We start from the raw sequence: 57,171 nt of genomic DNA on the forward strand, positions 1-57,171 counted from the left end.
CAGTTCGACATAGCGGCTGAGCAATTCCAGGAGTTCCGGATCGCGTTGGGGCTCCGAACGGACGATTGGCTCGCCTGACAAGGCGGCCAATTTCGAACGGCCACGGCTCAACGCAGCCTTGACGCCGCCCACAGTCGAGCCGACGAGGTCGGCGATCTCTTCCAGCGAATAGTCGAAGACGTCCTTGAGCAGGACGCAGGCGCGTTCTTTGGGCGGCAGGTGGATCACCAGCCGTTCGATCGCGCGATCCGCGCCCTGGCCCGCCGGCTCGACCGGCAGGATGATCTCGTCTTCGGCGAAATTGGCCTCCGCATGCTGACGCACCTGCCGGCTTCGCAGAAAATCGATGCAGCGATTATGTGCAATGCGAAACAGCCAGGGGCCAAGAGCACTCGCATCGTCCAGCTTCTCGATCTTCCGATAGGCCTCGAACAGCGCCTCTTGCATCACGTCTTCGGCGTCGAGCGTTGAACCGGTCATGCGTGCACAGTAGCGGTGCAGCCGTCCACGCAAATGCGCGACTGTCTCCAGAAAACCGGCGTAGCGGACGTCGAAAAGCCCGGTCGGGTCAAGTCTTGGCTGCATCTTCATGGCATACGGATCATAGCGGGACATAGGTCAACGTAATGACGCCGTTCTTGAAACGGTGGGTATCTATAAGCTCCAGTCTGACCAGGGACGGGTCGACATCCTGGAAAGCGCGTTTGCCATGGCCGACGCGGGTCGGCACGATCGAGAGCTGATACTCGTCGACAAGCCTGTTGGCGAGCAGCGTCTGGTCGAGATTGCTCACTCCGTACTTCAAAATGTTGCCGCCGGCCTGCTGCTTGATCCTGGCAATTTCGGCAGCGATGTCGCCTTCGATCAGCGACGCGTTCCAGCTCACTTCCTTGAGGCTGCGCGACGCGACGAGCTTCTTCAGCCCGTTCATGCGATCCATGTACTTGCTGCCTTTGACCTGCGGCCAACGCGCCGAAAACATTTCGTAGGTGACGCGGCCGAGCAGGAAAAAATCCGCCTCGCCGGCCTTTTCATAGGAGTGTTCCTTCATCTCCTCGTCGAAGAACGGTGACGCCCATTCCATTGGTGCTTCGATGACGCCGTCCAGCGAAATGAAGCTGCCCACGATCAATTTTCTCATCGCGTGTCTCCGGTTGCGCAACAGGCATCCCGTCGGATCCAAGAACCGGCGCAAACGAACCGGCCGGACGGATGACCACAGGATGCAGTGCCTAAGACGTTTCCGGTTCGACTTTGGATACGCGTGAGAATCGTTTGAGCTAATAAAGCGGCTTGGCCATATGCCGGGGGGTCGGCCATTCCGTCGTTATCCCCGGCTGCACCGGCCGCTCGAGATAGGTCGACAGGACCACATAGCTTCGCGTCGAGGTGACGCCAGGCGTTTCGTAGAGGCGCGACAGCAGGCCCTCGAGCGCCCGCGTGTCCTCGGTGCGGACCTTGATCAGCATGCATGTGTCGCCGGCCACCGAATGGATCTCCTCGACTTCGGGGTGTTCGGAGATTGCCATCAGCTCCGGCGTCTTTCCCCACCCCTTTGTGTCGATATGGACAAAGGCAAGCAGCGGCTTGTGCACCGCCTTGGGATCGATGATGACCGCGGTGTTGCGGATGGCGCCGCTGCGCCGGAGGCGCTTGACGCGTTCATGGGCTGCCGGCGGTGAAAGGCCGACGCGGTCGCCGAGCTCGGCATAGCTGATCGTGGCGTCGTCGACCAGAACGCCTAATATTTTTCGATCGGTTGCATCGATATCGCGGGCGGCGGGCCTGTTCTGCGGAATGCCATCTGTTTCTTCATTCATATTAAAATTCCCGATTGATGCAGAATTTAATACGGCCATTATTGCCATATGTCGAACACTGATCAAGTCGCCACATTCGCAGCGGCCCCCAAGCCGCCAATCCCGGCACTCGCTTACGTGCTGACGGGGTGCATTGCCGTGATCGGCTCGAACTCGCTGGTGCTCGGTCCGATCGCGCCGGCGGTGGCCGCGTCCTTCGGCACAAGCGTGCCGGCGGTCATGATCGCGTCGGCCGCGTTCGGGCTCGGGACGTCGGCAAGCGCCTTGTTCCTGGCGCGCTATATCGATCGGCTTGGCGCCCGCCGCATGCTGCAAGGGGCGTTGCTGCTGCTGGCGATAGCGCTCGTCGCCAGCGCCGCTGCGCCGACCGTGACGGCGCTGGTCGCGGCCCAGCTTCTCGCCGGCATCGCTGCAGGTGTCGCCATGCCGGCAATCTATGCCAGCTCCGCCGCGATTGCACCGCCCGGCCGCGAAAGCGGCACCATAGGCGTCGTGCTGACCGGCTGGACGCTGAGCATGGTCGCCGGCGTTTCGCTGTCGGCCGTACTTGCCGATCTGGTACATTGGCGCGCCGTTTTCGCGGCGGTCGCGGTGCTCGCAGCACTCGCATTGGCCAGCCTGTCTCTGACGTCGCTCAGCGATGTCAGGAAGAGCGGTCCGGCGCCGACGCCGCTGGGCGCCTTGAGCGTTCCGGGCATCGTGCCGCTTCTGGTTGCCTGCGCCGCCTTCATGACCGCGTTCTACGGCATCTACGGCTATCTTGGCGATCACCTTCACAACGGCTTGGGACGGCCGGTCAGTGCCAATGGGCTTGCCGCGCTCGCCTATGGCGCCGGCTTCGGCGCGGCGGCACTTCTTGACGGCGTTATCGACCGCTTAGGCGCGCGGCGTGTCATGCCATTTGCCTATCTGCTTGTCGCGGTCGTCTATGTAGTGATTGCCGCGGCAAGCAGTAGTTTTCATCTGACCATAGCGGTGATAGCCCTCTGGGGCCTTGCCAATCATTTCGGGCTGAACGTCCTGGTGATGCGCCTGTCGGCGCTCGACCCTGCGCGTCGCGGCACGATCATGGGTTTGAACAGCGCGGTGACCTATCTTGCGGTGTTCGTAGGCACCACGGCGTTCGGACCGCTCTATTCCACGTTCGGTTTTGCAGCATCGGCGGTGATTGCAGCTTTGCTCATGCTAATCGCTGCTGCGGCAGCGGCGTGGCGTTCGCCGAAGCTATAGCTATAGCGCAGCAAGGCTTGCTTCTCGGTCCCGTCCTTCGATAGATGCTTGGTGGATGGACAATACAACGCTTGAGACAACCGCCGATCCCTTGCCGCACGAGCTGGCTTTTCTCGGAGAGCGGCTTGCGGCGTTCAACGACAGTGATGTCGGCGCCTCCGGCAGGAAGGCATTGGCCGTGTTCGTGCGCGATGAGCATGGCGCTATTGTCGCCGGCATCTCGGGATATACAGCCTGGGGCTGGCTCTATGTGCAATGGCTCTGGGTCGATGAAAAACTGCGCGGTCACCGCATGGCCGGCAGGATGCTCGAGGCGGCCGAGAGGGAGGCGATCGCGCGCGACTGTCACGGCGCCTGGATCGACACGTTCAATCCCAAGGCCGCCAAGGCCTATGAGCGCCAGGGCTATCAGCCCTTCGGCGTGCTCGCCGATTTCCCCATTGGCCGCAGCCGTATCTTCCTGCAGAAGAAATTGTTGGCTTAGTTAGCCGGCAAGGCGTCCGCCGCGCATCGGCTGGGGCACGCCGGTCGTACTGGGGAAGCTGATCGGCAAGCCTCTGAGCACGCGCACTGCCAGGAACGCAAAACACTCCGCCTCCACCGCATCGCCCTTCCAGCCAAGCGCCTCGGCCGGAACCGCTTCGACGCCAGCGCGGCTGGCAAGCATGGCCATGATCGTTGGGTTGTGTCGACCGCCACCGCTGACCACCAGCCGCTTCGGCCGGCGCGGCAGAAGATCGAGCGCCTTGCCGACGGCGGCCGCGGTGAAGGCCGTCAGCAGGGCTGCGCCATCCTCGGCGTTTATTCCGTCCGCCATCGAGGCGCCGAAATCGAAACGGTCCAGCGATTTCGGGTAGGGTTTGGTCAAATACGGATGCTGCAGGAGCTTGGCCAGCCGTGCCTCGTCGACCGTGCCGGCGCGGGCAAGGGCGCCGTCGCGGTCCATTTCGCCAAGACCCTTCGATTTGATGAAGTCGTTCAGCGGTGCGTTGGCAGGCCCGGTGTCGAAGGCAACAACATTGTCCTTGCCGTCCCACCAGGTGATGTTGGCGACGCCGCCGAGATTGAGCACCGCCGTGTCGCCGGTGGCGTCGGCTTCGCGCAGCAGCGCGGCGTGATAGGCGGCCGACAGCGGCGCGCCCTGGCCGCCGGCGCGCATGTCGGCCGAGCGGAAGTCATAGGCGACCCTGGTGCCCAGGATGGCATGCATCAGCTCGCCGTCGCCGAGCTGGCGGGTCTGGCCCAGTCGGCCCACCTGCGGGGCACGGTGCAGCACGGTCTGGCCATGGAAGCCGACGACGCCGATATCGGCCATGGTCAGACCGTGACTTTCGACAAGATCCTTGACCGCGGCGGATTGGGCGCGCGTCAGCGCCTCCTCTGCCTCGTGGAAGATTGCCGGTTCCGGCCCTGTGAAATTCCAGCTCCTTGCCTGGCGCAACGTCTCTTCCAGCAAGGCCCGGATCGACTGCGGGTAGGGGGCCAGCGTGTAGATGCCGAAGTCGTCAATCCGTTCGCCGTCGGTCTTGATCAGCGCGACATCGATATTGCCGTCCAGCACGGTGCCGGTCATCAGGCCGACGGCCCACATGGGTTCGCCATTTTTCGCAATCATGGTTGTCGGGCTCCGTTGACGAGATCGCCGACCGCTTGGCGAAGCGCTGCGATCCCGCTGTTGAAATGACGTGTCGGATGGATCCGGTTGGTGAGCAAGCTCCAGGCTCTGCCTTTGTCGAAGTCGACCCAAAGCCCGACACCGGTAAAGCCGGTATGACCGATGGTTTCGGGGCTGCATAACCGGCCGCCGGACCAGCCTTCGTAGGGTCGCTCCCAGCCATGGGTACGGGTCGCCGACAAGGGCGTGCGCATTAGCGCGATCGAACGCTGCGACGCGCCGGTCCCGTCCAGCAGCCCTTGCGCAAAGTCGAGGACCGAAGCCGCCGTTCCGAACAGGCCGGCGTGACCGGCACCTTGCAAGGCCGAGCAATTGTCGTCGTGGACTTCGCCGCAGAGCACGCGATGGCGCCATGTGCAGTCTTCGGTCGCCGCCGCTTGATCCGGTTCGGCGGAGAACGCGAAGCCCGGACCGGGATCTATGTCGCGAATGGTCTTGCCAGACAGGCGCTCCAGGACGAAGCCGAGCAGGATGAAGTTGATATCGGAATAGACCGGCTCGCCAGCCTGCCATTCGCGCTGCAGGATGAAGGCGCGCAGCAGCTCGGGATCTCGGCCATAGGTGTAGACTGGAGCAACGGCGGGAAACGGTGTCTGATGGCCGAGACACTGGCGAAACGTTACGTTCCGTTCCCAGGCTTTTTCGTCATATTGGCGAAGGTCGGGCAGGACGGAAATCAGCGGCGCGTCGAGGTCGATGACGCCTTCTTCCGCCAGTGCCAGGATACGCGACGTGGTGAAGATGACTTTGGTCAGGGATGCCAGGTCGAACCATGTCCCGACATGCATCGGCCGTATCTTGGGCACGACTTGGGCTGAGCCGATTGCCCGGACGATGCGTTCGCCGTCCCCGTCAACTATGCCGAGCACGCCGCCCGGAATGCGCGATGCGGCCACGGCCGCTTCGAGCGGGGCGAATGCGCGGGAGAAGAGATCATGGTCGATCAACTACGCCTCCGTTCGGAAGGCAGCGATGGGGCTGTCCCTCCGGCCTTTCATATTCTTGGGCGACAATCATCACACTTCCACCCGTGCTCTATGATCCGGCCCGAATTGCTGCCAATTGGCCGGGCCCGGCTCAAACCCCAGCGGACGCACGAGCGAGGGGACCTGGCGCGTGTCCAGCTCGAAACGTTCATGCCGCCGGTCTATAGTAGGAACTGCCGCGATAAGCTGTTTGGTATAGGAGTGCTTCGGCTCCGAGAGCACCGATCTGGCATCGCCGATCTCGACAATCTGGCCGGCATAGATGACCGCGATGCGATGGGCGATCCGCTCGACGACAGCCATGTCATGCGAGATGAACAGATAGGCCAGCCCGAATTCACGCTGCAGCTCGACCAAAAGCTCCAGCACCCTGGCCTGCACCGACACATCGAGCGCCGAAACCGCTTCGTCGAGGACGATAACCGAAGGATTGAGCATCAGCGCGCGAGCGATGCACAGGCGTTGCCGCTGGCCGCCGGAGAATTCGTGCGGATAGCGCTGCAGGCTGTTTTCCGGAAGGCCGACGCGTTTCAGCAGCGCGGCCATTTTCGCTCGCGTTTCAGCAGTTATCCGTCCGCCGGTAGCGATCACCGGCTCTGCGAGGAGGTTTTCGACGGTGAGTCTGGGATTGAGCGAGCCATAGGGATTCTGGAACACCATCTGCACGGGAAGGGCGCTCTGCCCGGCGGCGGCCTTGCGCGCGCTGGCCGAGATTGTGCCGCGCGTCGAGCGCACCAGCCCCAGAATCGCGCGGGCGGTGGTGGACTTTCCGGAACCGCTCTCGCCGACGACCGCCAATGTCTCGCCCGGCATTAGCTCGAAATCCACACCGTCCACCGCGTGCACGGCACCGCTGGCGCGGCTGAAAAACCCACCCTTGACCGGAAATCGCACTACGAGGCCATCGACCTTCAGCGCCGGCTCGGCAGCTTTTTGCTTTTCGCGTTGCGCGTCCCTGCGTGTCGCGCTGCCGCCGGCGAAATGCGGAACCGCATGTAGCAGATGCCGCGTATAGGGATGCTGCGGATCGTCCAATATCTGGTTCAATGCGCCCTGCTCGACAGCTTCTCCGCCTTGCATCACCATCACCTTGTCGGCGATGCCTGCAACCAGACCGATGTCGTGGGTGATGAAGATCATCGACATCCCGGTTTCCTGTTTCAATTCGGCGAGCAGCGCCATGATCTGCGCCTGCACCGTAACATCCAGCGCCGTCGTTGGCTCGTCGGCAATGAGCAGGCGCGGGTTGCACGCAATCGCCATGGCGATCATCACCCGCTGCAGCATGCCGCCCGACAGCTGGTTGGGCGTGTATTTCAACCGCCTCGCTGCGTCCGGAATACGGACGCGGTCGAGCGCGTCCTTGGCCGCCGCCGTTGCTTGTCGTCCGGTCAGGCCGCGATGCAGGCGAAATGATTCCTCGATCTGCCAGCCAATGGTCAGCACCGGATTGAGCGAGCTCATCGGCTCCTGGAAGATCATGCCGATTTCGCCGCCGCGGATCTTCGTCAATTGCGGCTCGGCTGCGGCGGTCAGGTCGAAGGTGCTGCCGTCGGCCCGCCTCAGCTTGATCGACCCGCCGGTGATGCGGCCGCCGCCATAATCGACAAGGCGATTGATCGACAGCGCCGTAACCGATTTGCCCGAGCCGCTTTCGCCGACGATGGCCAGCGTTTCGCCGTCGGCGAGATCGAAGCTGACGCCGCGCACGACCTCATTGGCTTGCGGGTTGCGACCGAAGCCGACGCGCAATCCGCTGACGGACAGCAGCGGGATCATGCGATCGATCTCCGCATCTTCGGGTCGAGGACATCGCGCAACGCATCGCCGAGCAGGTTGAAACCGAGGATGCCGATCATGATCGCCACGCCCGGGAAGATCATCAGCCAGGGAGCTGTCTCCATCAGATTGCGGCTGTCGCTCAGCATCAGGCCGAGCGACGCGGCGGGCGGCTGCGTGCCGAGTCCGAGGAAGCTTAAGCCGGCTTCGGTCAGCAGTGCCCAGGCCAGCGCCAGCGTCACCTGAACCGTCAGTGGCGCCACCAGATTGAGCAGCAGATGCCGTGTTACGATATAGCCCGCACTGCTGCCGAACGTGCGGGCCGCGTCGACGAACTCGCGCGCCTTGAGCGACAGAGCCGGACCTCGCACGACGCGCGTGAAGATCGGTGTGTAGACGATGGCGATGGCAATGACGCTGGTCAAGGTTCCCGGTCCCGCAACCGCGACGATCAGCAGCGCCAGCAGGATCGCCGGGAACGCCAGCACAACGTCCATGATGCGCATCACTAGGCCGTCCCAGCGGCGCCCGAACCAGGCTGCCGCCAGCCCGAGCACGGTGCCGGCCAGTGTCGCGACGGCGACCGAAAAGAAGGCCACGATGAAGGACTGGCCGATCCCGGTCATCAGCCGGCTTGCGACATCGCGGCCGAATAGGTCCGTGCCCATCCAGTAGGTGCTATCAGGCACATGCAGCCGTTCGACCCGGTGCTGCGTCAGCGGATTGTGCGGCGTCAGCCCCAGCATGCCAAGCACGGCAAGCAGCAGATAAAGCGCAACGATCGCACCGCCGATGCGGCCGCTGGGATGCGCAAATATAGCCCGCAATGTCGCCATCAGTGCTCGCTTAGCCGGATACGCGGGTCGAGCGCGACATAGGCGAGGTCGACGAGGAGATTGACGATCATGAAGTTGAAGGCGATGAACAGCACGCTTCCCTGCACCAGCGCGTAGTCGCGCTGCAGGATGGCATCCAGCACCATGCGGCCGAGACCGGGCAGCGCATAGATCTGCTCGACGATGACAGCTCCGCCCAGGAGGTAGCCGAACTCTATGCCGCTCAGCGTCACGACCGGGATGAGCGCGTTGGGCAAGGCATGCCGCCAGATGACGCCGCGCGCCGAAACGCCCTTGCTGCGCGCCGTCCTGACATAGTCGTCGCTGAGCACATCGAGCATCGCCGAACGCGATATGCGGGTCACCGAAGCCGCGAAGGCAAATCCAAGCGTGACCGCAGGCAGCAACAGCTGGCCGAGATTGCGCAGCGGATCCTGCCACAGCGGCGAAAACTCGCCCATCGCCGGCAAAACGCCAAACCCCGCCGACAGCGTGTAGATGATCAGCAGGGCAAGGACGAAGTTCGGCGTCGACTGCCCGATCATTGCGACAACGCGCACGCCGAGGTCGGACAGCTTTTCGTTATGGGTGGCGGCAAAGATCCCCGCCGGCATGCCGACAAGCAGGGCGATGACCATCGACAGCAGGGCGAGTTCCAACGTTAGCGGGAAACGCTCGAGGATGACGTCGAGCACCGGCCTGCCATAGGTGGACGAAATGCCGAGATTACCTTGGAAAAGACCAAGCAGCCAGCGCCAGTATTGGACGAACCAGGGCTGGTCGATGCCGAAATAAGCTGCAAGCGCATCGCGCTGCTGCGGCGTCAGCAGGCCGGCTTCGGTCCCCAGCATTGCCGTGATCGAATCGCCCGGAACCATCCGGATCGCCAGGAACACCACGATGGACACGCCAAGCAGGACGAGAGGGAAGGTCGCCAGTCGCCGCATCAGATAGTTCACGCGAAGAATATCCTCTCGTCCGGCATCAAAGCAGCTACTGGATCGTCACCTTGGCGAGGCTGAACAGCGAGCCTGTCGGCACCGGTTCGAATCCTGCGATATTCTTCTGCTGTGCCGTGTAGCTGTAGGACGTGTAGAGCCAGATCCAGGGCGACATCTCAGTGATGTGCTTCTCGAAGTCGGCGAAGATCGCTTTGCGCGCTGCCGGGTCGGTCTCGGTGCGGCCCTTCTGCATAAGACTGTCCAGCGTGTCGTCGATATAGTTCGCCACCTTCTGCAGATTGCCCGTCTTGGTCCAGTAGCGGTTGTACATAGTGTAGGGATCGGCCCTGCCGCCGTTCAGCGCGACGGCCATGTCGAAATCGCCCTTCAGCCAGGCGTCGACATAGACGTTGAGCTCCATCATCTTGATGTCGAGCTTGACGCCGATTTCTGCGAGCTGCGACTGGATGACCTGGGCTTCCGCCGCTGCCGTCGGCGGCTCGCCGGTGGCGCCGATCACGGTCGCCGAAAAGCCGTCGGCATAGCCGGCTTCGGCCATCAACTGCTTGGCCTTCTCAATGTCGCGCTTATAGCAGAACAACTGCTTCGGATCGGTCGCCAGTGCCGGGATGGTCAGCGGGCCGGTGACCTTGCCTTCGCCGAGCGAGGCGGTGTCCAGCACTTCCTGCCGGTCGATGGCGCAGGAAATCGCCTGACGCACCTTGAGTTCGGTCATCGGCTTGCGGGAGGGATTGAGCTGCAGCACGTGATAGGCAAGCACCGGCACGCGGTTCAACTGCAGGCTGGCTTCCTTGGGCACCAGCGTGGCGACAAGCGGATCGTTGAGCAGGGCAAAATCGATCTGCTTGGTGCGCATCGCCGCCAGGATCGCCGTCTCGTCCGGCAGCACGCTGATATCGATGCCGTCGACGCCGGTCGCGCCGCCTGCCCAGTCCTTGTTGGCGACAAGCACTTCCTTGGAATTCGGATCCCATTTTTCGAGCTTGAACGGACCCGAGCCGATCGTTGTCGTGCCGATCGAGCCGGCCGCGATTTCGCTTGCCGGGACGATCGCCGCATTGACGTCGCTCATCGCCGTCAGGATCGGCACGTCCGGCTGCGAGAGGTGGAACACGACGGTGGCGGGATCGGGCGTGTCGATGCTGGCGATCGAGAGAAAGTTGGCGCGCGCCGCAGCACCCGTCTTCTCGTCAAGTATGCGCTCGAACGATGCCTTGACGTCGGCCGAGGTTACGGCGGCGCCGTTCTGGAATTTTGCTTTCAGATTGAGCTTGAAGCTCAACTCCTTGCCGTCCGTCGAGAACTGCCATGAATCGGCAATCGCGGGCGTGATTTGCAGGTTTGCGTCGAGCCGCACCAGCGGTTCGTAGATCAGCTCCAGCAGCCGCAGTGAGGAGAATGCCGTCTGCTTGTGCGGATCAAGACCGGTGGCGTCCTGCGACCACGCCATATGCAGCGTCGCCGCACTCGCCTGCACCGGTAGCGCGGCGATGGCAACCATTGCCGCGAGCGTCATGCCGGTAAGCAGTTTCTTGCCAATGTGCCGTACCATTGTCGTCTCCCATTATTGTTAAACCAGATGCCTTGCAGTTCCCCGGACCGCTTCAAAGGGACACACGCCCCGGAACATCGGCCCAGTATCCATGCGGTCTTACACCGTCTTTTCGCCTATCGCCTTGCGCAGGAAACCTCCCGCGTTGGCAAGCGCCTTACGTGCTTCTTCGACACCCATGCCGGTGATCGTCACCAGGATTGCCAGTTTTACATCATTGCCGGTCTGGTCGAGTGCCTGTCGTGCCTGCTGTGCCGCGCAGCCGGTCGTCTGCATCACGATCCTGACCGCCCTTGCGACAAGCTTCTTGTTGCTTGGATTGAGGTCAACCATCAGGTTCTGATAGCTCTTGCCGATGCGGATCATGCTGGCGGTAGACAGCATATTGAGCACCAGCTTTTGCGCGGTTCCCGATTTCAGCCGGGTCGAGCCGGTGAGGACCTCCGGGCCAACCACCGGAGAGATGCCAATATCGGCAATGCCGGCAATGGTCGATCGAGGATTGCAGGACAACGCCACGGTGGTGGCTCCCACTTCCTTGGCATAGGTCAGGCCACCGATCACATAAGGTGTGCGTCCGCTGACAGCGATGCCGACCACCACGTCGCCAGCGGTCAGCTTGATGGCCTGCAGCGCCTTTATTCCCTGTTTCGGATCGTCCTCGGCGCCTTCCGCAGAGTGCACCAGCGCGTCGACGCCGCCGGCGATCAGGCCCACCACCATGTCCTCGGGTACGCCGAAGGTCGGCGGACATTCCGAGGCGTCGAGGACGCCGAGCCGGCCGCTGGTGCCAGCCCCCATATAGACAAGGCGTGCACCGTTCTGGAACGCGCTCACGATCCGGTCCACGGCCGCAGCAATATCGGGGATGACCTTCTCGACGGCTGCCGCAACGCCTTTGTCCTCGTCATTGATCTTGCGCAGCACCTCGAGGGTCGGCAACAGATCGATGTCCATGGTTTTCGGGTTCCGGTCCTCGGAAACCAGCCGCTCCAGCTCCGACATCAACCCTTGTTCGACCACTTCGCATACTTTCAAGTGCGACTGCGAGCAGGACTTTGATGCCCGCGGCAAGCGGCGTCCAGTGCCTGCACCTGGCCGTCGGCTCCGTACCGGCTGCGCCGGTTCTGTTTCGTTAACTTTTTAGAATTCGATATTCTCTCTGTCAACGGAAAGTAGGAATATTATATTCCTTGCCGAGCAAGGCATCACTGGCGGCAGAGGGATTTTCTGGCCAGGATTATGGCTCCCGAAACCGCATCGCCGTCGGCCGGCTTCAGCCGTCGGCGGACGTCGGGAGCGAGCCATGGCTCAAGCGGGCTGGACAACCCTCCGAGCAACGTAACCCGCGGCGCGCCTTTTTCGAACAGCACCCGCACGAAGGTGTCGATCTGCTCGGCAGCGCCTTGCACGATCCGCCGACCGGCCGGATCGCCCTGGTCGGCATGGCGGATCACCATCGGCGCCATGGCGGCATAGTCCGTCGCGCTGGCGCGGTCCATCCAGGCCACCGCCTCGAACGGATCGTCCTTGAAGCGCTGCATCACCTCGGCCAGCAGCGCCGTCCGCTCATGCCGACCGTCATGGGCTCGCAAGGCGAACTGCACTGCCTTCAGTCCGAGATCGGCGCCGCTGCCCTCGTCGGAAATCGGAAAACCGTAGCCGCCGACGCGCAGGTCGCGCCCTTCGACAAAGCCGAGCCCGATCGAACCGGTCCCGGCTATGACGATGGCGCCGTCTTGACCCGAATGCGCGCCAAGGCAAGCCGCGACGCCGTCGCTGACGAAGTCGATGCTCGCAAAGGGTTGATCGATGCCATGAAACGCCTCGAGCGCACCCTTACGGCCGATGCCGGCAACACCGATACCCACCCGGATCCTGGCGATTTCCGCCGCCGCGAACCCTGCCTCTTCGATCGCCGCGCCAAAGGCTTTGGCAATCGAGGCCCAGGCCACCTCTATACCGAGTCGCGTTGTCGCCGGGCCCGACAGGCCTTGCCCGAGCACGATTCCTGCCTCGTCTTCGATACGCGCCCGGCAGCCGGTTCCGCCGCCATCGACGCCCAGGAAATAATGCGGAGACGCCCCACCGGCACTCATTGCCTTATTCGTTCGATCTGGGCGCCGCACAGCCGGAGCTTGCGGTCCAACTGCTCGTACCCGCGGTCGAGATGATAGACGCGATTGATCGTCGTCTCGCCCTCCGACACCAGCGCTGCTAGCACCAGCGAGACGGAGGCGCGCAGGTCGGTCGCCATCACTTGCGCGCCCTTCAGCTTCTCGCCTCCGCGCACCAGCGCCATGGTGCCTTGCAGCTTGATATTGGCGCCGAGCCGCATCAGTTCAGGCACATGCATGAAGCGGTTCTCGAAGATCGTCTCGCGCAACAGCGAAGCGCCCTCGGCACAGCACATCAACGCCATGAACTGCGCCTGGAGATCGGTCGGAAAGCCCGGATAGGGCTCCGTCGTCACGTCGACCGCCTTGAGCGGCCCGTCTCTCGATATGATCAGCCCGCGGTCGCCCGGCCATATTTTCACACCGGCTGCTTCGAGCAGCTGGACGATGGATGCCATGTGCTCGAGCCGTGCGTGGGTCAGCTCGAGCTGACCGCCGGTGATGGCCGCTGCGACGGCATAGGTGCCGGCCTCTATCCGGTCCGGGATGATGTCGTGCGTGGCGGCGCGCCAGTCTGTGCTGCCCCCGATCAGGATGCGGTGCGTGCCGGCGCCCTCGATCCGCGCGCCCATGTCGTCCAGGCAGGCGGCAAGATCGGCCACCTCCGGCTCGCGGGCCGCGTTGAGGATCTCGGTCTCGCCGTTTGCCGTCGTCGCCGCCATCATCGCCGTTTCGGTCGCGCCGACCGACGGCGAGCTCAAAACGATGCGCGCGCCTTTCAGTCCGCCTGGCGCAGACGCGACGATCAGTCCGTTTTCGATCGCGATATCGGCGCCAAGTGCGGCAAGTGCGGCGACATGCATGTCGACCGGCCGTGCGCCGATCGCGCAGCCGCCAGGCAGCGAGACCCGGGCATGGCCGAAGCGGGCAAGCAGTGGACCGAGAACCAGCACCGTCGCGCGCATGCGCCTGACGGTATCGTAGCTTGTCTCCCTGGAAGCGGCAGCACTGGTATCGATTGTGGCGGCATGCTCCGATCTGGTGACTTCGGCCCCATGAAGGCCGACGACGCTAAGCATGTTGTCGACATCCGTCACCTCAGGCAGGTTGGTCAGCTGCAGCGGATAGGGGCTGAGCAACGCCGCCGCTATTTGCGGCAAGGCCGCGTTCTTGGCGCCGGAGATCGTCACCGCGCCCTCAAGCCTGTGCCCGCCGACGATCCGCAATTTGTCCATGGCTCTGACCTAATCCCGAGCTGTCGGCGAGTCTACGATCTTTCATGTCCGAATCGTCGACATGCCCGAAGGCTGGGCCGCAACCGCACCAGTCGAGATTTGATGGTTCATTCTTGGCTGTCAATCAGAGACGGAATAATTTATTCCTTGGCTTGGCATTGTCGATGACAGGCAATGGAGGAACGCATGTCCGTCCTGAAGAAGATCGAGGCCAAGCTCGAAGTCATGGCGCCCGGCGACCGCGAGATCGGTCGGTATATCGTCGATAATCCCGACCAGATGCTCCGCCTGTCGACGGCGGCGCTTGCCGCCGAGATCGGCCGCAGCCAGTCGAGCGTCGTCAAGTTCAGCCAGAAGCTCGGCTATTCCAGCTATCAGGAGCTTAAGCTCGCCGTCAGTGAGGCCAAGTCGCAGGAATGGCACGTGTCGGCCGGCATGATCCACGGTTCGATCGAGGTCGACGACAGCTATCTGGTCATCTTGCGCAAGCTGATCGGCAGCAAGCTCTTGTCGATGCAACAGACCGTCGCCGCCAACACCGAGCAGGAAATCGGCAAGGCCCTCGAAGCGTTGAACGGTGCGCGCCGCATTCATTTGGCCGGCGTCGGCGCATCCTCGCTGGTGGCGCGCGATTTTTCCTACAAGCTGATGAAGCTCGGCCGCAACGTGCTGCACGACAGCGACAGCCATGTGCAAATGGCCAATGTCTCGACGCTTGGACGAGGTGACGTGCTGTTCGCGCTCTCCTATTCCGGGGCGAGCATCGAAACCCTGCGGATAGCTGAACTTGCCCGCAAACGTGGCACCACCGTTATCGCCGTCACCGGACTTCGCGACAATCCGCTGAGCCGGGTTGCCGACATTCGCCTCCACACGATCGCCGATGAAGAGCGCGCGCGCTCGTCATCGATAACTGCGCGTGATGCACAACTGACGCTGACCGACCTGCTGTTCATCCTGCTCGTGCAGAAGCAGCCTGACGCCAACGAATACGTCCACAACAGCGAATTGGCCGTCTCGGTGCTGAAGGCTTAGCGCTCTTCGCCGTCTCGCGTTAAGGCCTCAGTTCCTCCCTGGCGCTGCACGCCGACAAGAGCAACTTTCGTCCTCCTTGGTGAAATGGCTTTCTTCAATGTGCTCACCCGCTTTCTTCGTCCGGCTGGCAGAGAGTCGCGGGAGCGCCGATTGGTCAAATGCCGCCGGTCAAAACAAATGTTGACAATGTCATCTGTTGTTGCGAAAGCGTTCAGCCTCGAATTTGACGGCCGGGTGAGACAATGGACGACCTTGGAGCACAGGAACAAGCGGTTCTCGATCTCATTGCGGCGAACCCATTCGCCGGCCAGCAGGACATAGCAACGGTGCTCGGCATCGCCCGCTCGACGGTCGCGGCCCACATCGTGCAACTCGTCAACAAGGGGTACATTCTCGGCCGTGGTTACGTCTTGCCGACGTCCAAGCGCATGGTCTGCGTCGGCGGCGCGGTGCTCGACCGCAAATACCACGCCAAGAAGGATCTGATTTTCGAGACGTCGAACCCGGTCGACGGCTATCGCAGCTTCGGCGGGGTTGCCCGCAACGTCGCCGAAAACCTTGCCCGCCTCGGCGTCGACATAAGCTTCGTCTCGATCGTCGGCGACGATGAAACCGGCCGCTCACTGGTGCGGCATCTGCGCGACCTCGGCGTCGATGTCAGCCAGGTCATCACCACCACGGAACGGCCGACGGCGGAATACGCGGCCATCCTCGACCGCAACAACGACCTCGTGCTCGGCATTGCCGACATGGAGATCTTCGATCTGTTTTCGTCGTCCTATCTCGACCGCTTCTGGCCGCATCTGGCTTCGGCGACATGGGTGTTCATCGACTGCAATCTGCCGGCCGCGACCCTCGCGGCACTGATGTCGCGCAAGCAGGGTGCGCGCTTCAAGCTCGCAGTCGACACGGTATCGGCGCCGAAATCAGCGCGCCTGCCGAAGGACCTGACCGGCATCGATCTTCTGTTCACCAATCATGACGAGGCCAATACGATGCTCGGCATGACGGATGCCGACAGGCGGCTGACGCCGGAGCAAGCAGCGGCAGCGCTGCGCGCGGCCGGCGCCGGCGAGGTGATCGTGACCGTGGGCGCGCATGGATTTGCCGTTGCGACCGAGAGCGGTGTGACGACCATGCACTCCGTCCCGGCGCAGCCCGTCGATATCACCGGCGCCGGTGACGCGATGATCGCCGGCACACTGTACAAGGTGCTTTCGGGTGAGCCGGTCGCTCATGCCGTGCGCACCGGCGCGCTGCTTGCCACACTGACCACCGAGAGCGAATCCAGCGTCCATCCCGATCTGTCGCCGCGCTTCCTTGCCGCCGGCATGTACCGCATTCCTGCCTGAAAGCGAGATGATATGAAACCTTTCCTTGTCCACCTGAACGATGAAGTCGCTGCTGCGCTTGATGAAGGCCGCGCGGTGGTGGCATTGGAATCGACGATTATCACCCACGGCATGCCATATCCGGCCAATCTGGAAACTGCCCGTGGTGTCGAGACCGTAGTGCGTGAAAACGGCGCCGTGCCCGCCACGATCGCAGTGGTCGCCGGCAAGATCAAGGTTGGCCTCGACGACCGTGAACTGGAAGAGCTGGCAGCGGCAAAGGGCGTGGTCAAGGCTTCCGGGCGCGATCTCGCCGCCATCATGGTGCGCGGCGGCTCGGCCGGAACCACCGTCTCGGCGACGATGCGGATCGCCGCTTTAGCCGGGATCGGCATTTTTGCGACCGGCGGCGTGGGCGGCGTGCATCGCGGCGCCGAAGCCACTTTCGATATCTCCGCCGACCTGACCGAACTCGGCCAAACCGGCACGACCGTCGTCTGCGCCGGAGTTAAGTCGATCCTCGATATTGCGAAGACGCTGGAATACCTGGAGACCCAGCGTGTGCCGGTGATCGCATACCGGAGCGACGATTTTCCGGCCTTCTACACCCGCTCCAGCGGGCTCAAGGCCGATCATCGCCTCGACACGCCCGACGAGATCGCGCGAGCCATGCTGCTGCATGACGAGATGGAATCCGGCACCGGCATTCTCGTCGCCAACCCTATCCCCGAAGCGGACGCGCTCGATCCGGCGTTCATCGACGGCACGATCGCAGCGGCCGTGGCTGAGGCCGAGAAGCGCGGCATCGGGCGCAAGGAACTAACGCCGTTTCTGCTCGCACGCATCAATGAGCTTTCGCAAGGCCGCAGCCTGAAGGCCAACATCGCGCTGGTCCGCAACAACGCCGCGCTTGCTGCCCGCATTGCGGTGGCGCATGCGGAATTGAAGAGCGCGACCAGATAGCGACAGCATCCGGCCAGCGCTACCGGCCTTCGATTTCAGCCCGGCGCCAGGTCGAAGATGCGCCCGGCATTGAGGATGTTGTTCGGGTCGAAGGCTACTTTCATGCGGCGCATGGCCGCGATCTCGGCGTCGCTGCGCACAAGGTGCAGCCATTCCTTCTTGTCGAGGCCGATGCCATGTTCGGCCGAAACGCCGCCGCCGGCGGTGGCAACACCGCGGTACACGATGCCGTATGCGGCCGCCGGATCCGCGGTGCGGACCTGATAATGCAGATTGCCGTCGCCGAGATGGCCGAAGACGTAGATGTCGGCGCCAGGGTCGACGGCCCTGATGGCGGCTTCTGTTTCGCCCAGGAAAGTCGCCATTCTCGCCAGTGGGATGCTGATATCGACGCCGATCAGGCCTGCCATCGAAAACAGGAAACGGTTGGCCTCTTCTCGCACCGCCCAGAGCGCCCGGAATTCGCGCGGCGATTGCGAGACGACCACGTCGTCGATCACGCCATCTTCAACCGCCTGCATCAGCACCGCGGCAAAACGTTCGCCGTCGCGGTCGGGCTCGCTGCCCTGTATCTCGGCAAGCACATAGACGGGCGAGCCGGCGGGTAGCGGCGCCGGCGCCTCCATGCCGGCGATCATGGCGCCGTAAAGCGGTGCGAAATTCACCTCATAGGCCGACAGCAAGGGCCCGAGCTTCCGCCTGAGCAGCGCAAGCAACGTGATCGCCGCGTCGAGCGAAGCAAGCGCGCAGAAGGCGTTGATCTCGGTGGCCGGCTTCGGATGCAGCCGCAGGCATGCGCGTGTGACCACGCCGAGCGTGCCTTCGCTGCCGATGAACAATTGGCTGAGGTCGTAGCCGGAGTTGTCCTTCGCCAAACCCTTGAGCGAGGTCAGAATACTGCCGTCGGCAAGCACCGCTTCCAGCCCAAGCACCTGCGCCCGGAACATGCCGTAGCGCAGCACACGGATGCCGCCGGCATTGGTGGCGACATTGCCACCGACGGTGGCCGTGCCGCGCGCTCCGATGTCGACGCCGAACAGCAAGCCGGCCGCATCGGCGGCTTCCTGCACCGCTTGCAGCGGCGCGCCGGCCTCGGCGATGATGGTTGCCGCCTCGCGGTCGAGAGCTTCAACGGAAGTCATGCGCTCCAGCGACAGCACAGCTTCGCCGGGTTGGATGCGAGCGCCGCCGGCAAGCCCGGTCCGGCCCCCCTGGACCACAAGCCTCTGCCCCGCCTCATTGCACAGGCGCAGTATGTCCGACACCTCGCCGGCAGTCCGCGGTCGCAGCACGACCTCCGGCCGCGCACCGGTCTTGCCGTCGGGGTCTTCCCTGTAACGCGGCCCGGCCTCATCTGCCGAGACGATCGCCGACCGATCCAGCCGACCCTCAAGTCGCGACAGAAGCTCGGCGGTTCGCGAGGAGAGGGCGCTCACGGATGCTATTGGCGCGCAGATATCGATGCAACGCACGCGAAGACCGGCGAGGATTGCAGGAGCGGCTTGACGCGAATTTCGCTGGAAAGAAAACATGCGGAAAACCCGCCAAAAATGCAGTCGGTTGCTGTCGCCATGCACCGCTCCTGTGGAACAGGTCGACCATAGGCGCGGACCGCGTTTTGTCAAACTGTGGCAGTTGGTGATGGGTGGCTCGACGCCTGCGTTTCGGCGCGGACCACCTTGATGTCGGCGCCTGCCGCCCATGCTCCGATATCGTCGCGACGTAAGGCCGCAGCCATCATGTCCGGAAACAGATCCGGCGTGCAGGCAAAGACGGGAATACCAAGGGCTGCTACCGAGCCTGCCATTGTGGGATCGTAGCCGGGCCGGCCTTGATCGGTCAGCGCCAGAAGCACGACGACATTTACGCCGGATCGAACCAGCGCTGCCAGTCGCCGCAGCAGGTCCTGGCCATTGCCGCCTTCATAGAGATCGGTGATCAGCACCAGATGCGACTTGGTGGGCCGTTCGACACGGTCGGCGCAATAGGCGACCGCCTGATTGATGTCCGTGCCGCCGCCAAGCTGCACGCCGAACAGCACCTCGACGGGATCGCTGAGCTCTTCGGTCAGGTCGACGATCGCCGTATCGAAGCAGACAAGCTTCGTGCGCACAACCGGCAGCGAGGCCATCACCGCCGCGAAGATCGAGGCGTAGACCACCGAGCTTGCCATCGAGCCGGACTGGTCGACGCAGAGAACGACCTCATCCAGATCGACAAGCCGGCGCTGCTTGCGCATGAAGCCGACCAGTTTCTCCGGCACGATGGTCCTATGCTCGGGTTGATAGTGGCGAAGGTTCGCCGAAATAGTGCGCTGCCAGTCGATATCGCGTGCACGCGGGCGGTTGGTGCGTCTCGATCGATCGAGAGCGCCGCGTATCGCCTCGGCGGTCTTCTGCTCCAGCTTCTGCATCAGCTTGCCGACGATATCGGCAATGATCGTCCGGGCAATGTCCTTGGTCTTGGCCGGCATGACCGAGCGCAGCGAAATCAGGTCGGCGACGAGATTGACGTCAGCCTCGATCGCTTTGAGGAATTCCGGTTCCATCAGCATCTGCTTCAGGTCCAGCCGTTCGAACGCGTCCTTCTGGACGATCTGGACGACCTGCGCCGGAAAGAAGGAGCGAATGTCGCTCATCCATTGCGCGACGCGCGGCGCCGACCGGCCAAGGCCGCCACGCCGCTTGCGCGGGTCGGCAGAAGCGGCGCTAACGCCGTCGCCGTAGAGAGCGTCGAGTGCCGCCGAAAGCCGTTTGTCGTCGCTGGAAAGTGCCCCAGACGTTTCGTCATCGGCGCCGATCGCCAGTCGCCAGCGGCGCTCCCTTCCGCCATCGGAAGTGAGCGGGCCGGGTTCGTTCATTTCGGCCTCGTCATCCATTGCCGGTTTCTCCGTTGAGCAACGGTCCAAGCAGCCCCAGGTGCCGGCGCCATGCCTCGCCGCCATCCGGCGTCGGCGTCACGCCAGCCGGCAAGCGCGCCGCGCGGCCGAGGACCGCTTCGATCAGCCGGCGGCGTTCCATGCTGTCCAGATTGGAAAAGACACGGCGCAGCAGCGGTAGATGCGCAATGAAAGCATCTTCGTCCAGGGATCTGAGCCACCCATCGACCGCACCGCGCAGACCCTCGTCATAAATCAGCCGTTGACCGGCTGTGCTGAAGAAGCCCTCGAAGAACCCGGCCGCGTCAGTGACAGGCGTCCCCGGTGACAGGCGTCGCCCGAGCAGCCCGGCAGCGGCTTCGGCGGACAGGCGACCGGCTTCATACAGCAGGTGCGCGGCGCACCCGGCCAGCAGCGCCGTCGACCGTGACGCCTCCAGCACGGCCGCCAGCCCGTTGCGCCATCCGTCCAGCACGTCTTGGCCGGGTTCGACCAGCCTGATCGCCTCATGGGCCTTGCGCATCGCACCAACCAGTGTCGCGGCGGCCTGCTCATCCAGATCGCGCACAGCGTAGGGAAGCGCGATCGCACCTTCGACGATCAGCCGCTCCATGAGGCCGGACAGCCGGTCCGTTTGCGTTTTGCGGGCCTCGCCGTAGCGGACAATGTCGGCGAGCGGCGGCACCGACGCCAGGATCTCCAGGCATTCACTGCTGCGCGCCGCGCGTGCCTCCAACGCCGTGAGGCCGGCAGTAGATGCTTCCGACAAGTTTGCAGTGATGGCGCTCTGGACCAGTGCCGCAAGCGTATCGAGCGTCGCCGCCGTTTCGATCATCTGGATCAGGCGGCCATTGGCAGCCTTTTCGATGGTCGGCCCGTAGATCAGGTTCTCGACCAGACGAACGGCATATTCCGGTTCCCACGCTAGGGTCCACCGCTCGCGGAAGGTGCCACGGCTGCGACCGGCATCGGTCAGTCTGCCCCAATGCACACCAAGCACGTGCAGCCGATGCAGCAATGTCGAGCGAAACAGCCCGCTCTCGCTTCGCAGGTCGACCGACAGTTCCCGCTCCAGCGCCTCGGGTTTTAGGCGCGCCGCCTTTTGGCTACGCTGCAGATCCTCGATCAGCGGCGCCAGCGGTGTGTCGGGCGGAATTTCCCCTACGTCCGAACCCAGAAGCAGCTCGGCCTCAACCAACCTCCACAGCAACGCTTCGCCGTTGAAGAGGGCGGCGATCGCGGCGTCGCGCAATTCCTCAAATCCGGGTTTCGGTCGTTCGCGAATCGCGGCAAGCGTCCGGGCGAGCCGCTCCGCTTCGATCAACGAAGCGGTCGAGATCAGGTGACCCTTCGCCCGCAGCACGGCGGCGATCGTCGCAAGCCACAGGGTCGCCGCATCGCGCCGGCCGCGCGTGCGCCAGAGATGCTTGCACCAGCCCGGTGCGACGACGCCCGCGCCATAGCCGTATCCCAGCGCAAGGCGCGGTCCCGTCCACGGTGCCCATGTCATTGTGCTCTTGCGCCGGGCAATTCCCTTGATCAGGACCTGATCGTTTTTCTGAGTGTGGGTGGCCTGCAGCGCCGGCACATGCCATGCCCCGCAGACGACGGCGATCGGCCCGCCGAACTGATTACGCGCCTTGGCGATTTCGAGCCGCATATGCGCCTCGCGCTTGGCTTCGAACTGCGCGATCGGACCCTCACCATTCCGCAGTGTCGTCATCGCATCTGCGATGGCCGCAAATATGGGGCCGGGTTCCGGGTTCTGTTCAATGATGTCCGACCACCAGCTTTCGCCGTCCTCATAACCGGCGGCGTGTGCCAGCATGGCTATCGGATCACGCGGAAGCGGAGCCGCGTCACCATCCTCGGGGGCTTGGGTAGCTTCGGTCGCATCGGTGTCCTCCGCGCCACCGATCGCAGCAGTGGTGAACCGTGCCGATGACGGCAGGTCGATAAACTGCAACGTCGCCTTATTGCCCACAGCCCAAAGCGCCGCCTGGTATTCGGGCGAGAACTCGGCAAAAGGCCAGAAGCTTGTCGAAGCCGGATCGTCCTCCGGATAGCAAAGGAGCGCCACAGGCGGCTGCATTTCGGGGCGGGCCAGCATGGGCAGAAGCTCAGAGGCGTCGATCGGCCCCTCGATCAGCACGGCGACCGGGTTCAAATCCTGCAGTGCCTGCACCAGGCTGTCGGCGGAACCCGGCCCGTGATGGCGTATCCCGAAATAGGCAATGTCGCCGTGGCCCATGGCGTCAGATCGCTGCGTTCAGCGCCGCGTAATAGCCGGCATAGTCGGCCCGCTTCTTGAGCACTGTTTCCAGATATTCCTCCAGCACCACCTTGTCCTGCACCGGATCCTTCACGATCGCGCCGACAAGGCTGGCGGCGAGACCTTCGGCGCCGAGCTTGCCACTGTCGAACCACGCCGCCTGGCTGAGCCCGCCAACCATCGTGGCGATCGCTTCTGCGGTCGACAGCGAGCCGGAAGGCGTCTTCAGCGTCACCTTGCCGTCGGCAGTCGCACCGGAGCGCAATTCGCGGAAGATGGTCAGCACACGGGCGATCTCCTCGCCGACATTTTTCGGCACCGGCAGGTCGAGTCCGCCAGCCATCTCGTCGACCCGTTTGGAGACGATCGCCACCTCTTCGGCCATGTCTTCCGGCAATGGCAGCACCACGACATTGAAGCGACGCTTGAGCGCCGAGGAGAGGTCGTTGACACCTTTGTCGCGGTTGTTTGCCGTGGCGATAATGTTGAAGCCGCGCTGGGCGTAGATCGAGGTGTTCAATTCCGGGATAGGCATCATCTTTTCGGAAAGCACGGTGATCAGCGTGTCCTGCACGTCTGAGCCCATGCGGGTCAGTTCCTCCAGCCGGCAGAGCTTGCCGTTCTGCATGGCTCGGTAGAGCGGCGTCGGCACCAACGCTTCCTGGCTCGGGCCCTTTGCCAGTAGCTGCGCATAGTTCCAGCCATAGCGGATCTGGTTCTCGTCGGTGCCGGCCGTGCACTGCACGATCAGCGTCGAGTCGCCCATGATGGCGGCGGCAAGATGTTCAGACACCCAGGACTTGGCGGTTCCGGGAACGCCGAGCAGCAAGAGTGCACGGTCGGTGGCGAGCGTCGCTACCGCGGTTTCCATCAACCGGCGGCGACCGACATATTTTGGCGTTACCAAGGTGCCGTCACCGGCCTTCCCGCCTAGCAAATAGGTCAGCACAGCCTGTGGCGACAGGCTCCAGCCGGCAGGCCTCTGCCGGTCGTCATCGCGCGCCAGCGCCTGCAATTCCGAAGCGTAGGCCTGCTCGACCGGGAGGCGGATGGCTGCGTTCATTTTGCTGTTCTCCGGATTGGTGATGTGTTGGTTCCAGGCCCCGCCAGTGATGCGTTGAGACGTAGAAGCCCGAGTGAAGGAGCCGCGGGCGGCACGCCCGCCGCGACCATGTCGTCGATCAATTTCGCTGCCGTGGTCGCGGTGGCAAGGAAGCCGATCGTCTCCAGTACATCGTCGAGACCCCGCCGCGCGGCGTCGTCTTTTCCGCCGGCGGCGGAACGCAGTGCGGCGAGCGCCTGTCCATTCGTCAGGTCGTCCCATTCCAGCCAGTCGACATCGATGCCTTCCGCCAGGTTGATCATGCCAAGATAAGTTGTCTCCTTGAGGATCAGCCTGATGAGGACACGCTTTCTGCGGCTGTCCAGGCGCGGCATGAGGTGAAGCACGAACAGCGCCGGTTTGCCGCCTTCGGCGATAAGTGTATCCGCCATCTGCGTAAGGGCGGCTTCGCTCCCTGAGGCGGCGACCATTCGTGCGATCAGGATGTCGGCTTTATTGTCGGCACCGAATTGCCAGCCTCCTATGAATTCGGCTTCCGTAGTGTTGAACCGTTCGGCAACCTCGACGAGGTTGCATATCTCGAACAGTTCGGCGCGGCGTTGCTCCTGCGCTTGGGATTTTAGTTTTGCTGGAGTGTAGATCGTCCGGCGGCGGATGAAGCCCGATCTGCCTTCAGTGATAAAGGCGGCGAGTTCGGCTACGGGATCGTCCGGTCCACCGTCGCTCGGGCGAACGTGCTCTCCTAATCTTGCCAGCAGCCGGCCAGCCAGTTCGCGCACCTTGCCGGACCTGTCGGCGGAAAGGCTTTTCAGGAAAGGCACGTCCTCGGCACTCAGGCCGAAGCGCATAAGCTCGACCAGCGCAAGTCTGACTTCCGCCGGTTCGCCCGACGCCTTGGCTTCGATCAACATTCGAGCCGATGTCGGGTCACTACGGCGCATATCGGCAAGGGCCAAGCGTCGCGCGGCGGGATAGAACTCATCCCAGTTTTCCGCAGTCAGTTTCTCTTGTGGGGCAAGCCTTTCCCCGTTCATGCTTGCTTGCCAGTCTACCCATGGTGCGTAGACGTCAGGGCTGTTCTGATCCGAGGGCATCCAGTCCATGGGATGGAGCACAAAGCCGCGGCTGGCGACGAGCGCCGCCACGCGTGCCTTTCGCCTCGCGTCGGCGGCGTGCTTCAGAGCGGCTCTCAATAACGGCCGAAATCGTGCCGGCAGAATGGGCAGGGCAAGTCTGGGCAGCGGCGGACGACGCTTGAGTGTCGTCGGCGCGGCCGGCCGCAGCGCGACGTCGAGCGCTTGTGCTGCGATTGCCAGGAGCCGGCGCTCCTGTTCGTCGGGACTTGCACCGCCGGCGATTGCCTTCCATCCGGCCGGAGCCAGATCGAACGTAGCACCGCCGGTGATCCAGCAATCGCGCATTGCCGCCAGGCCTGTTTGCTCGCTTTCGTTCACGCCAGATCAAGCCTCCCGAACTCGCTTTGCGCCGCCAGAAGCTCAAGCCGGGCGCCGTTCCAGAGCGCTGCCGTGGCTGCAAGGTCGAGGCCGAGCAAGGTTTGATCTACCGCGCCGGCGATCGGCAAGGCGATCCCCTGCGGTTCATCCTCCGCCTGCCACCATGCCGTGCCCCGATCGTCGAGCAGGATAGCACCGGGCGGCAGCATGAGGGGACAATCGGCGATCCAGGGCGCGGCGTCCTGATGGGAAGCATGCGTGGCGAGCGGATCCTTCGCGGTGCCAAAAGCAAAATCGGGCCACGCGCCGGGCACAACCTCCCCCATGCGCTCCACCACGAGGGCGCGGAGCGGCAGGCGTGATGGATAAAACACCAGTCGGGCATTGAAACGGTCGCCTGGTGCAAAAGCGTTGGACCGGCGCCCGGCCGAAGCCGGGAAAAAGTCGAGCAGCACGGCAAATTGCGGGGTGGCGCTTTTCAAATCGAGCAGCCAGGTCGAATGGCTGACCAGACCATCGCGGCGGCTCTCGATCTTCTCGCCGAGAACTTCCCAGAGGCTTTCAACCTGTCTTGCATCCGGACTGCTGAGAACCTGTTCGCGGGGTTCCGACGTTGATACGAGGCGCTTCAGCTCGGGGTCGTCGGGCTCCGACCGCCACGCCTTGGCCAGCAGCACGAGCTTGCCGAGCTCGCGGATTGCCGCATCAGACCGTTCCTCGCTGCGCAGCGCCATCAGCCGCGACGGAATCTCGTCGATACGGCCGGCGAGCGCGGCTGCCTTCATATCGACCAGCCGCGCAGCAATCCGCCGGCAACGGTCGCTGCTGGCGTCGACAAACCCGGACAGACCGAGCCGTAACTGGTCGGCAATCCACTGGTCAAGCTCATCGAGCCCAGCCGACACTGCTTCTCGTGTGCTTTCCGCCCGCTTGCGCTGCGCCGCCTCGCGACGCTCCAGCGCCGCGATGTCTTCAATGGCGGTGCTCTCGTCGGCTTGTGAGGCTTCGCCGATGCGCTTGGCTTCCGCACCGGGTACCGGTTGCGCCGGCTGTGGCGTTGTCTTCCTGCGTCGGCCAAGCCAGTCATTCACCCATTCCGGCGTGGTATTGGCAGCGGCAAAACTGGCTGGCGCGGTGGCGGCAATCCACATCAGGGCCAGAGTGTGCTTGCATGGGAATTTGCGCGAAGGGCAGGTGCATTTGTAGCCGTGATCACCCGTGTCGACCACCACTCGATAAGGATTGGAGCCGGAGCCCTGGCATTCGCCCCAGATGAGCGCCTGCTGCTCATGCTTTTCGAGCCGCGGCCAGTTCGTTCGTTTGGTGAGCTTGGAGGCGGCGCTCAGCGACGCCTGATCGGGAGCAAGCGCCTCAATGGTTTTCAGATCGAATTCCAAGCCGCGCTTCTCCCCGCCCCGACGCAGTATAGATAGCGGTTTGTGAAGAATTATTATAGCTCTGGCATGGTGAAGATTGGCATGCCTTGGCCCTGTTTTGATGGGCCGGGACATGCCTCAGACGCAAATGGGGTCGACTGTTATTCGGCAGACAGAACGGGCTTTGGTAGCCGGCGGCCTAGGCGGAAGCGTTCAGGCTCTGCCCTTCAGGAACTCGATCACCATTGCCGCGGTCCAGGTGAAGCGATTGCCGCCGAGCGGCTCGCCGCTGAGGGGATCGTAATATTCGGCAAAACCGCTCTCGGCGATCAGCTCGAGACTGGATTGCGTGATCCGTTGTGCGATTTGGCTGTGGCCGGCGGCGGCAAGGCCGTCGGCGATCATGTAGTTGACCACCAGCCAGACCGGGCCGCGCCAGTAGCGCTTTGGGTCGAAGCGCCCATCCTCAGGATCGTGCGACGGGACGATGTAACGCGCTTTGCCGGCGATGCGCTCGATCGTTGCAGCGATGGTCGCTGCCCGGCTTTCCGGGATGGCCGAAAATACCGACAGAATGCCGCCGACCGACGCGCTGTCAACATGCTTTCCGGCCACTCGGTCGAAACAAATGTACTGGCCATGCGCGTCGCTCCACAGCCGTTCCATTGCCGAAAGCCCCTTTTCGGCACGGGCGCGATTGGCTTCTGCGATTTCGGTTTCGCCAAGTGCCTCGGCGAGATCGGCAAGGTCGGCGGCGGAACGGATCAGGATGGCGTTGAAGCCGGGATCGACGACCTGGAATGGCGAGGCATCGTGCAGCCGGGCATTATCCCAGCCAAGCCCGCGGAAATGCTGCAACAGCCAGACATAGCGGTCATACTGTGCCTTGGTTGGACGATGCGCCGGATCGGCGTGCAGGATGTCGCGGCGGGTGTAGGGCTCGACGCCTTCGGTCGGCACGCGCTCGAACGCCTCGTCCCAGTCGATCGAGTTGTCGCGGCCGGACTCCCATGGGTGGATTATGGCGACCAGCCCTTCGCCGTCCGGGTCGCGATTTTCGTAGAACCAGCGGTGCCAGGCATCGATTTTCGGCAACAGCGCGCGGGCGCGCTCGGCCGCCAGGGCCTTGTCCTTGGCCTGGTCGAACAAGCGGCGCACGGCAAAGCCGGCGACCGCCGGCTGGGTGATGCCGGAGGTGGCAGTCGGGCGGTTGGTTCGCCAGACCTCCGGCCCGGGGAAATAGCCGTCGCTCCAGACATGGAAGACGATGTGCGGCACCATGCCGTCTGGCCATTGGTGGGCGAACAGCGTGTCGATCTCGGTCCAGGCGCGCGCCTCGTCATAGTGGGCAAGGCCGAGCGCGGTCAGGCAGGAATCCCAGTTCCACTGAAACGGGTAGAGCCCCTTGGTCGGTATGGTATAGGTGCCTTGGTCATTTTCCCTGAGCACCTCGACGGCGCGGGCGATGGTTTCGTCGACAGCAAGAGATATCATCGGGGCGTTCGTACTTTCAGAATCGAAGGGGATCAAAGGGCGTTGGTGGTTTCGGGATCGAACCAGCGGATGCGATCGGGTTTGGGCGAAAGCCGCAAGTGATCGCCGACGGCGACCGTGGCATTCGATTCGAGGATGGCGCGGAACAGGCCGCCCTCGACGTCGCAGGTGACCAGCGTGTGCGGTCCGAGCGGCTCGACAACGCGCACGGTGGCGTTAATACCTTCGTTGCCGGCGTCCACATCCTCGGGGCGAATGGCGAATTCTATCGTCTGCTTGTCCGATTTGGGGCCGGGCAGCGTCAGCCCGGCGACGGTCCAACTGCCGTCGGCCGTCTTCGTCGCCGGGATGAAATTCATCGGCGGGTTGCCGATGAAGGAGCCGACGAAGCGGGCCGCCGGATTGCGGTAGACCTCTACCGGCGAGGCGGCCTGGACGATACGGCCCTGATGCATGACGGCGATGCGGTCGGCGAGGCTCATCGCCTCGACCTGGTCGTGGGTAACGTAGATGGTGGTGGTCTTGGACGCCGCGAGCACACCTTTGAGCTCGGCGCGCATTTCGAGCCGCAGCAGCGCGTCTAGGTTGGACAGCGGCTCGTCCATCAAGATCACGTCAGGCTCCATCGCCAGGGCCCGGGCCACAGCCACGCGTTGGCGCTGACCGCCGGAAAGCTGGCCCGAATAGCGCTTCAAAAGCTGTTCGATATGCATGAGCTCGGCGGTGCGGTTGACGCGCCCGTCGACCTCCTGCTGCGGCAGCTTCTTCATGCGCAGGCCGAAGGCGATATTCTCGAATACCGTCAGGTGCGGAAACACGGCGTAATTCTGGAACACCATGGCGATGCCGCGTTCGCGCGGCGGCAGATGGTCGACGCGACGGCCGCCGATCCAGACCTCGCCCTGGCTTGGCGTTTCCAGCCCGGCGACGATCCTCAGCAGCGTGGTCTTGCCGCAACCCGAGGCGCCAAGCAGCACCATGAATTCCTGGTCGGCGATGGTCAGGTCGATCGAATGCAGCGCGGTGAAGCCGCCGAAACGTTTTGCCACCTGCTTGATGACGATCTCAGCCATCGGCGTTCTCTTTTATGCGCGTCATCGGTTGGCGATCCCCCACATGGCGAACAGATATTTGCGAACGGCGAAGATGAAGATCAGCGCCGGAATGACCAGTGCCGCGCCACCGGCAAATTTGAGGTAGAGCGGCGATTCGCCGAGGCTCTGCAACAGGAAGGCGGTCAGCGTCCGGTTCTCTATGGTGAGCACTGCGGCAGCAAACACCTCGTTCCAGGAGATGGTGAAGGCAAACACCGCCGACGCCGCGATGCCCGGCAGCGCCAGCGGCAGAATGACTTTTCGGAATGCCTGCAATCTCGTGCAGCCGAGCGTCCAGGCCGCCTCCTCCAGCTCGACGGGAATGCCGGAGAACAGCGAGAAGGTGATCAGCACCGCAAACGGCAGCGCCAGCGTGGTGTGGACCAGCGCCAGCCCGATCGCGGTGTCGTCGAGGCCCGTGCGGATGAACATCACCGCCAGCGGCAGCGCCAGCAGCGGCAGCGGGAAGGCGCGGGTCATCAGCACAAGGAAACGGAACGTTTCCTTGCCCGGGAATTCGAAGCGCGACAGCGCGTAGCCCGCGGGTGCGCCGAAGCCGATCGAGAGGAGCATCGTCAGCGTGGCGACGAGAACGGAGTTCCACAGCGCCTTGGCGACGCCGGCGAAATTGATGAAGAAAGAAAGGCTGCCGAAATCGAATGACGGGAAGAAGCGCTTGGGAAAGGCGGTCACCTCTTCCGGCGACGACAGCGCGTTGACGATCAACAGATAGATCGGCAGCAGCACCCAGACGCAAAGCAGGATGACCGTTGCGACCAGCAACCAGTTGCCGGCTTTGCGGGCCTCAGGCGCGGCAATCGAGATCTCCGCGACAGTGCTCATATGCGAGTCTCCTTCGGCACACGCAGCACCCGCAGGAAGAACAGCGTGAAGCCGATCGAGATGGCGAGGATGAACAGCGCCATGGCGGCGGCGACATTGTGGTCCTGCAGCGTGAACTGCCAATTGTAGGTCTCGCCCATCAGCACCGGCAGATTGGTGCCGCCGAGTGCTGCAACCACGGCAAAGACCTCAAAGGCAAGGATGACGCGCAGGATGATCGCCGTCTGCAGGCTTGGGCGCAGCAGAGGCAGCGTGATCTTGATGAAGCGCTTCCACGGGCTAGCGCCAAAAACCTCCGCCGCCTCGTAGTATTCCCGGGGGATCAGCCCCATGCCGGCGACCAGAATGACCATCATGATGGCGGTCGCGCGCCAGATCTCGGCCAGCGCCACGGCGATGAAGATCGTCAGCTTGCTCTGGTAGCCGAGGAACATGACCGGCCTGTCGATGACGCCGAGATTGGAGAGCAAGGTGTTCAGGAAGCCGGACTGGTCGAAGATGGCGAGCCAGATCAGCCCGGCGGCGAGATCGGAGATGCCGAGCGGAATAGCGAAGATGTAAAGCGCAGCGCTGCGCCCGGTTTCAAGCCGCGACACCACCGTTGCCATCAGCAGCGCCATCACCAGTTGGATCGGCACGACGATGGCGCTCAGCAGCAGCGTATTGCGGACAGTGACCGGAAACTTCCAGCTGCCCGCCATGGTGCGGAAATTGTCGAGCGTAAAGCCGCCGTCGCGGGTGAACGCCTCGAAGGCGACCAACACGAACGGGTAGAGGAAAAAGACACAGAGGAACAGCGTCGCCGGCGTCAGCAGCAGATAGGGCAGGGCCTTGCTGTGCATGGAGCGCTCTCTATTCGAAGCTTCAAAAGGGGTGGGCGCCCGGCGCGCTGGAAATCCGGACGCCCGGGAGGATTCTTAATCGACCGGGCAGGCGCCTTGCGAGGGCTTGTCGGGCGCCCAGCATGGCGCCTTCGCCTGATCGATGATCGCCTTCAGCGCCGTCGCCTGTTCGTCGAGCACGCCGTGCACATCCTCGCCGCCGAGCACGATGCGCTCGAAGCTGTCGGTGTAGACCTGGTTGAACTTGCCGCCGAGGCCGCCAAGTCCCATCGGCAGCAGCGCCGGCAACGCATCGGGAGCTCCGGTCATGGTGGCGATCACTGGGCTGAAGGCCTTCACCGAGGCCGGCATGTCGTCGGGCAGCTTGACGTCGACGATGGGAAAGAAGTTTGTCGCCTTCAGCGTCGCGATCTGGGTTTCCGGTTTCAGCATATAGGCAACCAGCGCCTTGGCCTTGTCCATGTCAGGCGAGGTCTTCGGGATAGCGACACCGGCCACCACCGGCATGTAGCCGCGGCCTGCCGGGCCAGCCGGCGCCGGGAAGGCGACAAACTCGTCGGGTTTCTGGTTGAAGGCGTCGGCGAGGCGCGCCACGTGATCGAATGCCACCCAGACTTCGCCGGTCAGCAGCGGCTCCTGCATGAAGGCATAGTTGGTCGAATTCGGGTTGGTGTATTGCCACAATTCCTTGAACTTATTCCACGCCGTCTCGGCCTCCGCCGAGCGGAACTTCGTCACCATCGAGCCGGTATACGATGGAAGGAGAAAACCCTCGAAGAAACGGTGCTTCAGCCCTTTCGGGCCGGCCGGAAAACCGAATTTGGGCGAACCGGTCTTTTCAGCGATGTTTTTCGCCCACTCGATCAGTTGGTCATAAGTGATGGTGTTGAGATCGGTGCCGGCCGGCAGATATTGCAGCGCCTGTTTGTTGGCCGCCATCAGGAAGGTGGCCTGCATCCATGGCAGGTACTTCTGCTCGCCGGTGCCGAGCATGCCGAGCTTCTTGTAGGTCTCGTTGACCTTGACGCCACCGAGATCGACGCCAGAGAGATCGACAAGGTTCGCGCCGACGGTGGAGAAGTCTCCGTGCAGGCCGCCGAGCACGCCTATGGTGCCGGAGCCGGCCTGCAGTTCGGCCTGAAGGCGGGTGAGCCAGGGCCCGTCCTCGGCGACCTGATAGTCGACCTGGCCGTCAAACCCCTTCAGCACTTCGCTGCGCATCTTCTGTGTCTCTTCCACTGGTCGCGCCTGTGTCGACCAGAACAACACCTGCTGGGCTTGTGCTGCGCCGGCAGCAAGCGACAACGCCAGCACCGCACCTGCCAATGTCCTCAACGCATTCATCGTCGTCTTCCTCCCTGGTTGTGCGCCGCTAAGGCGTCAGTTCCGTCCTGTGGGTGCCGGGCCATGGCTTGCCCGCGAGACAAGTGTCGGCCGGACCAGCCGCGTCAGTGGCGAGTCCGGCCTGTCGCCGATGACGGTCAGCAGCATCTCGCCGATCTCGCGCGCGCACAGGCGGATCGAGGCGTCGAAAGTGGTCAGCCCCGGCGGCGCATAGGCGGAGGCGGCTATGTTGTCGAAGCCGATCACCGAAAGGTCGCGAGGAATGGCAAGTCCGGCGCGCCCCGCCTCTTCCATCACAGTCAGCGCCAGCTCGTCGAACAGCGCGACAATCGCCGTCGGCCGCTCGGTGGCGTGCAGAAGCCGGTTGATTGCCTGGATGCGGGCACCGCGATCGAAACGCGGCGCCGTCGCCACATCGCGCGTGACGGCGGGACCCCCCCGGCGGGCGATCGCGGCGGCGAGCCCGTCCTGTCTGAGATGGCGAAATGTCATCGGCTCGGAAATCGTCACCAGGCCGAAATGGCGGTGTCCGAGATCGTAGAGCATGTCGAAGGCCTCGCCGAATGCGTGCGCGCCATCGGTATCGAGCCAATGGTAGGCAAAGTCGCCGTCGAGCAGCCGGCCATGCGCGACGAACGGGAAATTGCGGTGACGCAGATAGGCAAGCCGCTCGTCGACCTCGGCGATGCGGGTGACGACGACCCCATCGGCGCGTCCGGATTCGACGACATGGCGAAGCACGGAAAGTTCCGACTGGCCCTGCGCCGCTGCGGCCAGGATCAGGTCGGAGCCGTGCGAAACCAACCCTTCGCCGAGCCCGGTGACGAATTCGCCGAGGAAGGAATCGACCAGATTGGGGCCGCGGATCGGAAGCACCATGCCGACAAAGCCGCTGCGGCCGGAGACCAGCGTGCGGGCTGCGGTGTTCGGCACATAGCCGGCCTGATGCGCAGCCTCGGCGACACGTTGGCGCGTTTTCAAGGCAATTTGCTCGTGACCGGCAAGGGCGCGCGAAACGGTGGTAATCGACAGGCCGAGCTGCGCAGCAAGTTCCTTGAGGGTGGTAACGCGGGCCGGCATCGTTCCTCCCGAACGAAGTTTTGAAACGTTTGTAATCACTTCAAGCGAAATTGCAAACGTTTTAAATGGCGCGCGGTCGGTGTTATTTCTTGCCCGTTGGTTAGCGCGGCCCTATTCGGCCCCGGCCGGCAAGCTCCTGGCCGGAGATTTAAACGCAGCGGTTGCTTGACTCGGGCGACGCCTTGTGAAAAATTTTGCAGCAACTGATAAAAATATCAAAGGGCGGAAATGGTTGGTTTTGGCAACGGCCTGCTGCGCGACGATGAGACCGGCATGGCAGCCCGTGCCGCCTGGCTTCACTATGCCGGCGGCCTGACCCAGTCGGAGGTCGCCAAACGGCTTGGCCTGACCAGTCTCAAGGCGCATCGCCTGATCACCAAGGCCAATCAGGAAGGCCTGGTCAAAGTCTACATCGACGGCGAAGTCTCAGAATGCGTGGAGCTTGAGGATGAGTTGTCCGGCCGGTACGGCCTCGACTACTGCGAGGTGGTGCCGGACTTCGATGCCGAAGACCTGCCGCTCAAGGCGCTCGGCATTGCTGGCGCGCAGTTTCTCAAGCGCGAGATCGAACGCGGCGAAGAGGCGCTGATCGGCGTCGGCCACGGCCGCACGCTTGCCGCCTGCGTGGAATATCTGCCGCGCATATCGGCCGGCAGGATCCGTTTCGTCTCGCTGCTTGGCGGCCTGACGCGCAAGTTCTCGGCCAATCCGCATGACGTCATCCACCGCGTCGCCGAGCGGACTGGTGCGGAGGCCTATGTGATGCCCGTACCGATGTTCGCCAACACGGTCGAGGATCGAACGGTGTTGCTCGGGCAGAAAGGCGTCAGCGATGTCTTCGACCTCGCCAAGTCCGCCGACCTGCTCATCGCCGGCATCGGCACCGCCGAACGTGAGGCCTCGCTTGTCGCCACCGGTATGATCGAGAAGGGCGAGATGGAGGAGATCCGCCGCAACGGCGGTGTCGGCGAACTGCTCGGCCATTTCTTCGACGATGCCGGAAAGGCCGTTGCGACGACGCTTTCCGACCGGGCGCTGGCACTGGCGCGCGAAGACATCAGCAACCGCAGGATTGTCGCCGTCGCCGGCGGCAAGGTGAAGGTTCGCGCCATCAAGTCAGTGCTGGAGGGCCGTTATCTCAAAGGCTTGATAACCGACGAGCGGACGGCGCGATCGCTCGTGGAACAGACGCCGGTCGGGTAGCCGGCAACCATTTCGTTGAAACTACCCTGTGGAGGAGAAGAGAAATGCATGAGAAAGAGAAAGACCTCATCGACGCATTCCTGCGTGGACAAGTCGACCGCCGTGGGCTGATCAAGGGCCTCGGTGCAATGGGCCTTGCCGCCAGCACCGCCGGCACACTGCTCAATTTCGGGCAGACCCGCGCCCTGGCGGCTGATTTCGACTGGCAGGCGCATAAGGGCAAAACCATCAAGCTGCTGCTCAACAAGCATCCTTACGCCGATGCGATGATTGCCAACCTCGACAATTTCAAGAAGCTGACCGGCATGGAAGTCGTCTATGACGTGTTCCCCGAAGACGTCTATTTCGACAAGGTTACCGCCGCGCTGTCGGCCAGCTCGCCCGAATACGATGCCTTCATGACCGGCGCCTACATGACCTGGACCTACGGTCCGGCCGGCTGGATCACCGACCTCAACGAATGGATCAAGGATTCGGCCAAGACCAACCCGAAATATGCCTGGGACGACTTCCTGCCCGGCGTCAGAAAGTCCTGCGCCTGGAACGGCCAGCCGGGCGGAGTGCTCGGTTCGGAAGACGCCAAGCAGTGGTGCATTCCGTGGGGCTTCGAGCAGAACAACATCACCTACAACAAGGGCATGTTCGACAAGGTCGGCGTCAGCGTTCCCGGCAATATGGATGAGATGGTCGCTACGGCGGCGAAGCTCACCAAGGACGTCGGTGGCGGCGTCTACGGCATCGGCGTGCGCGGCTCGCGCTCCTGGGCGACGATCCACCCGGGATTCCTGTCGGCTTACGCCAATTTCGACCAGAAGGACCTGAACGTCTCGGCTGACGGCAAGCTGTCGGCCGCGATGAGCACCGCCGAATCCAAGGCTTTCCACAAGCAGTGGGTCCAGATGATCCAGGAGAGCGGCCCGAAGGACTGGTCGACCTACACCTGGTATCAGGTCGGCACCGATCTCGGTGCAGGTGCTTCGGCGATGATTTACGACGCCGACATCCTTGGCTACTTCATGAATGGCGGCGACAACAAGATGGCCGGCAAGCTCGCCTTTTCGGCATTCAAGGCCAATCCTGCCGCCAAGGCGCCGACGCCCAATATCTGGATCTGGTCGCTGTCGATGTCCAACTTCTCCAAGGACAAGGACGCCACCTGGTACTTCATGCAATGGGCATCCGGACCCGAGCATGCATTGTTCGGTGCGACCAAGATGGACTTCGTCAATCCGGTTCGTCAGTCGGTCTGGAACGACGAGATGTTCCGCGAGAAGCTGAACAAGAGCTATCCGGGTTATGTCGAGATGTTCGACGTCTCGGCGCCGGGCGCCAGCATCAAGTTCACCCCGCAGCCGCTGTTCTTCGATCTCACCACCGAATGGGCGGCGACGCTGCAGAAGATGGTGGCCAAGGAAGTGCCGGTCGACGAGGGTCTCGACAAGCTGGCCGAGAGCATCAACAGCCAGCTCAAGGAAGCCGGGCTCGGCTAACCCGCGGCCAAGGCTGGCCCGTCCGCGGGCCAGCCTTTGAGATGTGATACGTTTGCGACGCGGTCCCGAAAGGTGCCGCCTGCTCGCCCGACCGGCCGCCTTGCTCCCTTGGGCGGCCGGGACGGCGAAGCAACAGGATGACGGAGCAGCCGATGACTGCGGCGACAATACAAAGAAACAGGCCGTCGGGCTTCAGGATCAGCAAGCGGGTGCTGCCCTATCTCCTCAGCCTGCCGGCTCTGCTGGTCTGCATCGGCATCCTGATCCCGTTCCTGACGTCGGTGGTCTATTCGTTCCAGCGCTACCGGTTGAGCCAACCCTGGGCGCGGCAGTTCAACTGGGGCGACAACTATATCTCCTTCTTCACCGACCCGAAGTTCTGGAACACGCTGGAGATCTCGCTGCTCTACGCCGGCATCACCGTTGTGCTTGAACTGCTTCTCGGTCTCGGCATCGCCATGCTGCTGCAAAAGCGCTCGACGCTGAACAACTTCATCTCGATCATGCTGCTGATGCCGCTGATGACGGCGCCGGCGCTCGCCGCGCTGATGTGGAAGCTGATGACCAATCCCGGTTTCGGCGTGCTCAGCTATCTCGCCAGCCTGATCGGGTTGCAGGATTTCCGCTGGGCCTCGTCTCCGTCGACGGCGCTGCTCACCGTCGTGCTCGTCGACATTTGGGTCTACACCCCCTTCATCATGATCCTGCTGCTTGCAGGCCTGCGCAGCCTGCCGACGCAGCCCTTCGAGGCGGCAGCACTCGACGGCGTGCCACGCAGCTTCGTCTTCTTCCGCATCACACTGCCGATGCTGACCCCCTACATCCTGACGGCGACCCTGTTCCGCCTGCTTGATTCCATCCAGCAGTTCGACATCATCTACGCCATGACGCAGGGCGGTCCGGGCGACACGCTGACCGTGTTCCAGGTCGAGGCCTATCTCAATTTCTTCCAGTCGACCAATGTCGGCCGCTCGGCGGCACTGATGATCATCCTGTGGGCGATCACCTATTTCCTCTCGAACATTTTCATCAAGAACTGGCTGCGACTGCGCGAACGCGCCCGCGGCCAGGCATAGGAGGCTGGCGTGGAACACACCTCGCTTCTCGAACGCATCCTGCGCGGCATTGCCCTGGCGCTGGTCGTGATCTTCTTCATGTTCCCGATCGTCTGGATCCTGATGATGTCGTTCCAGACCAATGAGACAATCCTGCGGATTCCGCCGCAGCTTGTCTTCGAGCCGACGCTCGCCAACTACACTGCCTTGATCACCGGCAAGCTGATGACGGCGGCCGGCACGCTCGACATCGCCTTCATGCGCAACCTCTGGAATTCCGTCTTCCTGTCGGTCACCTCGGTTGCCGTCGCGTTGCTGCTCGGCGTTCCGGCGGCCTACGCCTTTGCGCGGCACAAATTCCGCGGCTCGGAGGACATTGCCTTTACGCTGCTGTCGTTCCGGTTTGCGCCGGCGCTGCTGGTGCTCCTGCCGCTCACCCTCTATTTCCAGAAGCTCGGGCTGGCCAACACCTATATCGGGCTGATCTGGGTCTATCAGTTGATCTGCCTGCCGTTGATCCTGTGGATTGTGCGCGGCTATTTCGAGGACATTCCCGCCGACATCGAATACGCCTACCGCATTGCCGGACATTCCTGGTTTGCCACCTTCCGCAAGATCGCGCTGCCGCTCGCCGGCCCAGGCATTGCCGCTGCCGGTCTGCTCGCCTTCATCTTTGCCTGGAACAATTTCGTTTTTGCGCTGGTGCTCGCCTCGGCCGACAAGCAGCCGGTGACGGTCGGCGCGCTCGCCTTCATCACCTCCTCGGGCATCCAGTATGGCCAGATCTCGGCGGCGATCGTGCTGTCGATCACGCCAACGCTGGCGCTCGCGCTCTATGCGCAACGCTATCTCGTCGAAGGCCTGTCGCTTGGCGCGGTGAAAGGATAGTCCGATGGCAAGCCTCGAACTGCGAAACATCGTCAAGCGCTATAAAAGCCAGACTGTTCTCGACAATCTGTCGCTGACCGTCGCCGACGGCGAAACGCTGGTCCTGTTCGGGCCGTCCGGCGCCGGCAAGACCGTGCTGCTGCGGCTGGTGGCCGGCGTCATCGACCCCGACGAGGGAAAGATACTCATCGGCGGCGAGGACATGACCGATCTCGACGCCGAGTTCCGCGGCGTCGGCATGGCATTTCAGAACTTCGCGCTGTTCCCGCATATGACGGCGTTCGATAACATTGCGACGCCGCTGCAGGCGAAGCACTCATCGCAAGGCACGATAAAGACCGGCGTCGAGAGCGTCGCCAAGCTGTTGAAAATCGGCCATGTGCTCAGCCACAAGCCGCGGGCGCTGTCCAATGGCCAGAAGCAACGCACCGCGCTTGCCCGCGCCCTGGTCGGCTCGCCGCCGCTGCTGCTGCTCGATGATCCCTTGCGCAACGTCGATGCCAAATTGCGCTTCGAAATGCGGCTGGAATTGCCAAGACTGCTGGCGGATCGCGGCGCGACCGTCATCTACGTCACCCAGGACTACAAGGAAGCGATGGCGCTCGGCGACCGCATCGCGGTGATGTCGCAGGGCGTCGTCAAACAGCTCGGCACGCCCGAGCAGATCTATCGCGAGCCGGCCAATGTCGAGATTGCCCGGCTGTTCGGCGACCCGACCATCAACCTTCTGGACGTCAAGCCGGCGCGGGACGCCAAGGGCATCTATGTCGGCCTGTCCAACGTCCAGGTCCATCTTGCCGGCGCTCATGAGGCGGCGGTCGGCCGTGACTGCGTGATCGGTTTGCGGCCGGAGGCGCTGGCGTTTGTCGATGAACGCACGCTCGGCGCCATCCCGGTGACGGTCGAGGCCGAGACGCCGCTCAACGAGAAGATCGTCACGCTGGTGCGCACCGTGCGCGGCCGTGAAATTCTGGTTTCGCGTCCTTCCGGGACACCGGGCCAATCCGAGGGCAAGGTCTACATTGCCGTCGACAGTAAAAGCGCCCTTTTGTTCGATCGCACAAGCGGCGAGCGCATCGGCTCGAAAAACGTCGTCAATTTGCGCAGCGGAGAAGCGGCATGAGCCCGACCGCAATCACCATTTCGGGCGTCGACAAATTCTACGGTCCGATCGACCGTGGCGTACATGCCGTCAAGAACCTGACGATGGAAATCGCCAAGGGCGAGATCGTGGCGCTGCTCGGCTCGTCCGGCTGCGGCAAGACCTCGACATTGCGTATGATCGCAGGCTTCGAAGAGGTCTCGCGCGGTAGCATCTCGGTTGCCGGCCGCAAGGTGCACACGTTGCCGCCGGTCAGGCGCAACGTCGCAATGGCTTTCGAGGGTTATTCGCTCTACCCGCCGCTGACCGTGCGCGAGAACATGGCCTTCGCGCTCAAGGCCGCCAGGCTGGCGAAGAGTGCGGTCGATGCAAAGGTTGCCAACATCGCCAAGCTGCTCGAGATCGAGGACATTCTCGAGCGCTATCCGAGCTCGATCTCCGGCGGCCAGCAGCAGCGCGCCAGCCTCGGCCGGGCGCTGATCCGCGAGGCCGACCTGCATCTGCTGGACGAGCCGATGGGCCAGCTTGAGCCGCAGCTTCGCGCCGTGCTGCGCGGCCGCATCAAGCATTTCATCAAGGAGCGTGGCCTGACCGCGATTCTGGTCACCCACGACCAGACCGAGGCCAATGCGCTGGCCGATCGCATCGCTGTCATGGAGGGCGGCGTGCTGCAGCAGTTCGATACGCCTGACAGGCTCAAGGAGCGACCGGCAAACCTGTTCACCGGCACCTTCGTTGGCGAGCCGCCGATGAATGTCTTCGAGGCCTATGTCGGCACGGCTGCCGACAAGATCAGTCTCAAGCTGCCCGACGGGCTTTCGCTCGACTACGACAAGGATGCGTTCAGCGGCCCGGTTCGCGACGAATTGCTCAACCGGCAGCGCGTCGTCATCGGCGTCAGGCCCTATGCGGTCCGCCGCTCGAAGGATGGTGTGCCGGCGACGGTTTCGGCCAATCAATGGCTCGGCGACCAGACCCATATCGCCGCCGATTTCGCCGGCGGTTCGCTGGTCCTGGTCGAACATGACCGAACCCGCTTGGAGCTTGGCGCGCCGATCAAGATCAGCATCGATCCGAAAAACCTTCACGTCTTCGATCAGGCGAGCGGCAATGCCATTTCGCACGGCACGGAGCTTGCTTGATGCAGGATGTGCTGATCGGCATCGACGCCGGCACGTCTGTCATAAAATCCGTCGCCTTTGACACGGCGGGCAGGCAGATCGCGTCCGCCGCGCTGCCCAATAAATACGAGACACTGCCGGGCGGCGGCGCCGAGCAGGACCTGACACGCACCTGGGCCGATACCGCGATGACCTTGCGCGAGCTTGCCGACAAGGTGCCGGATCTCGCCAGCCGGACCATTGCCATCGCCGTGACCGGGCAGGGCGACGGTACCTGGCTGATCGACAAGGATGGCGAGCCGGTTGCCAAGGGCTGGCTGTGGCTCGACGCGCGCGCTGCCGCGGTCGTCGAGGAGATCCGCGCGCGGCCGGAGGACCGGCTGCGCTTCGAAAAGACCGGCAGCGGGCTCGCTGCCTGCCAGCAGGGATCGCAGTTCGTGTTCATGAAGCGCCACATGCCCGCGATGCTTGCCAATGCAGCGACGGCGTTCCACTGCAAGGACTGGCTCTATTTCAAGTTGACCGGCCACCGCGCCACCGACCCGTCCGAGGGCACCTTCACCTTCGGCGACTTCCGCACGCGCGGCTATTGCGATGATGTGCTCGAGGTACTCGGCGTCACCGATCTCCGGCATCTGTTGCCGCCCATCGTCGATGGCACCAGGCAAAGCACCTCGCTGTCGGTGGCAGCAGCCGATGCGACCGGCCTGCTCGCCGGCACACCGGTCGTTCTGGCCTATGTCGATGTCGCCTGCACGGCGCTTGGCGCCGGCCTGTTCGATCGCGAGCGCAAGCCGGGATGCTCGATCATCGGTTCCACCGGCATGCATATGCGGCTTGCCGAAACACCGGACGAGGTGCTGCTCAACGAGGCTGCAACCGGCTACACGATGACGATGCCGGCACCGGGCGTCTTTGCGCAGATGCAGTCGAACATGGCGGCAACGCTCAACATCGACTGGGTCCTTGGCCTCGCCTCCGGCATTCTCGCCTCGCAAGGCATCACGCGGACCAATGGCGAGATGATCGCACTGGTCGACCAGTGGATATCGTCGTCCGAGCCAGGCTCGCTGCTCTACCAGCCGTATGTCTCGGAGGCGGGCGAGCGCGGCCCGTTCGTCGATGCCAATGCCAGGGCCGGCTTCGTCGGCATTTCGTCCAGGCACGGCTATGCCGACATGGTTCGTGCGGTGTTCGAGGGGCTGGCTTTCGCGGCACGCGATTGCTACGCCGCCATGGGGCCACTGCCCAAGGAAATCCGCCTGACCGGCGGAGCGGCCAGGAGCCCGGCTCTGCGCAAGATCCTGGGTGCTGCGGTCGGAGCCGACATTCGCACCAGCGAGCGCGAGGAGGCCGGTGCTGCGGGCGCCGCAATGATTGCTGCGGTCTGCGTCGGCCAATACGCATCGATGGACGATTGCGTCAGCGAATGGGTCACGCCTTTGCTCCGTACGGCCGAACCCAGCGATCGGAAACTTGCCGCTGCCTATGAGGCGATGGCTCCGTCCTACACATTGGCGCATGAGGCGCTGCGGCCGGTCTGGCGCTCGATGGCCGCGTCCAGGCAAACCGACGTGAATTGAGAAGAGCATGCCCAAGAAAATTGCGATCATCGGCGACCGCTTCATGCTTCCGGAAGTGTTTCGCGAGAAAATCGAGGCGGCCTGCGGCGACAATCTCGACATCCGCAGCATTGAGACCGCTTGGCCCGACGAGCCGATGCAATTCGGCAATGCCGCGCTTGGTCTGGACAAGGTCAAGGAGTATTTCGGCGATCCCGACGAGGTGGTGGATTTCATCGGCGACGCCGAAATCTTCGTCACCCAGCTTGCGCCGCTCTCCGAAAGCATGATGCAGCGCCTGCCCACGCTCAAGCTGGTTGCGGTCTCGCGCGGCGGACCGATCAACATCGACATGGCCGCCGCCAAGGCCCACGGCATCACCGTGGTCAATGTGCCCGGCCGCAACGCCAGCGCCGTGGCCGAGTTCACCATCGGCGCCATTCTCGCTGAAACGCGGCTGATCCGCGTCGGTCACGAAGCCTTGCGCAAGGGCGAATGGCGCGGCGATCTCTACCGCGCCGATCGCACCGGCCGCGAGCTCAACGAAATGACCGTCGGCGTCATCGGCTACGGCAATATCGGCACCAGGCTGGTTCGCCTGCTGCGCGCCTTCGGCTGCCGCATCCTGGTTTGCGATCCCTATGTGCAATTGAGCGCCGAGGACCGCAATGCCGGCGTCGAACTGGTTGCGCTGGACGATCTGCTGTCGCGCTCCGATGTGGTCACGCTGCATTCCCGGGTCACCGAGGAGACGCGCGGCCTGATCGGCAAGAACGCCATCGCCCGGATGAAACCCGGCGTAATCTTCGTCAATACCGCGCGCGGACCGCTGGTCGACTACGATGCGCTCTACGAGGCGCTCGTCTCGGGACACATCGGCAGTGCTATGCTGGAGACGTTCGCCGTCGAGCCGGTGCCTGCCGACTGGCCCTTGCTGCAGCTGCCGAACGTGACACTGACGCCGCATATCGCCGGCGCGTCGGTACGCACCGTGACCTACGCGGCCGAGCAGGCGGCGGAGGAAGTGCGCCGCTTCATCGCCGGCCTGCCTCCGGTCAACCCGTGCTGACGACAGGGCATAGAGCGAGATGAGCGGTGAAACCGAAATCGTCGACCTCTTCGTCATCGGCGGCGGCGTCAATGGCGCCGGTATCGCGCGCGATGCGGCAGGCCGGGGGCTGTCGGTCATTCTTTGCGAAAAAGACGATCTCGCCGAGGGCACCAGTTCGCGATCGGGAAAGCTCGTTCATGGCGGTTTGCGCTATCTCGAATATTACGAGTTCCGCTTGGTGCGGGAGGCGCTGATCGAACGCGAGGTGCTGCTCGAATCCGCGCCGCACATCATCTGGCCGATGCGCTTCGTGCTGCCACACAGCCCCGATGACCGGCCGGCCTGGCTGGTCCGGCTCGGCCTGTTCCTCTACGACCATCTTGGCGGCCGCAAGCGGCTGCCGGCCACGCGTACGCTCGACCTGCGCACCGCGCCCGAAGGCGCGCCGATCAAGGACGCCTTCAAGCGCGGCTTCGAATATTCTGACTGTTGGGTCGATGACGCTCGCCTGGTCGTCATCGACGCGCTCGACGCCGCTGAGCGCGGAGCTAGGATATTCACCCGCACCGCCTGCACAGCCGCCCGTCGCGAAAACGGCCTGTGGTCGGTGGAGATGCGCGACGGTCGAACCGGCGTCAGGACCACAGTCCGGGCACGGGCGCTGATCAACGCCGCCGGACCCTGGGTCAACGACGTCATCAACCGCGTCGCCGGCCAGAATTCCAGGCGCAACGTGCGCCTGGTCAAGGGCAGCCACATCGTTGTGCCGAAATTCTGGGAAGGGCGGCAGGCCTATCTCGTTCAGAACAGCGACAAGCGGGTGATCTTCATCAATCCCTATCAGAACGATCTGGCGCTGATCGGCACCACTGACATTCCCTATGAAGGGCGGCCGGAGGACGTGACCGCCGATGCGAGCGAGATCGATTACCTGATCAAGGCAGTCAATCGCTACTTCAAGCGCCAGCTCGCACGAAGCGACGTCGTCTACTCGTTTTCCGGCGTCAGGCCGCTCTATGACGACAATGCCGACAATCCGAGCGCGGTGACCCGCGATTACATATTCGAACTCGACGCACCGGCTGGGCAGGCGCCGCTGCTTTCGGTCTTCGGCGGCAAGATCACCACCTTCCGCAAATTGGCCGAGCACGCGCTCGACCGTATCGCCCCGTTCTTTCCGAAAATGGGCAAGCCGTGGACCTCGAAAGGGCACCTGCCGGGCGGCGATATCGCCAATGCCGATTTCGAGCAGTTTCTGGGCGACCTCGGCCATGAATTTCCCTGGATGCCGGCCTCGCTGGTCAAGCATTACGGCAGGCTCTACGGCACAAGGACGCGCGATCTGGTCGGCGCGGCCACCTCGCTCGCCGAACTGGGCCGGCGCTTCGGCAAGGATTTTTTCGAGCGCGAAGCCAATTACCTGTTCGAGCATGAATGGGCCGAGACCGCCGCCGATATTCTCGAAAGGCGCACCAAGCACGGCCTGCATCTGTCCGCCGCGGAAAGAACCGCCTTCGAGGACTGGTGCTCGAGCCGGCTGGCAAAGGCCGGCTGATGGCCTTTACGCTTTCGCTCAACACCAATCCGCTGGTCAACCGCTTTGCGGAGCCGGACGACCTGATCGACGCGATCGCCTATCAGATCGGTATCAGGGACGTCCAACTCACCCATGAATTCGTCAATCCCGGCTGGCCGGCGGCGACGATCGCCAAATTCGTCCGCCTGTTCCGCTCCGCGCTCAACCGCACCGGTGTGCGCGTGACCTCCGCGATGACCGGCCCTTACGGCCGGCTCAATCATTTCGGCCATCCCGATGCCGACGTGCGGCGCTACTACGTCGACTGGTTCAAGACCTTTTCAGAAGTTTCGGCCGAGCTCGGCGCCGCGGGCATGGGCACGCAATTCGCGATCTTCACCCACCGGGATTACGACAATCCTGAACGTCGCGCGCGGCTTTTCGACATCGCGCTGGAATGCTGGCGCGAGGTCGCCGAGCATGCCAAAGCAGCCGGCTTGACCTACCTGTTCTGGGAGCCGATGTCGGTCGGCCGCGAATTCGGCCATACGATCGAAAGCTGCCGGGCACTGCAGCGCGAGATCGAAGCGGCCGGCATGGCCCTCCCGCTCAAGATGATGGTCGACATCGACCATGGCGACGTGACCTCGAGCAATCCGGCGGACACCGACCCTTATGCCTGGGCCGAAGCCTTTCCCAGGCAATCGCCGATCATCCACGTCAAGCAGTCGTCGATGAACAAGGGCGGCCATTGGCCGTTCACTGCGACCTACAACAACGACGGCCGTATCACGCCGGAAAAGCTCCTTCAGACAGTGCGTCGCGGAGGCGGCGTCGACAACGAGATCTGCCTGGAATTGTCGTTCCGCGAGCGCGAGCCCGTCGACCACGAGGTCATCGCCATGATCCGCGAGTCGGTCGACTACTGGGCACCATTTATCGAGACCGGCAGGGCCGATCTCTTGCCGCGAGCATGATCGGATGAGCAGGAGCTGAGGCAGCTCCTGCTCAGAACCGGAATACGTCAGCCAAATTTCGGATCGAGGCTTCCGGACTTGTAGCGCTTGGCCATTTCCGACAGCGGCAGCGGCTTGATCTTCGGTGCGTTGCCGGCGGTGCCGAACTGCTCGAAGCGCTCCTTGCACAGCTTCCGCATCGCGGCCATTGCCGGCGTCAGATATTTGCGCGGATCGAATTCGCTCGGGTTCTCGGTCAGCACCTTGCGGATTGCGCCGGTCAGCGCCATGCGGTTGTCGGTATCGATATTGATCTTGCGCACCCCGTGCTTGATGCCGCGCTGGATCTCTTCGACCGGCACGCCCCATGTCGGCTTCATCTGGCCGCCATATTTGTTGATGATCTCCTGCAACTCCTCTGGCACCGAGGACGAGCCGTGCATGACGAGATGCATGCTCGGCAGACGGCGGTGGATTTCCTCGATGACGTTCATGGCCAGCACAGCGCCGTCCGGCTTGCGGCTGAACTTGTAGGCGCCGTGGCTGGTGCCCATGGCGACGGCCAGCGCATCGACACGGGTGTCGCGCACGAATTGTTCGGCCTGCACGGGGTCGGTCAGCAGCTGGTCGTGGCTGATGACGCCCTCGACGCCATGGCCGTCTTCCTGCTCGCCGCCGCCCATCTCAAGCGATCCAAGGACGCCGATCTCGCCTTCCACCGAGACGCCGCCCCAATGCGCCATGTCGACGACGCGGCGGGTGATGCCGGAATTATAGGCGTAGTCGGCCGGCGTCTTGCCGTCTTCCCTCAGCGATCCGTCCATCATCACGGAGGTGAAGCCGTGCTGGATCGCGGTGACGCAGGTCGCTTCGTTGTTGCCATGGTCGAGATGCATGCAGACCGGGATATCGGGATGGATTTCGACCAGCGCGTCGATCAGCTTGGCCAGCACCACATCGTTGGCGTAGGCTCGCGCGCCGCGGCTCGCCTGCAGGATAACCGGCGATTTGGTCTCCTCGGCTGCCTCCATGATGGCGAGGCCCTGTTCCATATTGTTCATGTTGAAGGCAGGCACGCCATAGCCGTATTCGGCGGCATGATCGAGCAATTGTCTCAGTGTGATGCGAGCCACTCAGTAGTCTCCCGTATCCGGTTTCGAGCCAGTGTTTGCGGGCCGTTCGGTTGTCGTCGAGCCCCTGATGCTTCTGGCTGGATTTCCGCGGCACCGCAACCGCTGGGCGCTCGGCCGGCAGCAATTCTTGTTACAGGACGCGACCAGAAGCGTCATGACATCCCATAGAGATATAACATTATCACAAAAAATTTGGTGGCTTGTGCAATGTTTGCTGTTATATCTCGGAACCGGATTGCACGAGGAAGCCGCGGAAATGAAGAGCGACGGCCGTCGGCAAGGCATCATGGATTTTCTGATGGACATCGGCACCGCCAGTGTCGACGATCTTGCCTCACGCTTCGGCGTGTCAAAGATGACTGTCCACCGCGACCTCGACGAGCTCGAGGAAAGCGGCTTCCTGCGCAAGGTGCGCGGCGGCGCCTCGATCCAGCCGAGCAGCCTTTTCGAGAGCGATTTCCGCTACCGCCAGCGGCTGGCCGGCGACGAGAAGAAGCGCATCGCCGCCGCTGCCGTGACGATGATCGAACCGGGTCAGACGGTGATCATCGACGACGGCTCAACCGCGGGCGGCGTTGCTCGGCATCTTGCCGATCTGCGTCCGCTGACGGTGATCTCGAACAATCTGGCTGTCATCCAGGATTTGGCGGGCGTTGCCGGCATCAACCTGATTGCGCTCGGCGGCCAATACAACAAGAAGTTTCACGGCTTCTTCGGCCTGCTCGCCGAGGACACGCTGAAATCATTGCGCGCCGATGTCGCGTTCCTGTCGTCATCGGCCATCCATGGTGCCTCTGCCTTTCACCAGGATCAGGAAGTGGTCCAGACCAAACGGCTGATGATGGCCGCAGCAGCGCGCAAATATCTGCTGGTCGATCATGGGAAATTCGGCCGCACTGCCTTGCACTTCCTGACAGATCTCAAGGCCTTTGACACGGTCTTCACCGGCCGCGAGCCGCAGCCGCAGATGCGCGCCGCGCTGGATGGTGCCGGCGTTTCGCTGACAGTGATCGCAGAATAGGAGGGCACGCATGGTTTATTGGGTCGGCACCAGCTGGAAAATGAACAAGACGCTCGCCGAGGCGATGGCTTTCGCCGAGGCGCTGGCGGAGTTCGTCCCCGGTTTCGACGAGCGCATCCAGCCTTTCGTCATCCCGCCCTTCACGGCGATCCGCGAGGTCAAGAAAGCGCTGTCGCCGACGCGCATCAAGGTCGGCGCGCAGAACATGCATTGGACCGACGCCGGCGCCTGGACCGGCGAGATCTCGCCGGTCATGCTGAAAGACTGCGGGCTCGACATGGTCGAGCTCGGCCACAGCGAACGGCGCGAGCATTTCGGCGAGACCGACAAGGCTGTCGGGCTGAAGACTGCGGCGGCGGTGAAGCACGGTCTCGTGCCACTCATCTGCGTCGGCGAGACCTTGGCTCAACGCGACAGCGGGCAGGCCGCTGCGGTGCTGGCCTTGCAGGTGCACGGCGCGCTGCAGTTTCTCGAAGGCGCGGCGAAGGCGGCGACGATCCTGTTTGCCTATGAGCCCGTCTGGGCGATCGGCGACAAGGGCGTGCCGGCCAGTTCGGACTATGCCGACAGGCAGCAGGCGCTAATCAAGAAAATCGCACGCGACCTGCTGCCGATGGTGCCGCCGGTGCTTTATGGCGGCAGCGTCAATCCGCAAAATGCCGCCGAACTGGTCGGCCAGCCCAACATCGACGGCTTGTTCATCGGCCGCTCGGCCTGGCAGGCGGACGGCTATGTCGACATCCTCAAGCGCGCCTCGGCGGCGATCTGAATCATCAAACAGGAAGGAAACGGAACATGAAAATTGCCATTGGAGCTGATAGCGCCGGCAAGCCGCTGCTCGACGTCATTGCCGCTCACCTCGCTACCAAGCCCGGCCTCACGGTTAGCGACCTCAGCCAGTCGGGCTACTATGCCGACCTGTCACAGAAGCTCGCGCAGACCATCCTGGACGGCGAAAACGATCGCGGCATCCTGTTTTGCGGCACCGGCATCGGCGTATCCATATCCGCCAACAAGGTGCCCGGCATTCGCGCCGCACTCACCCACGACACCTATTCGGCCGAGCGCGCGGCAAAATCCAACAACGCCCAGATCATCACCATGGGCGCCCGCGTCATCGGCCCGGAACTGGCCAAGTCGATCGTCGATGCATGGCTTGCATCGGAATTCGATGAGAAGGGACCATCGGCCGGCAATGTCCAGGCGATCGACAGGCTCGACGCGGCGAAGCGGGGTTAAGCCAGACTGTTCCACATCGCTCTGATGATCGTCACGGCCGATGCGGCGCCGGGGTCCATATGCCCGAGCGAGCGCTCGCCGAGCCGCGATGAGCGGCCCTTGGCGGCGATCATGTCCTTGGTCGCCTCGGCACCTCGTTCGGCCGCTGCAAGTGCAGCCTCCAGGCTCTCGGACAGGCTCTTGCCGGCTTCCTGCGCGGCACCCGCTGCTTGCGCCGCCGGCAGCCAGGCGTCGACCATGGTCTTTTCGCCGAGCTCGGCCTTGCCGCGATCCTGGATGCCTTGCGCCATCGCCCGGAGCATGGCGATGATGTCAGCGTCCTCCAGAATTGCCTTGCCTTTGACGGCGGCGGCACCGCGCATGAAGGCGGTCGCATAGAGCGGGCCTGACGAGGCGCCGACCGCGTTGAGGAAGGATTTCGCCGCAGTGTTGAGCAGCGCCGTCGGCTCGGTCGCCGCGAGGTCGAGTTGCGCTAGTGCATCGCGCGCAGCAGTGAAGCCTAGTGCCATGGCGATGCCATGGTCGGCGTCGCCGATGACGCCGTCGAGTTGGCAGAGCCTGTCCTTGTCGGCGTCGATCACCGCCGCGATCTCATCGAACATTCTTTTCAAGCCGACTGAATCGATCGAGGTCATGATGCTTTCTCAGCCGGCGCGGAACATGGCGCAGTCGCAAGGATGGTCGAGCATCGCCTGCAACTCGCCGTCGAGATGCATCAGCGTCACCGAGGCGCCGGCCATTTCGAGAGAGGTGCAGTAATTGCCGACCCAGGTCGCGTGGACGGAAACGCCGATCTCGTCGAGCCTCTGCTTGACCCGCCGGTTCATGATGTAGAGTTCCATCAGCGGCGTCGAGCCGAGCGAATCGACCAGCACCGCGACCTTGTCGCCGCGCACCGGCGCCATCTCGTCGAGGATATTGTCCAGCATCTCGTCTGTGATCTCGTCGGCGGTTTTCAATTTTCCGCGCGCGATGCCTGGCTCGCCATGGATGCCCATGCCGATCTCCATCTCGTCCGGTCCGATCTCGAAATTGGGCCGGCGGGTCTGCGGCAACGAGCAGGGCGACAGCGCCACGCCCATGGTGAAGGTGTGATCGTTGGCCTTCCTGGCGATACGCTCGCATTCATCGAATGACAGCATCTGGTCGCATGCGGCACCGGCGGCCTTGAAGATGAAGAAATTGCCGGCGACGCCGCGTCGCTTCTGCCTCTGGTCGCGTGGCGCCGAGGCGACATCGTCGGTGGTCAGCACGGTACGCACCTCGATGTCGTCCATTGCCGCCATTTCGGCGGCCATGTCGAAGTTCATCACGTCGCCGGCATAGTTGCCGTACATGAACAGCACGCCGGCGCCACCGCTGGCCGCCTTGGCGCATTCGAGGATCGGGTCCGGCGGCGGCGAGGCGAAGACATTGCCGATCGCGGCGGCGTCGGCCAGCCCCTTGCCGACGAAGCCGAGGAAGGTCGGCTCATGGCCCGAGCCGCCGCCGATGACAAGGCCGACCTTGTCTGGGCGCGGTCCGTCGCGGGCGATAATGGCGCGCGGACTGCCGTCCACGCTTCTGAGGTGGCGCGGATGCGCGGCCAGAATACCCTCCAGCATCTCGTCGACGGAGCGATTGCCGTCATTGATGATCTTCTTGGTCTGCACCGGCATCCTCCTGCTTCGTGAGATACTACAGCGCCTTACCGGGATTTCCACCCGGCGGTGGAGGTTTCACGCCGCGATGTGTTCGCGTGCTGCCAGCAGTTGCACGCAGGCACTGGCCGCCTCTTTGCCCTTGACCTTGAAATGCTCGAAGAAGAAGCGGTGATGGTCCGCGCTGTCATGGTAGTTGTGCGGCGTCAGCACCGCCGAAAGCACCGGCACGCCAGTCGACAATTGCACATTCATCATGCCGTCGATGACCGCGCTTGCAACAAACTCGTGCCGGTAGATGCCGCCATTGACGACGAACGCGGCGCCGAGGATAGCGGCATAGCGGCCGGTCACGGCAAGCGTCTTTGCATGCAGGGGAATCTCATAAGCGCCAGGCACATCGAAGACATCGACGGCAAAGCGTTTCTCTCCGAGAACCGCCAGTTCCGCCTCGAATGCTTCAACGCATTGGTCGACGATATCGGCATGCCAACGCGCGCGAATGACGGCAACGCGGATCGTTTCATAGTCGTTGTGGGAATGCTGATTCATGGGTCCATCCTTCCGTTTCGAACCAGAATCAGGACGCACGATAGGGAGTCCGAACCGCGAAAGCGGACCGTCTTCCATTTCGTTCTCTTCCATCCGGACTGTGACCGTCGGCTCCGGAATCACACCGGATCTGCTGACCCCTCCGGCTAACCGGAAAGCGCTCGCGGGCTTGGGCCGAGACCCTTACCGCCGGTGGGGACTTTCACCCCGCCCTGAGAACATTGACGGCGTTTGTATGGAAGGGCCGGAAAGCGCTGTCAACCACCGGCGTCGTCATCGATGGCGCAGAAATAGCGATCCGTTTCGACCTGGTCACCGTTGAGGGCGAGGGAGGAGAGCGTCAAATGGCGATCACAGGTAAGGCAGGCAGCACCTTGTCCAAGGTGATGGGAAATTCACGCACTCGCACGCCGGCCGCGTTGTAAACGGCGTTGGCGACAGCAGCCCCCGCACCGCACACGCCGAGCTCGCCGAGACCCTTTGCGCCAAGCGGGTTGGCCTTGTCGTCGTCTTCCTCGAGGAAGGCGACCTCCATATCGGGGACATCGCCATTGACCGGCACATGATACTCGGCAAGATCGTGATTGACGAAGTGGCCGTAGCGCGGGTCGAGCACCGTCTGCTCCATCAGCGCTGCACCGATCCCCCAGGTCATGCCGCCGATGATTTGCGAGCGCGCGGTCTTGGCGTTGAGGATACGGCCCGCGCCGATCACAGCCAGCATCCGGCGCATGCGGATTTCACCGGTATCGCAATCGACAGCGACCTCTGCGAAATGCGCGCCATAGGAATGCTGCGAATAGGTCTTGTATGACTGGGTGGTGGCGCCCGCGGCTACGGAGCCTTCGGCTTCGAGCCCGTCGGGAGAGATCCCTCGGATAAGATCGGCCAGGCTCGCCGATCGCTGGCCGACCCTGACCTCGCCGTCGGCAAAGCTTGCCTCGGTGGCGTTCGCGCCGCGCAACGGCGAGGCTTCGTTCGACTGCGCCGCCTCCAGGATCCGTTCCTTGAGGACGTTGCACGCATTATACAAGGCCGAACCCGCGCTTGCTGCGCCCCAGGACCCGCCGGAGCCGGCGGTACGCGGGAAGCGGCTGTCGCCGAGCTCCACCTTGACGGACGAGATCGGCAGGCCGAGGCTCTCGGCGGCAATCTGGGTCAGGATCGTATAGGTGCCGGTCCCAATATCGGTCATGTCGAGCCGCGCCGTCACCCGACCGTCCCGGTCGATCGCAACCCGCGCCGTCGCCGCGCCGATATAGTTCGGACGGATCGCCGCCGCCATGCCGTGGCCGATAAGCTTGCGGCCCTCCCGAGTTCGGCCCGGTGTCGGGTTTCTCCGCTCCCAGCCGAAACGGCGGGCGCCTTCCTCCATGCAGGCGACGAGATTGCGGGTGGAGAACGGCACGCCGCGCTCGGGATCCTGTGCCGGTTCGTTGCGGATCCTGAGTTCGATCGGGTCCAGACCGGCGCGCTCGGCGAGCTCATCCATGGCGCATTCGAAAGCCAGCATGCCGGGCGCTTCGCCGGGCGAGCGCATCCATTCGCCGCGGTTGATGTCCAGCGGAACCAGGCGATGGCGGGTGAGACGGTTCGGCGCCGCGTAGAGCGAGCGCGCAAAAACTGCCGTTTGTTCGCAGTACTCCTCGAAGCTGGACGTTGCGGACCAGACATCGTGCGCGATCCCGGTGAGCCGCCCGTCAGTGTCCGCGCCGAGACGTACCTGTTGGACCATCTCTGCGCGATGACCGGCATTGGCGAACATCTGTTGTCGCGTCAGCGCGATCTTCACGGGGCGCTGCAGCACCTGCGCTGCAAGTGCGGCCAGGATCGTGTCGGCATGGGCAATCAGCTTGGAACCGAAGCCTCCGCCGATGAAGGGGCTGACGATGCGCACTCGCTCGAGCGGGATGCGAAGCGTGCTGGCGACCCCGGCCCGGAAGTTCGCGAGGGTCTGCGCCGATGTACGGATCGTCAGCTCGTTGCCTGACCAGGCAGCAAGCGTCGCATGCGGCTCCATCGGATTGTGATGTTCGAAGGGGGTCCCGTAAGTGGAATCGATCTTGATCGGCGCCGTCGCAAAGGCGCGCTCGAAGTCGCCGACCACGCTGTCGGTCTCGAAGCCGGCATTGGTCCGCTTTGGCGCGTAGGCGTCGGCGATATGTCCCGGTAGATCGTAGAGGCCCGGCTCCTCGTCGTAGCGTACTCTGATGAGGCCCGCAGCAGCGCGCGCCGCCTCGAACGTCTCCGCAACGACCAGCGCGACCGGCTCGTCGTAATACCGTACCCGATCACTGTTGAGCGCGGGCCGGGGGCGCGTGAAGACCTCCGGCACCGTTGGCGTGACCGTTGGGCCGAAATCCGGCTGGGCCGGCGCATTGCGGTTCGTCATGACGAGCAGCACTGCCGGCGCCCGTTCGGCATCGGCCGTGTCGATCTCGGCGATGCGGCCCTTGGCGACGGAGGCGCCGAGAATGTAGCCATAGGCTGTACCATCCAGCTCATTCTCGTAAGCGTATGTGGCGCCGCCCGTCACTTTGAGCGGACCGTCGATGCGGTCGATCGGCCGCCCGATGATGCCAGCATCGGGACGAGGTTTCACCCTTGAATGGGTGGCGGAGCCGGGCAGTCCGGGTATGGTCTCGTTCATAAGTCACCTAAAGATTTTTCATCTGGAGTTCGGAAGCATCGAGGCCGCGACGACGCCGCTTCCTCGCACCTTTATGTTCGTCGCGCGGCGGCCGGAGCTCACGCGGCGATCTCGCCGAAATACTCGCGAAATTCGACCAGCCTCCCTGTCGGGCCGGCCCGCATGAGGATCGCATGCAGGCCAGTGTAGGGCGCGCCGCCGATTGTCCCGCTCCCGCGGTCGCAGACGATGACCCAGTCGGCGGCGAAGAGCTTGAGATCGACGGTCGATTTCGTGATCCTGTTTCCCTGCGCTTGATGCGCGGCGGTCCAGGCTGCGAGTGCCCGCTTGCCTTCCGGCGGTCCGTGTCGGCCTCGTTGCTCGCCGACAGGGAATTGGAAGGTCATCGTCTCATCGCAACAATCAAGGAATGCCGTCCAGTCGCCAGAGGCCCAGCCGGCAAAGAAGGCGTCGACGGCGGCCTCGAGCCCGTGACGAGCTCCCGGGTCGGATGTGGCGCCCCAAGCTGCGGCGGCAGAAACAAAAAGGCCGCCACCCGCGGCGGCAACGGCGCGTCGCGTGAGTTTCATATCGATCTCCTGCTCGTCGCCTGCATCTGGGAACCGCTGTTCGGGGTCGTCGTCTCTGTCATCGTGTCACCTCACGCACTCTCGACGGCAGCAGCGAGCGTGTGCCGCATCGTCCGTTTCGCCAGCGGGATCTTGAAATCATTGGCGCCATGCCCGACAGCTCCGGCGAGCGCTGCTTCGGCCGCGTCGATAAAGGCACCGTCGGACGCCGACGCTCCTGCGAGCGTGCGCTCCGCCTCCGTCGCGCGCCAGGGCTTCGCTGCCACGCCGCCCATGGCGATTCGAGCGCTTCGGATACGGTCGCCGCTTTTCTCGACGATTGCTGCCACGGACACCAGCGCGAAGGCGTAGGAAGCACGGTCGCGCACCTTGCGGTAAAGCTGTCGGCCGGGTGGCAGCGGCGGCAGGGCAACCGCGACGACTATTTCGCCGTGGCCGAGCACGGTCTCCACCTGGGGCGTCGCCTCGGGCAATCGATGGAAATCGCCGATCGGGATCGTACGGGTCTCGCCGCCGGGCGAGACGGTCTCGATCCTGGCTTCGAGCCCGGACATGGCGACCGCCATGTCGGAGGGATGGACCGCGATGCAGGCTTCGCTCGCGCCGAGTACGGCGTGCATGCGATTGAAGCCTTGAAGCGCCGCGCAGCCCGAACCCGGCTGGCGCTTGTTGCAGGGCATGTTGCGGTCATAGAAGTAGGGGCAGCGCGTGCGCTGCAGGAGATTGCCGCTGGTCGAGGCCTTGTTGCGTATCTGGCCGGACGCTCCCGCCAGCAGCGCTTGCGTGAGCATCGGATAGTGCGACCTTACCCGCGGGTCGGCGGCAAGATCGCTATTGCGGACCTGGGCGCCGACCCGAAGCCCGCCTTCCGCCGTCTCCTCGATCCGATCAAGCGGCAGCCGGCTGATATCGACGAGATGCGCTGGGCGCTCGATCTCGAGCTTCATCAGGTCGAGCAGGTTGGTGCCGCCGCTGATGAACTTGGCGTCCGGCCGGGCCGCAACCGCGGCCGCCGCCTGCTCAGCACTCGTCGCACGTTCGTAAGTGAAGGACTGCATTGCTCATGCCTCCTCTGCCGCGTCGCGGATTGCAGCGACAATGTTCGGATAGGCGGCGCAACGGCAGATGTTGCCGCTCATCCGCTCGCGGATCTCGGCATCGGTGAGAGCGACGGAAGCCGCTGCCACGTCGGCGCTCGCATGGCTTGGCCAGCCGGCCCGCGCCTCGCCCAGCATGCCAACCGCCGAGCAGATCTGGCCTGGCGTACAGTAGCCGCACTGGAAACCGTCGCGGGCGACGAAGGCGGCCTGGACCGGATGCAGCCGGTCACCCTCGGCAAGGCCCTCGACCGTGGTGATCTCGTCGCCTTCATGCATTGCGGCAAGCGTCAGGCAGGAATTGATCCGGCGCCCATCGACGAGCACCGTGCATGCGCCGCACTGGCCGTGGTCGCAGCCCTTCTTCGAGCCGGTGAGGCCGAGATGGTTGCGCAGGGCGTCGAGCAGCGTCGTCCGCGGGTCGAGCTCGATGGCAAGATCCTTCGCGTTGATCCGTGACGACATCGTCATCGTCGGTACCGGTGAGGTCGACGCAGCCGCCGTGACGGTCTCGGCCGGCTCGGCGTCAACCGGTAGTCCGGTAGCCAGGAGCACCCCGGTCGCAACACCGCCTTCCAATACCATCCGACGCGTCGGCCCGCTCCTGTTGTCCGTTTTGGCCATGCATGATCTCCCAGTCGCAATGAAGCGCAGACGGCAACTTGACCCGAGCGAACCCTCGGGTTCTGTCACCCAACGACACTGGAGGTGGGAGTGCGGGCGGCGGCTTTCTTTCAAGAAACCGGCGGCACTATCAGGATTCTGGAGAAGAATTCACCCGATAGGCACGAGGCGTCATGCCCCTCAGCCGTCGGAAGGTCGTGGTGAAGTGGCTCTGGCTTGAGAAGCCGAGCCGAAAGGCAATGACACCGATCGACAAACCCGTTTCGCGCAGCAGCGCCTCCGCTCGCCGCACCCGTTCCTCGATCACATAGGCGTAGGGTGCAAGGCCGGTCGTCGCCTTGAAGCGACGCGCAAAACTGTCGACGGCCATGCCCGCGGCGGCTGCCAGCTCGCTTAGCGAAATGTCGGAATTCATATGCGCATCGATGTAATCCCGAACGCGACCAAGTGCCCGGCGGCTGAGACAGCCGTGACGTACAAACCGCGGTTGCTCCCGGCTCAGGTTGGCCACGCGGAGACTGACGAGGGCGACCAGATACTCGACATAGGCAGTGTCTGGCTTGTGGCCGAGTGCCATCTCGTCACGAAGCGAACTCAAGAGCGTGGCGACGACCGCGTCTTTCTTGTTTACCAGTATAGGCAGGTTCCTCAGGCGTTCGCATCCGGGAAGCCCGATATCGGGATCGATCCACAGGGCTGAATAGGAGAGGTTTACATCGCGATAGAAGCCCTGTCGTTCCGCGCCTGCCGGGACGAAGGTGAGGGCTCCGGGACGGTCCATTCCGTCGTAAAGGGATCGTGCCTCGTGCCGGATGGATGTATGGGACGTGCCGCCTTCTTCGGTCAGCACGATCAGATGATGAGGGGCTGTCCAGCGGAGCTCCGCCTCCCGGCACGCCCACCGCCGGTTGTCGAAGACGATCGAGGAGCTGACCCATGACGCGGTTTGCAGGGGCTCCGACTTCTCGTCCTGGCTCCGAACCCGTCCGTCACCAAGCAACGGTCTGAATGACATCGCGGTATCCCGCTGGTTCACTCGCCGAGCCGTGGGCAACCCCGGCTTCGAGCATTGGGCGCCGCCCCGCCGCTACGCATACGGCCGTCCATGTGGGACAGGCAACGGGCGTTTTTAACCGTGCCGTGTTCAAGAAATCGTGAGATCAGGCAAATCCGGAGCGCCCTCTCGGCAAAGCGGATCATCCGCGCTCGGGAAACATCGCCCTCAGGCCTTCGCGCGAGGCCGTAGCGACACCGCGTTCGGTGATCAAGCCGGTGACCAGCCGCGCCGGCGTCACGTCGAAGGCCGGATTGGCCGCCGGCGTGGCTTCCGGCGATACGCGGACCTGGGCGATCTCGCCGGAAGCGGTCTTGCCCCAGACCAGTGAGACCTCGTCGGGCGAGCGCTGTTCGATCGGGATGTCGGCCAGCCCGTCGCCCACGG

Annotated in this window: 52 protein-coding genes and 1 riboswitch (2 of these 53 only partly in view); of the genes, 18 read left to right on the forward strand and 34 right to left on the reverse strand. The window is 63.5% G+C overall.

The genetic code is table 11. The features are described 5' to 3' along the window. The 3 genes from NKI54_RS08985 to NKI54_RS08995 all read right to left on the reverse strand — a co-directional run. A protein-coding gene (locus NKI54_RS08985) for a sigma-70 family RNA polymerase sigma factor (RefSeq protein WP_352575528.1) crosses the window boundary here: on the reverse strand, positions 1-591 show its 5' portion. 327 nt of this gene lie to the left of the window's left edge; the window shows 591 of its 918 coding nt (coding positions 1-591); the start codon lies at positions 589-591; its stop codon lies off the left edge, out of view. A 10-nt stretch (positions 592-601) separates the two neighbouring features. Beyond that, positions 602-1,141, reverse strand: a complete 540-nt coding sequence (locus NKI54_RS08990) for a dihydrofolate reductase family protein (protein ID WP_023676056.1) — start codon at positions 1,139-1,141, stop codon at positions 602-604. Positions 1,142-1,280: 139 nt separating this feature from the next. Beyond that, positions 1,281-1,820, reverse strand: coding sequence for an Lrp/AsnC family transcriptional regulator (locus NKI54_RS08995; RefSeq protein WP_352455265.1), 540 nt, complete (start codon positions 1,818-1,820; stop codon positions 1,281-1,283). A gap of 48 nt (positions 1,821-1,868) precedes the next feature. Here NKI54_RS08995 and NKI54_RS09000 point away from each other — a divergent pair, with 48 nt between their 5' ends. Both NKI54_RS09000 and NKI54_RS09005 read left to right on the forward strand, forming a co-directional pair. Further along, positions 1,869-3,050 (forward strand): MFS transporter, encoded by a 1,182-nt coding sequence (locus NKI54_RS09000; protein WP_352569316.1) that lies wholly within the window; start codon positions 1,869-1,871, stop codon positions 3,048-3,050. A gap of 55 nt (positions 3,051-3,105) precedes the next feature. Further along, positions 3,106-3,534, forward strand: a complete 429-nt coding sequence (locus tag NKI54_RS09005) for a GNAT family N-acetyltransferase (RefSeq protein ID WP_352590313.1) — start codon at positions 3,106-3,108, stop codon at positions 3,532-3,534. Here NKI54_RS09005 and NKI54_RS09010 read toward each other — a convergent pair whose 3' ends face one another. The 9 genes from NKI54_RS09010 to murA form a co-directional block, all read right to left on the reverse strand. Further along, positions 3,535-4,665 carry an anhydro-N-acetylmuramic acid kinase gene (locus NKI54_RS09010; RefSeq protein WP_352691205.1) on the reverse strand — a complete coding sequence of 377 codons (1,131 nt, stop codon included), beginning with the start codon at positions 4,663-4,665 and terminating at the stop codon, positions 3,535-3,537. Then, entirely contained in the window at positions 4,662-5,672 is a 1,011-nt protein-coding gene (locus tag NKI54_RS09015) for a serine hydrolase domain-containing protein (protein ID WP_352691207.1), read from the reverse strand. The genes NKI54_RS09010 and NKI54_RS09015 overlap by 4 nt, the downstream gene beginning before the upstream one ends. 69 nt (positions 5,673-5,741) lie before the next feature. Continuing rightward, on the reverse strand, positions 5,742-7,490 hold the full coding sequence (locus NKI54_RS09020) for an ABC transporter ATP-binding protein (RefSeq protein ID WP_352569320.1): 1,749 nt from the start codon (positions 7,488-7,490) through the stop codon (positions 5,742-5,744). Then, positions 7,487-8,326: an ABC transporter permease gene (locus NKI54_RS09025; RefSeq protein ID WP_352569321.1), complete on the reverse strand. Its 840-nt coding sequence runs from the start codon at positions 8,324-8,326 to the stop codon at positions 7,487-7,489. Before NKI54_RS09025 ends, NKI54_RS09020 begins: the two co-directional genes overlap by 4 nt. Next, positions 8,326-9,285, reverse strand: a complete 960-nt coding sequence (locus NKI54_RS09030) for an ABC transporter permease (RefSeq protein WP_352569322.1) — start codon at positions 9,283-9,285, stop codon at positions 8,326-8,328. Before NKI54_RS09030 ends, NKI54_RS09025 begins: the two co-directional genes overlap by 1 nt. A 34-nt stretch (positions 9,286-9,319) precedes the next feature. Continuing rightward, positions 9,320-10,840 (reverse strand): ABC transporter substrate-binding protein, encoded by a 1,521-nt coding sequence (locus NKI54_RS09035; protein WP_352691210.1) that lies wholly within the window; start codon positions 10,838-10,840, stop codon positions 9,320-9,322. Positions 10,841-10,939: 99 nt separating this feature from the next. Beyond that, positions 10,940-11,863 (reverse strand): N-acetylmuramic acid 6-phosphate etherase, encoded by a 924-nt coding sequence (murQ, locus tag NKI54_RS09040; RefSeq protein WP_352621253.1) that lies wholly within the window; start codon positions 11,861-11,863, stop codon positions 10,940-10,942. Positions 11,864-12,048: 185 nt separating this feature from the next. Beyond that, positions 12,049-12,939, reverse strand: a complete 891-nt coding sequence (locus NKI54_RS09045) for a glucosamine kinase nucleotide-binding domain-containing protein (RefSeq protein ID WP_352621060.1) — start codon at positions 12,937-12,939, stop codon at positions 12,049-12,051. Then, positions 12,936-14,192, reverse strand: coding sequence for a UDP-N-acetylglucosamine 1-carboxyvinyltransferase (gene murA, locus NKI54_RS09050; protein ID WP_352621062.1), 1,257 nt, complete (start codon positions 14,190-14,192; stop codon positions 12,936-12,938). The genes NKI54_RS09045 and murA overlap by 4 nt, the downstream gene beginning before the upstream one ends. A gap of 186 nt (positions 14,193-14,378) precedes the next feature. On the opposite strand from murA, the gene NKI54_RS09055 reads away from it, so the two are divergent. The 3 genes from NKI54_RS09055 (at position 14,379) to NKI54_RS09065 (ending at position 17,521) form a co-directional block, all read left to right on the forward strand. Then, positions 14,379-15,227 carry a MurR/RpiR family transcriptional regulator gene (locus tag NKI54_RS09055; RefSeq protein ID WP_352621064.1) on the forward strand — a complete coding sequence of 283 codons (849 nt, stop codon included), beginning with the start codon at positions 14,379-14,381 and terminating at the stop codon, positions 15,225-15,227. 242 nt (positions 15,228-15,469) lie between these two features. Then, positions 15,470-16,579: a carbohydrate kinase gene (locus NKI54_RS09060; RefSeq protein WP_352691212.1), complete on the forward strand. Its 1,110-nt coding sequence runs from the start codon at positions 15,470-15,472 to the stop codon at positions 16,577-16,579. A gap of 12 nt (positions 16,580-16,591) precedes the next feature. Next, positions 16,592-17,521: a pseudouridine-5'-phosphate glycosidase gene (locus NKI54_RS09065; protein ID WP_352691214.1), complete on the forward strand. Its 930-nt coding sequence runs from the start codon at positions 16,592-16,594 to the stop codon at positions 17,519-17,521. Between the two features lie 35 nt (positions 17,522-17,556). Here NKI54_RS09065 and NKI54_RS09070 read toward each other — a convergent pair whose 3' ends face one another. The 12 genes from NKI54_RS09070 to NKI54_RS09125 all read right to left on the reverse strand — a co-directional run bounded on the left by NKI54_RS09070 (position 17,557) and on the right by NKI54_RS09125 (position 33,261). Continuing rightward, the gene (locus tag NKI54_RS09070) at positions 17,557-18,957 is read right to left on the reverse strand and encodes an FAD-binding oxidoreductase (RefSeq protein WP_502898206.1); all 1,401 of its coding nucleotides are present in this window, start codon (positions 18,955-18,957) and stop codon (positions 17,557-17,559) included. 185 nt (positions 18,958-19,142) lie between these two features. Then, on the reverse strand, positions 19,143-20,399 hold the full coding sequence (locus tag NKI54_RS09075) for a VWA domain-containing protein (RefSeq protein ID WP_352691217.1): 1,257 nt from the start codon (positions 20,397-20,399) through the stop codon (positions 19,143-19,145). Continuing rightward, on the reverse strand, positions 20,392-22,650 hold the full coding sequence (locus NKI54_RS09080) for a DUF5682 family protein (protein WP_352691219.1): 2,259 nt from the start codon (positions 22,648-22,650) through the stop codon (positions 20,392-20,394). Before NKI54_RS09080 ends, NKI54_RS09075 begins: the two co-directional genes overlap by 8 nt. 4 nt (positions 22,651-22,654) lie before the next feature. Beyond that, positions 22,655-23,734 (reverse strand): ATP-binding protein, encoded by a 1,080-nt coding sequence (locus tag NKI54_RS09085; protein WP_352691221.1) that lies wholly within the window; start codon positions 23,732-23,734, stop codon positions 22,655-22,657. Then, positions 23,731-24,879 (reverse strand): DUF5691 domain-containing protein, encoded by a 1,149-nt coding sequence (locus NKI54_RS09090; protein ID WP_352691223.1) that lies wholly within the window; start codon positions 24,877-24,879, stop codon positions 23,731-23,733. The genes NKI54_RS09085 and NKI54_RS09090 overlap by 4 nt, the downstream gene beginning before the upstream one ends. Positions 24,880-25,184: 305 nt before the next feature. Further along, positions 25,185-26,585, reverse strand: coding sequence for an SWIM zinc finger family protein (locus tag NKI54_RS09095; RefSeq protein WP_023676035.1), 1,401 nt, complete (start codon positions 26,583-26,585; stop codon positions 25,185-25,187). A 192-nt stretch (positions 26,586-26,777) separates the two neighbouring features. Beyond that, positions 26,778-28,058: an amylo-alpha-1,6-glucosidase gene (locus NKI54_RS09100; protein ID WP_352634425.1), complete on the reverse strand. Its 1,281-nt coding sequence runs from the start codon at positions 28,056-28,058 to the stop codon at positions 26,778-26,780. Between the two features lie 32 nt (positions 28,059-28,090). Beyond that, positions 28,091-29,131 carry an ABC transporter ATP-binding protein gene (locus tag NKI54_RS09105; protein WP_352455248.1) on the reverse strand — a complete coding sequence of 347 codons (1,041 nt, stop codon included), beginning with the start codon at positions 29,129-29,131 and terminating at the stop codon, positions 28,091-28,093. Between the two features lie 21 nt (positions 29,132-29,152). After that, the gene (locus tag NKI54_RS09110; RefSeq protein ID WP_352691225.1) at positions 29,153-29,995 is read right to left on the reverse strand and encodes a carbohydrate ABC transporter permease; all 843 of its coding nucleotides are present in this window, start codon (positions 29,993-29,995) and stop codon (positions 29,153-29,155) included. After that, positions 29,992-30,837 carry a carbohydrate ABC transporter permease gene (locus tag NKI54_RS09115; RefSeq protein WP_352452410.1) on the reverse strand — a complete coding sequence of 282 codons (846 nt, stop codon included), beginning with the start codon at positions 30,835-30,837 and terminating at the stop codon, positions 29,992-29,994. The genes NKI54_RS09110 and NKI54_RS09115 overlap by 4 nt, the downstream gene beginning before the upstream one ends. A gap of 75 nt (positions 30,838-30,912) precedes the next feature. After that, positions 30,913-32,181 (reverse strand): ABC transporter substrate-binding protein, encoded by a 1,269-nt coding sequence (locus NKI54_RS09120; protein ID WP_352691228.1) that lies wholly within the window; start codon positions 32,179-32,181, stop codon positions 30,913-30,915. Between the two features lie 36 nt (positions 32,182-32,217). Further along, positions 32,218-33,261, reverse strand: coding sequence for a LacI family DNA-binding transcriptional regulator (locus NKI54_RS09125; RefSeq protein ID WP_352691230.1), 1,044 nt, complete (start codon positions 33,259-33,261; stop codon positions 32,218-32,220). A gap of 228 nt (positions 33,262-33,489) precedes the next feature. Here NKI54_RS09125 and NKI54_RS09130 point away from each other — a divergent pair, with 228 nt between their 5' ends. From NKI54_RS09130 to NKI54_RS09175, 10 genes are all read left to right on the forward strand, one after another. Next, a complete protein-coding gene (locus NKI54_RS09130) occupies positions 33,490-34,464 on the forward strand; it encodes a sugar-binding transcriptional regulator (RefSeq protein WP_023676028.1) in 975 nt (324 codons plus the stop codon). A gap of 44 nt (positions 34,465-34,508) precedes the next feature. Next, positions 34,509-35,954 (forward strand): ABC transporter substrate-binding protein, encoded by a 1,446-nt coding sequence (locus tag NKI54_RS09135; RefSeq protein WP_352575563.1) that lies wholly within the window; start codon positions 34,509-34,511, stop codon positions 35,952-35,954. A gap of 152 nt (positions 35,955-36,106) precedes the next feature. Next, positions 36,107-37,030: a carbohydrate ABC transporter permease gene (locus NKI54_RS09140; RefSeq protein ID WP_352452414.1), complete on the forward strand. Its 924-nt coding sequence runs from the start codon at positions 36,107-36,109 to the stop codon at positions 37,028-37,030. Positions 37,031-37,039: 9 nt separating this feature from the next. After that, on the forward strand, positions 37,040-37,897 hold the full coding sequence (locus NKI54_RS09145) for a carbohydrate ABC transporter permease (protein ID WP_023676025.1): 858 nt from the start codon (positions 37,040-37,042) through the stop codon (positions 37,895-37,897). A gap of 4 nt (positions 37,898-37,901) precedes the next feature. After that, entirely contained in the window at positions 37,902-39,020 is a 1,119-nt protein-coding gene (locus tag NKI54_RS09150) for an ABC transporter ATP-binding protein (RefSeq protein WP_352502996.1), read from the forward strand. Then, positions 39,017-40,141 carry an ABC transporter ATP-binding protein gene (locus NKI54_RS09155; RefSeq protein ID WP_352575565.1) on the forward strand — a complete coding sequence of 375 codons (1,125 nt, stop codon included), beginning with the start codon at positions 39,017-39,019 and terminating at the stop codon, positions 40,139-40,141. The genes NKI54_RS09150 and NKI54_RS09155 overlap by 4 nt, the downstream gene beginning before the upstream one ends. Next, on the forward strand, positions 40,141-41,703 hold the full coding sequence (locus NKI54_RS09160; protein WP_352575567.1) for an FGGY-family carbohydrate kinase: 1,563 nt from the start codon (positions 40,141-40,143) through the stop codon (positions 41,701-41,703). The genes NKI54_RS09155 and NKI54_RS09160 overlap by 1 nt, the downstream gene beginning before the upstream one ends. Positions 41,704-41,710: 7 nt before the next feature. Beyond that, the gene (locus tag NKI54_RS09165) at positions 41,711-42,751 is read left to right on the forward strand and encodes a 2-hydroxyacid dehydrogenase (protein ID WP_352691236.1); all 1,041 of its coding nucleotides are present in this window, start codon (positions 41,711-41,713) and stop codon (positions 42,749-42,751) included. Between the two features lie 19 nt (positions 42,752-42,770). Continuing rightward, positions 42,771-44,288, forward strand: a complete 1,518-nt coding sequence (locus NKI54_RS09170) for a glycerol-3-phosphate dehydrogenase (RefSeq protein ID WP_352691238.1) — start codon at positions 42,771-42,773, stop codon at positions 44,286-44,288. Further along, positions 44,288-45,226 (forward strand): sugar phosphate isomerase/epimerase family protein, encoded by a 939-nt coding sequence (locus NKI54_RS09175; RefSeq protein WP_352691240.1) that lies wholly within the window; start codon positions 44,288-44,290, stop codon positions 45,224-45,226. Before NKI54_RS09170 ends, NKI54_RS09175 begins: the two co-directional genes overlap by 1 nt. Positions 45,227-45,273: 47 nt before the next feature. Here the strand turns inward: NKI54_RS09175 and fba are convergent, their stop codons facing one another. After that, complete coding sequence (gene fba / locus NKI54_RS09180; protein WP_023676018.1) at positions 45,274-46,338, reverse strand: class II fructose-bisphosphate aldolase; 1,065 nt, start codon at positions 46,336-46,338, stop codon at positions 45,274-45,276. Between the two features lie 256 nt (positions 46,339-46,594). Here fba and NKI54_RS09185 point away from each other — a divergent pair, with 256 nt between their 5' ends. From NKI54_RS09185 to derI, 3 genes are read left to right on the forward strand one after another with little or no spacing between them, the layout of a single operon-like run. Next, positions 46,595-47,359, forward strand: coding sequence for a DeoR/GlpR family DNA-binding transcription regulator (locus NKI54_RS09185; protein WP_023676017.1), 765 nt, complete (start codon positions 46,595-46,597; stop codon positions 47,357-47,359). 10 nt (positions 47,360-47,369) lie between these two features. Beyond that, positions 47,370-48,128, forward strand: a complete 759-nt coding sequence (locus NKI54_RS09190; RefSeq protein ID WP_023676016.1) for a triose-phosphate isomerase — start codon at positions 47,370-47,372, stop codon at positions 48,126-48,128. Between the two features lie 26 nt (positions 48,129-48,154). Continuing rightward, positions 48,155-48,598, forward strand: a complete 444-nt coding sequence (gene derI, locus NKI54_RS09195) for a D-erythrulose-4-phosphate isomerase (RefSeq protein ID WP_023676015.1) — start codon at positions 48,155-48,157, stop codon at positions 48,596-48,598. Here derI and dhaL read toward each other — a convergent pair. The 9 genes from dhaL to mtnA all read right to left on the reverse strand — a co-directional run. Next, a complete protein-coding gene (gene dhaL / locus NKI54_RS09200) occupies positions 48,595-49,233 on the reverse strand; it encodes a dihydroxyacetone kinase subunit DhaL (RefSeq protein WP_352691242.1) in 639 nt (212 codons plus the stop codon). The genes derI and dhaL overlap by 4 nt on opposite strands. A 9-nt stretch (positions 49,234-49,242) precedes the next feature. Further along, entirely contained in the window at positions 49,243-50,250 is a 1,008-nt protein-coding gene (locus NKI54_RS09205) for a dihydroxyacetone kinase subunit DhaK (RefSeq protein WP_352691244.1), read from the reverse strand. Between the two features lie 66 nt (positions 50,251-50,316). Beyond that, positions 50,317-50,790: a 6,7-dimethyl-8-ribityllumazine synthase gene (locus NKI54_RS09210; RefSeq protein ID WP_023676012.1), complete on the reverse strand. Its 474-nt coding sequence runs from the start codon at positions 50,788-50,790 to the stop codon at positions 50,317-50,319. Positions 50,791-50,867: 77 nt separating this feature from the next. After that, a riboswitch (FMN riboswitch) is annotated at positions 50,868-51,014 on the reverse strand. A gap of 116 nt (positions 51,015-51,130) precedes the next feature. Further along, positions 51,131-53,440 carry a xanthine dehydrogenase family protein molybdopterin-binding subunit gene (locus NKI54_RS09215; protein ID WP_352691247.1) on the reverse strand — a complete coding sequence of 770 codons (2,310 nt, stop codon included), beginning with the start codon at positions 53,438-53,440 and terminating at the stop codon, positions 51,131-51,133. Between the two features lie 98 nt (positions 53,441-53,538). Next, the gene (locus tag NKI54_RS09220) at positions 53,539-54,009 is read right to left on the reverse strand and encodes a nuclear transport factor 2 family protein (RefSeq protein WP_352691249.1); all 471 of its coding nucleotides are present in this window, start codon (positions 54,007-54,009) and stop codon (positions 53,539-53,541) included. Positions 54,010-54,080: 71 nt separating this feature from the next. Then, on the reverse strand, positions 54,081-55,067 hold the full coding sequence (locus NKI54_RS09225) for an FAD binding domain-containing protein (RefSeq protein ID WP_352691251.1): 987 nt from the start codon (positions 55,065-55,067) through the stop codon (positions 54,081-54,083). A gap of 3 nt (positions 55,068-55,070) precedes the next feature. Next, the gene (locus NKI54_RS09230) at positions 55,071-55,730 is read right to left on the reverse strand and encodes a 2Fe-2S iron-sulfur cluster-binding protein (protein ID WP_352691253.1); all 660 of its coding nucleotides are present in this window, start codon (positions 55,728-55,730) and stop codon (positions 55,071-55,073) included. Positions 55,731-55,860: 130 nt separating this feature from the next. Continuing rightward, positions 55,861-56,745 (reverse strand): helix-turn-helix domain-containing protein, encoded by an 885-nt coding sequence (locus NKI54_RS09235; protein ID WP_352575589.1) that lies wholly within the window; start codon positions 56,743-56,745, stop codon positions 55,861-55,863. A gap of 181 nt (positions 56,746-56,926) precedes the next feature. Then, positions 56,927-57,171 carry the final stretch of an S-methyl-5-thioribose-1-phosphate isomerase gene (mtnA, locus tag NKI54_RS09240; protein WP_352569351.1) on the reverse strand. 850 nt of this gene lie beyond the right edge of the window, so only the last 245 of its 1,095 coding nucleotides appear in the window; its start codon lies off the right edge, out of view — the gene reads right to left on this strand; the stop codon is at positions 56,927-56,929.

This window comes from Mesorhizobium sp. M0663, assembly GCF_040320585.1.
Taxonomy (GTDB): Bacteria; Pseudomonadota; Alphaproteobacteria; order Rhizobiales; family Rhizobiaceae; genus Mesorhizobium.

Coding starts and splice junctions, on each gene's coding strand:
- NKI54_RS08990 (WP_023676056.1), bottom strand. CDS start 1,141: ATGAGAAAATTGATCGTGGGCAGCTTCATTTCGCTGGACGGCGTCATC.
- NKI54_RS08995 (WP_352455265.1), bottom strand. CDS start 1,820: ATGAATGAAGAAACAGATGGCATTCCGCAGAACAGGCCCGCCGCCCGC.
- NKI54_RS09000 (WP_352569316.1), top strand. CDS start 1,869: ATGTCGAACACTGATCAAGTCGCCACATTCGCAGCGGCCCCCAAGCCG.
- NKI54_RS09005 (WP_352590313.1), top strand. CDS start 3,106: ATGGACAATACAACGCTTGAGACAACCGCCGATCCCTTGCCGCACGAG.
- NKI54_RS09010 (WP_352691205.1), bottom strand. CDS start 4,665: ATGATTGCGAAAAATGGCGAACCCATGTGGGCCGTCGGCCTGATGACC.
- NKI54_RS09020 (WP_352569320.1), bottom strand. CDS start 7,490: ATGATCCCGCTGCTGTCCGTCAGCGGATTGCGCGTCGGCTTCGGTCGC.
- NKI54_RS09025 (WP_352569321.1), bottom strand. CDS start 8,326: ATGGCGACATTGCGGGCTATATTTGCGCATCCCAGCGGCCGCATCGGC.
- NKI54_RS09035 (WP_352691210.1), bottom strand. CDS start 10,840: ATGGTACGGCACATTGGCAAGAAACTGCTTACCGGCATGACGCTCGCG.
- NKI54_RS09045 (WP_352621060.1), bottom strand. CDS start 12,939: ATGAGTGCCGGTGGGGCGTCTCCGCATTATTTCCTGGGCGTCGATGGC.
- murA (WP_352621062.1), bottom strand. CDS start 14,192: ATGGACAAATTGCGGATCGTCGGCGGGCACAGGCTTGAGGGCGCGGTG.
- NKI54_RS09055 (WP_352621064.1), top strand. CDS start 14,379: ATGTCCGTCCTGAAGAAGATCGAGGCCAAGCTCGAAGTCATGGCGCCC.
- NKI54_RS09060 (WP_352691212.1), top strand. CDS start 15,470: ATGGACGACCTTGGAGCACAGGAACAAGCGGTTCTCGATCTCATTGCG.
- NKI54_RS09065 (WP_352691214.1), top strand. CDS start 16,592: ATGAAACCTTTCCTTGTCCACCTGAACGATGAAGTCGCTGCTGCGCTT.
- NKI54_RS09075 (WP_352691217.1), bottom strand. CDS start 20,399: ATGGATGACGAGGCCGAAATGAACGAACCCGGCCCGCTCACTTCCGAT.
- NKI54_RS09080 (WP_352691219.1), bottom strand. CDS start 22,650: ATGGGCCACGGCGACATTGCCTATTTCGGGATACGCCATCACGGGCCG.
- NKI54_RS09085 (WP_352691221.1), bottom strand. CDS start 23,734: ATGAACGCAGCCATCCGCCTCCCGGTCGAGCAGGCCTACGCTTCGGAA.
- NKI54_RS09100 (WP_352634425.1), bottom strand. CDS start 28,058: ATGATATCTCTTGCTGTCGACGAAACCATCGCCCGCGCCGTCGAGGTG.
- NKI54_RS09105 (WP_352455248.1), bottom strand. CDS start 29,131: ATGGCTGAGATCGTCATCAAGCAGGTGGCAAAACGTTTCGGCGGCTTC.
- NKI54_RS09110 (WP_352691225.1), bottom strand. CDS start 29,995: ATGAGCACTGTCGCGGAGATCTCGATTGCCGCGCCTGAGGCCCGCAAA.
- NKI54_RS09115 (WP_352452410.1), bottom strand. CDS start 30,837: ATGCACAGCAAGGCCCTGCCCTATCTGCTGCTGACGCCGGCGACGCTG.
- NKI54_RS09120 (WP_352691228.1), bottom strand. CDS start 32,181: ATGAATGCGTTGAGGACATTGGCAGGTGCGGTGCTGGCGTTGTCGCTT.
- NKI54_RS09125 (WP_352691230.1), bottom strand. CDS start 33,261: ATGCCGGCCCGCGTTACCACCCTCAAGGAACTTGCTGCGCAGCTCGGC.
- NKI54_RS09130 (WP_023676028.1), top strand. CDS start 33,490: ATGGTTGGTTTTGGCAACGGCCTGCTGCGCGACGATGAGACCGGCATG.
- NKI54_RS09135 (WP_352575563.1), top strand. CDS start 34,509: ATGCATGAGAAAGAGAAAGACCTCATCGACGCATTCCTGCGTGGACAA.
- NKI54_RS09140 (WP_352452414.1), top strand. CDS start 36,107: ATGACTGCGGCGACAATACAAAGAAACAGGCCGTCGGGCTTCAGGATC.
- NKI54_RS09150 (WP_352502996.1), top strand. CDS start 37,902: ATGGCAAGCCTCGAACTGCGAAACATCGTCAAGCGCTATAAAAGCCAG.
- NKI54_RS09155 (WP_352575565.1), top strand. CDS start 39,017: ATGAGCCCGACCGCAATCACCATTTCGGGCGTCGACAAATTCTACGGT.
- NKI54_RS09160 (WP_352575567.1), top strand. CDS start 40,141: ATGCAGGATGTGCTGATCGGCATCGACGCCGGCACGTCTGTCATAAAA.
- NKI54_RS09165 (WP_352691236.1), top strand. CDS start 41,711: ATGCCCAAGAAAATTGCGATCATCGGCGACCGCTTCATGCTTCCGGAA.
- NKI54_RS09170 (WP_352691238.1), top strand. CDS start 42,771: ATGAGCGGTGAAACCGAAATCGTCGACCTCTTCGTCATCGGCGGCGGC.
- NKI54_RS09175 (WP_352691240.1), top strand. CDS start 44,288: ATGGCCTTTACGCTTTCGCTCAACACCAATCCGCTGGTCAACCGCTTT.
- NKI54_RS09185 (WP_023676017.1), top strand. CDS start 46,595: ATGAAGAGCGACGGCCGTCGGCAAGGCATCATGGATTTTCTGATGGAC.
- NKI54_RS09190 (WP_023676016.1), top strand. CDS start 47,370: ATGGTTTATTGGGTCGGCACCAGCTGGAAAATGAACAAGACGCTCGCC.
- derI (WP_023676015.1), top strand. CDS start 48,155: ATGAAAATTGCCATTGGAGCTGATAGCGCCGGCAAGCCGCTGCTCGAC.
- dhaL (WP_352691242.1), bottom strand. CDS start 49,233: ATGACCTCGATCGATTCAGTCGGCTTGAAAAGAATGTTCGATGAGATC.
- NKI54_RS09210 (WP_023676012.1), bottom strand. CDS start 50,790: ATGAATCAGCATTCCCACAACGACTATGAAACGATCCGCGTTGCCGTC.
- NKI54_RS09215 (WP_352691247.1), bottom strand. CDS start 53,440: ATGAACGAGACCATACCCGGACTGCCCGGCTCCGCCACCCATTCAAGG.
- NKI54_RS09220 (WP_352691249.1), bottom strand. CDS start 54,009: ATGAAACTCACGCGACGCGCCGTTGCCGCCGCGGGTGGCGGCCTTTTT.
- NKI54_RS09225 (WP_352691251.1), bottom strand. CDS start 55,067: ATGCAGTCCTTCACTTACGAACGTGCGACGAGTGCTGAGCAGGCGGCG.
- NKI54_RS09230 (WP_352691253.1), bottom strand. CDS start 55,730: ATGGCCAAAACGGACAACAGGAGCGGGCCGACGCGTCGGATGGTATTG.
- NKI54_RS09235 (WP_352575589.1), bottom strand. CDS start 56,745: ATGTCATTCAGACCGTTGCTTGGTGACGGACGGGTTCGGAGCCAGGAC.